This is a genomic window from Gemmobacter caeruleus (genome assembly GCF_008271655.1).
In the GTDB taxonomy this organism is placed as follows: domain Bacteria; phylum Pseudomonadota; class Alphaproteobacteria; order Rhodobacterales; family Rhodobacteraceae; genus Gemmobacter; species Gemmobacter caeruleus.
Window position 1 is genome coordinate 1 of record NZ_VKKX01000053.1, and the last position, 55,620, is coordinate 55,620.

Genomic DNA, 55,620 nt, shown 5'->3' on the forward strand with positions numbered 1-55,620 from the left:
CCTTCGTTGTCGAAGACCAGCCGCACCGCCCGCTCGCGCACTTCAGGGGAAAACTTGTTCGTCGTCTTGCTCATGATGCTCCATCCTACTCAGGAGTTGGAGCCTCCGGCAAACCCGGCGCGGTTCACCGCGCCGTTGCAGGTGGTCGAGATTGACGGTGTCTTGCGGCCTTTCGACCCCGGCGACGGGCTGGACGATCCCGGCCGGGCACTTGCGCGGGAGGGCTGGCAGACGCTGCGCGACTATCTGGCTGATCTCGCTCCGATCCTGCCCCGCGTGGACAATCATGTGCCCAATCTCGGCCGCGCCCTGACGCGCCTCTCCGCCGCCTTGGGCGAGGCTTTTGACAGCGGATCGCCCATTGCTATCGGCACCCATGGCCAAAGGGTGATCCGGCTGGCCCGCGCCACCGGCGACAGCGCCCTGCCCGAAGACGATGTTGCGGAATTGCAGGAATTCGCCGTCGCACTTTCGCTTTATCTGGAACGATTCCCCGAATGGCGCGCCTATCGCGACCTGGCAGCCGAAACCCCGGCAAACCCCGAGACGCTGCGCAAGACCCTGCCCCGGATCGCCGAAATCGAAGCGGCACTGGCGGAACGGGTCGGCGTCGATCCGACCATTCCCGCCCGGCTGCGCGACCTGCGCAATCTGGCACAGGAAGATCCGCAAGACCCCATTGCTGCGGCAGGGTTGCTGGATTCGTTCGGCAATATCATGGCCGCGCTGGCCCATGGTCTTTGGCGCGGGATCAAGGCAACCGGCAAGGGTCTGGGTTGGAGCGTGAAGACCTTTGCCGCGAAAGCGCTGGAAACGGCGGCGGAGAAAATTGCAGGCGCACCGTTCAACCCTGCCGTCCTCACTGCCGCCGATATCCTGCTAAACAAGGCTGCGGTCCTGAAGTCCATCGCGGCAGCCTATCCCCAAAAGTTCGTCTGGCTGCTGCACTTGCTTGCGACGCTCGGCCTCTAGCAGCCGGAAACCAAAAAGCCGCCCCGAGGGGCGGCTTTTGCAGAAGTGGCGCGGTGGACGGGGCTCGAACCCGCGACCCCCGGCGTGACAGGCCGGTACTCTAACCGACTGAGCTACCACCGCGCGATCACACATCCGGGGCGCTGGCGGGCGGTGGCGCGGTGGACGGGGCTCGAACCCGCGACCCCCGGCGTGACAGGCCGGTACTCTAACCGACTGAGCTACCACCGCATGCCGCCCGGGCCAGCGCCCGGATGTGGGGCGGTTATTACGGGGCGGCGCGGGCGGCGTCAAGCGGCCTTGCGCGGATTTTTTACGATTCGCGCAAATTACTGGAAAGGCATCACTTTTCCGGGGCCGGGATGAACTCGGCATCATCGCCGGGCGGCAGGGAAAACCGCCCATGCGCCCAGTCTCCGGCGCGCCAGGCCTCTTTCGCGGCCTCGATCCGCTCCTTGCTGGAGGCCACGAAATTCCACCAGATATGGCGCGGGCCATCCATCGTCGCCCCGCCCAGCACGATGAGCCGCGCCCCCTGCGGCCCGGCGGTGACGCTGATCGCATCGCCGGGGCGGAAGATCAGCATCTGCCCCGCGCCATAGGCGGTGCCGGCCTGGCTGACCTCGCCCTCGACGACATAGACGCCGCGATCCTCGTGATCGTCGGGCAATGGCAGCCGCGCGCCCGGCGCCAGCTCGGCATCGGCATAAAGCGTCTCGCTGGCCAGCGGCACCGGCGCGCGCTCGCCCCAGCCATGGCCCAGGATCAGGCGCAGGCGCTTGCCCTCGCCCTCCAGCTCCGGCAGGGCGGCACGGGCGGTATGGTGAAAGGCGGCCGGGTCATCCTCACGGTCCTTCGGCAGCGCCATCCAGCTTTGCAGCCCGAACAGCCCGTGGGGCCGCAGGCGCAACTCGCCATCGGTGCGTTCCGAATGGGTGATACCGATCCCCGCCGTCATCAGGTTGACCGCGCCCGGTTCGATCCAGGCATCGGTGCCCAGACTGTCGCGGTGATGCATCCGCCCGCGCAAGAGATAGGTCACCGTCGACAGACCGATATGCGGATGCGGGCGCACGTCGATCCCCTGCCCGGTCAGAAACTCGGCCGGGCCCATCTGGTCGAAAAAGATGAAGGGGCCGACCATCTGCCGCGCGACCGAGGGCAGCGCCCGGCGCACCTCGAACCCGCCCAGATCGCGGGCGCGGGCGACGATCACGGTTTCGATTGCATCGACGGCATCGCCGATGGGGATCTGCGGGTCGAGAATGGGGTTCCAGCTCATCCGTTCCTCCTGTCTGTGTGGCAAAGATAGGCGGCAAGGGCCGCGCGGTCACCCGCCTTGCGCGCGCGGGTATTGTGCATCTGCGCAGGCTGGGCTTGACCCTGCCCCGCCGCTTGCGCGAAAACGCCCGGATGAAGGCGATATTGTCAGATGATCGGACCAGCTTCACCCTCAGCCGGGGGGCGTGGTCCAACAGCTATCCCGTGGACGAGGCGGCGCATTGGCTGGCCTTCTATCGAAAGCAGCCGGTGGATTTTCCCAAGGCGGGCCGCGCCTATGCCGGGTCCATTGCCGCGCTGGAGGGGCTGTGCCGCGATCTGGGCCTGCCGGTCTGATCCCGACTGCAACCAAAGCGCAACGCCCCCACCCCCGGATCGCGCCGCAGGGTTGCACGCCGGGCGACCATCCCCAGATCCGGCTGACCGCCCCCGTGAATTGACCCGTAACCGAGGTGCCCCATGTCCGCTGACCGAATCGACGCCCTGCGCAGCCGCCTGATCGACGCCGCCGAGGCCGAACTGGCCGAACACGGGCCAGAGGGGCTGAAGGCCCGCGCCATCACCCGCCGCGCGGGCTGCGCGCTTGGCGCGCTATACAAGGGGTTTGACGATCTGGGCGCGCTGGCGCTGGCGGTGAATGCCCGCACCCTGACCCGGCTGGGTGATGCCCTGACCGCCGATCTGCCCCGCGCCCCCACGCCCGAGGCGCTGACCCAGGCGCTGGCCGGGGCCTATCTGGATTTCGCGCTGGCCAATCGCAACCTGTGGCTGGCGCTGTTCGACCTGCCCGGCCATGGTCCGGCGCTGCCCGACTGGTATCGCCAGCACCATCAGCTGCTGCTGGCCCGCATCATCGCCCCGCTGGGCAAGCTGCGCCCCGACCTGCCGCCCGAGCGCATGCTCCTGCGTATCCGCACGCTGTTTGGCGCGGTGCATGGCGTGGTGCATCTGTCACTGCGCGACACGCTGATCGGCGTGCCGCAAGAGGCGCTGCGCGACGAGATCGCGGCGCTTGTCACCGCGATGACGCTGGGCGCGCGACAGGTGGCCGAAGGGGATGGTGGGCGGTGAGGGACTCGAACCCCCGACATTCTCGGTGTAAACGAGACGCTCTACCAACTGAGCTAACCGCCCCCGCGCCGCAGTAACGGATCGCGCGGCGACCGGCAAGCCTCTCTCGTGGCAACGAGAGGCGAAACGATGATGCGTGGTCGCAGGCCCATGGCGCAGATACCCGCGCCCGCGAACATCTCGAATCGACGATCGGCACGGCATTTCGGGCAAAAAGACGCGGGATCGGCCTGCCGCAGCCGAAAGGAGCGAAATGTGACGCAAGGGCCCGAAATGCGAAAGGCCCCGGAAATCCGGGGCCTTTCGGCGGAATGATGGTGGGCGATAACGGATTTGAACCGCTGACATCTTCGATGTGAACGAAGCGCTCTACCGCTGAGCTAATCGCCCGATGCGGGGGTAATACCCTCAGTCTTCGGTGGCCGCAACCCCCTCGACCGCATCTTTTTTCGCCGTTTTCTCGCCCCCGCCGCGTTTGAGCTTGATGACCAGCATCTCGCCGGTTCCGGCCTCTTTCTGACGGCCCACCCGAGCCTTGCCCAAGGGTGGCAGGTTCAGTTCCTGCCCCTCGGACAGCGCCTTGCCGATGATGGCCAGCGTCGCCTCGATCGTTTCCTTGAGGCCGTTCTTCCGCGCGCCGGTGGCAGCGGCGACCTGTTCCACCAGGGCCTTGAGCTTCAGCGTCGGGACCGCGGGTTTCACCACCAGTTCGGGCATGGCGACGGGCGCAGGCGCGGCCGCCACCGGCGCGGCCTTGGGCACAGACCGCGCGGGGGCCTTTTTCTTCGTCACGCCGGTCGTGGTCTTGCGGGTTTTCGGTGCCGCCGGTTTCGCATCCGAGAGTTTCGTGGCCATGCCGCCCCTCATTGTTTCGTGATTGGGAACAACAATAGGCCGGATTTGCCGCAGCGCAATCACCGGACCCGAAAAAAGCGAAACGGGCGCGGGGTTTGCGCCCGCGCCCGTCTGCATGGCCCCAAGGGGGCGATCAATGCGCCGTCTGGCCGGTCTGCGGCTCGCCCTTGGCGCGGGCGATGGCGGCCGCCTCTTCGGCCGCTTCGTCCCATTCCACCGGCTCGGGCGCGCGCACCAGGGCACGGGCCAGAACCTCGCGCACATGGGTCACGGGAATGATCGTCAGCCCTTCCTTCACATTGTCGGGAATCTCGGCCAGGTCCTTCTCGTTCTCCTGCGGGATCAGCACGGTCTTGATGCCGCCCCGCAGCGCCGCCAGCAGTTTCTCCTTCAGCCCGCCGATGGCACTGGCATTGCCGCGCAGCGTCACCTCGCCGGTCATGGCGATGTCCTTGCGGACCGGGATCCCGGTCAGCACCGAGACGATCGCCGTCACCATGGCCAGACCGGCCGACGGCCCGTCCTTGGGCGTGGCGCCGTCGGGGACGTGGACGTGGATGTCGATCGCCTCGAACTTGGGCGGCTTCACCCCTATCTCGGGGCTGATCGAGCGCACATAGCTCGAGGCCGCCTCGATCGATTCCTTCATCACATCGCCCAGTTTCCCGGTGGTCTTCATCCGGCCCTTGCCCGGCAGTTTCAGCGCCTCGATCTGCAACAGATCGCCGCCGACACTGGTCCAGGCCAGGCCCGTCACCACACCGACCTGATCCTCCTTCTCGGCCAGACCATAGCGGTGACGCTGGACGCCAAGGTATTCCTCCACCTTGGCCTCATTCACCGACACGGTCTTTGCCTTCTTCTGAAGGATCTCGGTCACGGCCTTGCGTGCGAGCTTGGCGATCTCGCGCTCCAGGTTCCGCACCCCGGCCTCGCGCGTGTAATAGCGGATGACGTGGTTCAGCGCGTCGTCCGAGACCGCGAACTCGCCCTTTTTCAGACCGTTCGCCTCGATCTGCTTGGGCAGCAGATGCTGGCGCGCGATCTCGCGCTTTTCATCCTCGGTATAGCCGGCCAGCGGGATGATCTCCATCCGGTCGAGCAGCGGCCCGGGCATGTTGTAGCTGTTGGCCGTGGTCAGGAACATCACGTTCGAGAGGTCATATTCGACCTCCATATAGTGATCGACGAAGGTCGCGTTCTGTTCCGGATCCAGCACCTCCAGCATGGCGCTGGCCGGGTCGCCCCGGAAATCCTGCCCCATCTTGTCGATTTCATCGAGCAGGATCAGCGGGTTGGTCGTCTTGGCCTTTTTCAGCGCCTGGATGATCTTGCCGGGCATGGAGCCGATATAGGTGCGCCGGTGGCCGCGGATCTCGGATTCGTCGCGCACCCCGCCCAGCGAGATACGGATGAATTCGCGCCCCGTGGCCTTGGCGACAGACCGCCCCAGCGAGGTCTTGCCGACGCCGGGCGGCCCGACAAGGCAGAGGATCGGGCCTTTCAGCTTGGCCGAACGCGCCTGCACCGCCAGATATTCGACGATGCGTTCCTTGACCTTTTCCAGACCGTAATGATCGGCATCCAGCACCTTTTGCGCGGCGCCAAGGTCTTTCTTGACGCGCGACTTCACGCCCCACGGCACGCCGAGCAACCAGTCGAGGTAATTGCGCACCACCGTCGCCTCGGCGCTCATCGGGCTCATGGATTTGAGCTTTTTCAGCTCCCCCTCGGCCTTTTCGCGCGCCTCTTTCGACAGTTCGGTCTTGCGGATGCGTTCTTCCAGCTCGTTCAGCTCGTTCTGGCCGTCCTCGCCATCGCCCAGTTCCTTCTGAATGGCCTTCATCTGCTCATTCAGATAGTATTCGCGCTGCGTGCGCTCCATCTGGCTTTTCACGCGGGACTTGATCTTTTTCTCCACCTGAAGGACGGACATCTCGCCCTGCATGTGGCCATAGACCTTCTCCATCCGCTCGGCCACGTCGAGCGTTTCCAGAAGCTCCTGCTTCTGCGCGACCGAGATCCCCAGATGCCCGGCGACCAGATCGGCCAGACGCGCGGGTTCGCGCGTGTCGGACACGGCCGACAGCGCCTCTTCGGGGATGTTCTTCTTGATCTTGGCGTAACGCTCGAACTCCTCGGCCACGCTGCGCAGCAGCGCCTCGACCACCGACTGATCGCCGGGCGCTTCGTCCAGCGGCGCGACGCGGGCCTCGAAATACGACTCGTTCGACAGGAATTCGGTGATGCGGACGCGGGTCTTGCCCTCGACCAGCACCTTCACCGTCCCGTCGGGAAGTTTCAGCAATTGCAAGACATTGGCCAGCACGCCGGTGCGATAGATGCCCTCGGCGCTCGGCTCGTCCACGGTGGGGTCGATCTGGCTGGACAGCAGGATCTGCCGGTCCTCGGCCATCACCTCCTCCAGCGCGCGGACCGATTTTTCGCGGCCCACAAACAGCGGCACGATCATGTGGGGAAAGACCACGATGTCGCGCAGCGGCAGGACGGGATGTCCCTGGGGTTTGAGATCGCTCATTCGCGTTTCCTTCATGGCGGGAGGGTCGTGGCCCCGACCATCGGCAGCCCGGCCTCCCCCTTCTTCGGCTTTCATATCTGGGGGGCTGTTACCGGAGTGTCAACCTTGGCCTCGTTCACATTCGACGGGATCGGGGGCATCGCGTCGCAGCGGCATTCGGGGCCGGGCTGGCCATGCCGGCGCCCTATTGGTGCCACAGTCGAATTGCAGCGTTGCCGGGTGCAAGACAATAAGGGGTGAAGGTGATGTTTTCACAGCGCATTCAGCGGCGGATGGCCGGCGCGCAGGCCGCGGGCGCCGTGGTTGCGGGGGTCGCCTCGCGCATGGCCGAAGGTGCAGGCGCATCGCTGGCCGCCCTGCACCGCAGCCGCGCCGCCCGCCGGGCCCTGCCGGGCCTCTTGGCCGCCCGGCTGATCGACCAACTGCTGACCGAAGGCAGCTTTCAGGGCGCATTGGACGGAATCGCGGGTTTCGCCCCGCGGGGGGGCCCCGAGGGCCAGACCTGGCTGCGCCATCCCGGCCATCTGGCCGGAGCGCAACTGACCCCGCAACGCGCGGCGCTGATCCTGGCCCTGCCCGATCACGCCGCCTTCGCGCACGAGACGCTTTCCACCTTGCTGGCCGCACGGCTGGGTCACGCGCCGGTCTGGCAAGTCCTGCCCGAAGGCGTGCTGGAGACCCGGCTGCCGCTGGGCGCGGGCCTCGCGCTCGGGTTGGCGGTGGTGCCGGGGCCGGTCGATCCGTTGTTCATCAACAGCGCCCTGCCGGGGCTGACCCTGCACCTGCGCGTCATCGCCTGCTAGATCAGAGCGGCTCGATATCTCCCGCCGCGCGGGTCGCGTGAAACTCGGCCACAAAGGCCGCCAGCCGCCCGCCGGCAATCGCCTCGCGCAAGCCCTGCATCAGGTCCTGATAATAATGCAGGTTGTGCCAGGTCAGCAGCATGGAGGCGATGATCTCCTGGCTGCGGAAGACATGGTGCAGATAGGCCCGGCTGTAATTGTGGCAGGCCGGGCAGGTGCAGGCCTCGTCCAGCGGGCGCGGATCGTCCTGATGGCGGGCGTTCTTGATGTTCACCTGCCCCCGTCGCGTCCAGGCCTGGCCGGTGCGCCCCGACCGCGAGGGCAGCACGCAATCCATCATGTCAATGCCACGCTCCACCGCGCCGACGATATCGTCTGGCTTGCCTACGCCCATCAGGTAACGCGGCTTGTCCTCGGGCAGATAGCCCGGCGCATAGTCCAGCACGCCGAACATGGCCTCCTGCCCCTCGCCCACGGCCAGACCGCCGACGGCATAGCCGTCAAAGCCGATCTCGCGCAGCGCCGCGGCACTTTCGGCGCGCAACTCGGGCGTGACACCGCCCTGCATGATGCCGAACAGCGCATGGCCCGGACGGTCGCCAAAGGCATCGCGCGACCGCCTCGCCCAACGCATCGACAGACGCATGGATTTCGCCACCGCCTCCTCGGTCGCGGGCAGGGCCGGACATTCGTCGAAACACATCACGATGTCAGAGCCCAGAAGCCGCTGGATCTCCATGCTGCGCTCGGGCGTCAGAACGTGCTTTGAGCCATCCACATGGCTGCGGAAGGTCACGCCCTCTTCGGTCAGCTTGCGCAGATCCGACAGGCTCATGACCTGGAACCCGCCGGAATCGGTCAGGATCGGCCGATCCCAGTTCATGAAACGATGCAAGCCGCCCAGCCGGTCGATCCGCTCGGCCCCCGGGCGCAGCATCAGGTGATAGGTATTGCCCAGCAGGATATCGGCCCCGGTCGCGCGCACGCTTTCGGGCAACATCGCCTTGACCGTGGCGGCGGTGCCGACGGGCATGAAGGCCGGGGTGCGGATCTCGCCGCGCGGGGTGGAGATGACGCCGGTGCGGGCGCGCCCGTCGGTGGCGTTCAGCGTGAACGAAAACTTCTGAACCATGTCCCGGCCCCTTCATGCGAACGGGCGCCCGTCACAGGCGCCCGCAAATTTTCGGTGAAAATTTGCCTTGTCGGATTTTCGACGAAAATCCGGTCGCGGCCTCAGCCTTTCAGGATCGACCGACCGGCGAATTCCGCCACTTCGCCCAGCAGTTCCTCGATGCGGATCAGCTGGTTATACTTCGCCAGCCGGTCCGACCGCGCCAGGCTGCCGGTCTTGATCTGCCCGCAATTGGTGGCCACGGCCAGATCGGCGATGGTCGCGTCTTCGGTCTCGCCCGAACGGTGCGACATCACATTGGTATAGCGCGCGCGATGCGCCATATCGACGGCTTGCAGCGTCTCGGTCAGCGAGCCGATCTGGTTCACCTTCACCAGCATGGAATTCGCCACGCCCTTCTCGATCCCCTCGGCCAGACGGCGCGGATTGGTCACGAACAGATCGTCGCCCACCAGCTGCACCTTGCTGCCCAGACGGTCGGTCAACAGCTTCCAGCCCTCCCAATCGTCCTCGGCGCAGCCGTCTTCGATGGAGATGATCGGATAATCGCCGCAGAGCTTGGCCAGATATTCGACATTCTCCGCCGAGGAGAGCGACAGCCCCTCGCCCTTCATCTCATACTTGCCGCCCTTGAAATATTCGGTCGAGGCGCAGTCGAGCGCGAGGTAAATATCATGACCCGGCTTGTAGCCGGCCTTCTCGATCGCCTTCAGGATGAAGTCGAGCGCGCCGCGGGTCGAGGAGAGGTTGGGGGCGAAACCGCCCTCATCGCCGATCCCGGTCGAAAGGCCCGCCGCCGACAGTTCCTTTTTCAGCGTGTGGAACACCTCCGACCCCATCCGCACCGCTTCCTTGATGTTGGAAGCCGCGACCGGCATGATCATGAATTCCTGGATGTCGATCGGGTTGTCGGCATGTTCGCCGCCATTGATGATGTTCATCATCGGCACCGGCAGGACGCGGGCCGAGGTGCCGCCGACATAGCGGTAAAGCGGCTGGCCGGTGAATTCGGCGGCGGCCTTGGCCACGGCGAGGCTGACGCCCAGAATGGCATTGGCGCCCAGCCGGCCCTTGTTCGGCGTGCCGTCCAGTTCGATCATGGTGCGGTCGATGCCGACCTGTTCGGTCGCGTCAAAGCCGATCAGTTCCTCGGCGATCTCGCCATTCACGGCGGCGACGGCTTCCAGCACGCCCTTGCCCATGTAGCGCGACTTGTCGCCGTCGCGCTTTTCCACGGCCTCATGCGCGCCGGTGGAGGCGCCCGAGGGCACGGCGGCCCGGCCCATGGCGCCGCTTTCCAGCGTCACGTCCACCTCGACGGTGGGGTTGCCGCGGCTGTCGAGGATTTCGCGCGCGTGGATGTCGATGATGGTGCTCATGGGGTCCTCCGTCGGGGGGAAGAGATGCTCTCGGCGGCGTGTTTACTCAAGGTCGCGGCACAAGGAAAGCGCGAAGGGCCGCGCGGGCGGCGGAAATCGGCAGGAAACCCCGACGGAAGCCGGCCCGCCGGGCGTAGCATTGCGACCCGAGACAGGAGCATGCGATGCAGGATGACAGACCTTCGCAAGGCAGCGACCCCGCGCCCGATCATGACGGTGACGGCGATTTTCGCAGCGATCTGCGGCGCGGCTTCGGCCGGCGCGGGGTGTTGGCGGCGCTGGCCGCCGGGGGGGCGCTGTCGCTCTGGGGGCTGAGCCGGGCACGGGCGCTGGCCGAGGTCACCGCGACCGGCGCCGACGGCCGCCTCTGCCGCCTCTTGCCCGAGGAAACCGCCGGCCCCTTCCCCGCCGATGGCAGCAACCGCCAGAATGGCGAAGTGGTGAATGTGCTGCGGCAAGAGGGTGTGTTGCGCCAAGATCTGCGCACGGGTTTCGCCGGGCTGGAGGGCCGCGCCGAGGGCGTGCCGCTGGTTCTGACGATCCGGCTGGTGAATGTGGACGCCGCCTGCGCGCCGCTGGCGGGGCGGGCGCTCTATCTCTGGCATTGCGATGCCGAGGGGCGCTATTCCATCTACAACCTGCCCGACACCAATTATCTGCGCGGGCTTCAGATCAGCGATTCGGCGGGGGCGATGACCTTTCGCACGATCCTGCCGGGCTGTTACCAGGGCCGCTGGCCGCATCTGCATTTCGAAGTCTTCACCTCGCCCGCGGCGGCAGTGGCGGGGCGCGACGCGCAGTTGACCGCGCAATTCGCCCTGCCCCGCGCCGCCTGCGCGGCCAGCTATGCCGACCCGCGCTATGGCGACAGCCAGGCCCGGCTGGCAGGCCAGACATTCGAACGAGACGGCATCTTTGGCGACAACACGCCCGCGCAACAGGCGGCGCAGACGCTGGTGATGACCGGCGATCCGGTCTCAGGCTATCGGGCTGACATTACCGTCGCCTTGCGGGGCTGAGCCTTCGGTCAGCCGGGCACGGCGCGCGCGCAGCCTTTCGCGGGCAAAGCTGTAAAGACCCGATCCGATGATCAGCGCCGATCCGGCCAGCGTCCAGAGATCGGGTCTTTCGCCAAAGACGACCATGCCGATGACCATCGCATAGACCAGCCGGGAATAGCGGAAGGGCGTGACCACCGATACCTCGCCGCGCCGCATGGCCTGGGTGATCGCCCAATAGGCGGCGATGCCAAAGACCAGCGCGCCGCCGATATGGCCGGCCTGCGCCCCGCTGGGCCAGCGCGCCCCGCCCGTCACCGCCAGCATCATCGCCCCCAGCACGGCCACCGCGACAAAACCCCAGGCCGAGACCTGCGCCGTGGTGATGCGTTCGGGGATGCGCCGCGTCGCCACATCGCGGATCGACAGCCCCGCCACCGCCAGCACCGACCAGAGCGAGGCCAGCTGGAACCCCTCCAGCCCCGGCCGGATGATGATCATCACCCCGGCAAAGCCCACAAGGATCGCCGTCCAGCGCCGCCAGCCCACCTTTTCGCCCAGAAACAGCGCCGCCCCCAGCGTTACCGCCAGCGGCCCGGCCTGAAAGATCGCCGTCGCGGTGGTCAGCGGCGTCAGCGCCAGCGCGGTGATGAAGCCGAAAGTGCCGGCCATTTCACCGAAATTGCGCCACAAAAGCGCGGGATGCAGGAAATCGCGGCTGAAAAAGCGCCCGCCCTCGGCCCGGGCCATGGCGGCAAAGACCGGGGTGCCGAATGCGCCCAGCATCAGCAGGATCTGCCCGGTGGGCAGACCGGCCGCCGCCCATTTGATGAACATGTCCTCGATGGCGAAGCCGCCCATAGCGGCCACCATCAGCACGATGCCGCGCAGATTGTCCTTGCTGTCGCCCATGGCGCCGCCCCTTCCCGTTCCGCAGGGCCGAGGCTTAGGCCAAAGCGGCGGCGGGGTCCATGCCCGCCGCCGCATCGGGCTCAGCCGTAGATCTGCGGCGCGCCGGCCTGATCGTGGATCGCGTTCACCTCTTGCGGCCCCAGACCCAGCCCCTGCGCCAGCCGGTGCAGGTATTCGGCCTCGGCCCGGTTGTCGAGGTTGATGGCCGAAAGCGAGATCGCATAGACCTGCGCCTCCATCCCCTCGGGCACCTGCCGGATCAGCGCGTCCAGATCGACCGGCGCCGACAATTCGGCATTGACGAAGGCCACCTCCTGTTCGCTGGCATCGTCGAGCGCCGACATGAGCTTGCGCTTTTCCTCGGCATCCAGCTGGCCATCGGCCTTCACCGCCTGGATCATCGCCCGCAGCATCAGCGCCGCCGCCAGTTCCTGATCGCGGCTGGGGGCGCTGGCCGTGGCCTGACCCGAGAGCACCTGGTCAAGCAAGCCGCCAAGACCGCCCGCGCCGGACCCCGACGCGCCCGCCCCGCCCAGCATGCCGCCCAGAAGCCCGCTCAGACCGCCCGCGCCCAGCAGATCCTCCAGCCCGCCCGCCGGTGCGGTGCTGCGCCGGGTGCTGCTGCTGCGGGTCGTGCTGGTCTGACCGCCGCCGGTCAACCCCTCCAGCAGGCTGCCCAGACCGCCCGCCGCCGCGCCACCGCCCAGCATGCCGCCCAGCAACCCGCCCAGATCGCCCAGCCCGCCGCCTTCCTGCGGCAGGGTCTGGCGGGTCGTGCTGCGGCTGCGCTGCGTGCCACCCAGTTCCCCCACCAGATCGTCAAAGGCACTGCCGCCCGCCGGCTGGGCGCTTTGCGTCGTGCGGCGTGTCGCGGCCGTCTTTGTCGTGCCGCCGCTGCCCGGCAAGCCATTCTTGGCAATATGGCTTACGCCCTTTGCCACCGCGACGCCGATCGCCACCTTTGCCAGCGTTTTCACCAAGGACATCTCGCACCCTTTCCGTTTCGGCCATTGCGGCCCGCGCCGACCGCGCGCCGCGGCCCGGTTCCAGCCTGCCTCAGAGCCGGCGCATTCCCCAGAGGGAAATGCGCGGCAGTTTCCCCCCTCGGCGGAAGGCAGCCCATGGCGTCGGAGGTGGCCGAGAATCACCCGCGCGCCCCGAAGCCGCTAGGGCGATGCCGGCGGCGCCCGTCGATGCAAAATTTCGTCCGGCGTGGAATATCCACAACATATGGTAGCAGCCGGGCGCGATCCGGGCTTATCCACCGCCATCGCGCGCAGCGCGGCGTTGCCGGCAAACCTGCCAAATGACAGGGATTTGCGCCACCCACCCGGAACGACGCACCGCTTGTCCCCGCAACAATCCACAGGGGGCGGCACGCGCCCTGAATCAATCCTTAACGCCATGGGTTGTGGGTAAACCTGTCGTCAACACATAATGAGGGCCGGTGAGGCAAATTTTCCCATTGCCCGAACTCGCAATTTGCGACAGGTTGACCTCGCAGCGGCGTGATCCACTACATATGGTGGCAACGCAGGCGGCAGACCCCAGGTTTCAAGGCGCCCGCGTGCTTGATGCGGCGCAATCCGTGCGGACCACCGCGCGGAGGCAGTGTCTGCATGCCCGCGCCATCCCGCGGCACGAGAAGGCAAAGGGGGCAAAGTCCCTCGCAACCGGGACAGGGAAAAGGGACCAAGGGGCAGATGAAGATCGAGCGCAAGTTCACGACCGAAACCACCGGCGCCTATGGCGCGATGGCCTTCGCCACCACCACCTCGGAAATCCGCAATCCCGATGGCAAGGTGGTGTTCCGCAACGAGGCGGTCGAGATCCCCGAAGGCTGGAGCCAGGTCGCCTCGGACGTGCTGGCGCAGAAATATTTCCGCAAGGCCGGCGTGCCGGCGGTGCTGAAGCGCGTCAAGGAAAAGGGCGTGCCCGAATTCCTGTGGCGGTCGGTCCCCGATGACGAGGCGCTGGCGAAACTGCCCGAGGACGCCCGTTTCGGCGGCGAGACCTCGGCCAAGCAGGTCTTTGACCGTCTGGCCGGCGCCTGGGCCTATTGGGGCTGGAAGGGCGGCTATTTCACCTCCGAATCCGACGCCCGCGCCTATTACGACGAAATGCGCTTCATGCTGGCCCGCCAGATGGCCGCGCCGAATTCGCCCCAATGGTTCAACACCGGCCTGCACTGGGCCTATGGCATCGACGGCCCCGGCCAAGGCCATTTCTATGTCGATTACAAGACCGGCAAGCTGACCCGTTCCGACAGCGCCTATGAACATCCGCAACCCCATGCCTGCTTCATCCAGTCGGTCAGCGACGATCTGGTGAACGAAGGCGGGATCATGGATCTCTGGGTCCGCGAGGCGCGGCTGTTCAAATACGGCTCGGGCACCGGGACCAACTTTTCCAGCCTGCGCGGCGAGGGCGAAAAACTCTCGGGCGGCGGCAAGTCGTCGGGCCTGATGGGCTTTCTCAAGATCGGGGACCGCGCGGCGGGCGCCATCAAGTCGGGCGGCACCACGCGCCGCGCGGCCAAGATGGTGATCTGCGACATGGATCACCCCGATATCGAACAGTTCATCAACTGGAAGGTCATCGAGGAGCAAAAGGTCGCGAGCCTCGTGGCCGGCTCCAAGATGCACGAACAGCACCTGAACGCGATCTTTGCCGCGATCCGGGGCTGGGATGGCAGCGTCGCCGATGCCTGCGACGCGACGAAGAACGATGCGCTGAAAACCGCGATCCGCGCCGCGAAAAAGGCGATGATCCCGGAAACCTATATCAACCGCGTGCTGCAATATGCGCGGCAGGGTTTCGACAGCATCGAATTCCCGACCTATGACACCGATTGGGACAGCGAGGCCTATATCTCGGTCTCGGGCCAGAACTCCAACAACTCGGTCCGTGTCACCGACGCCTTCCTGCGGGCGGTGAAGGAGGATGCCGACTGGGCGCTGATCCGCCGCACCGATGGCAAGACCGCCAAGACCGTCAAGGCGCGCGAGCTGTGGGATCAGGTCGGCCATGCCGCCTGGGCCTGTGCCGATCCGGGCATCCAGTTCCATGACACGGTGAACGCCTGGCATACCTGCCCCGAAGACGGGCCGATCCGCGGGTCGAACCCCTGTTCGGAATACATGTTCCTCGATGATACGGCCTGCAACCTGGCCTCGATGAACCTGCTGACCTTCTACCGCGACGGCCAGTTCGACGCGCAGGCCTATATCCACGCGACCCGGCTCTGGACCGTGACGCTGGAAATCAGCGTGATGATGGCGCAATTCCCGTCGAAGGAAATCGCGCAGCTTTCCTATGATTTCCGCACTCTGGGCCTGGGTTACGCCAATATCGGCGGCCTGCTGATGAATATGGGTCTGGGTTACGACTCGGCCGAGGGCCGCGCGCTTTGCGGGGCGCTGACCGCGCTGATGACCGGCGTGACCTATGCGACCAGCGCCGAAATGGCGGCAGAGCTGGGGCCCTTCGCGGGCTATGCCCGCAATGCCCAGCACATGCTGCGCGTCATTCGCAACCACCGCCGCGCCGCTTGGGGCCATGACGCGGGCTATGAGGCGCTGAACGTGGCGCCGGTCGCCCTCGATGCCGCGAATTGCCCGGATATCGACCTGGTGCGGCTGGCGAAATCGGCCTGGGACGAGGCGCTGGCGCTTGGCGAAAAGCATGGCTACCGCAACGCCCAGACCACCGTCATCGCCCCCACCGGCACCATCGGTCTGGTGATGGATTGCGACACGACCGGGATCGAGCCGGATTTCGCGCTGGTGAAATTCAAGAAACTGGCCGGCGGCGGCTATTTCAAGATCATCAACCAGTCGGTGCCCGGCGCCCTTGAAACGCTGGGCTATTCCTCGGGTCAGGTGGCCGAGATCGTGGCCTATGCCGTGGGCCATGGCAGCCTGGGTAATTGCCCCGGCATCAACCACACCGCGCTGATCGGCCATGGCTTCGGCCCGCGCGAGATCGAAAAGATCGAAAGCGCCCTGCCCTCGGCCTTTGACATCCGCTTTGTCTTCAACCAGTGGACGCTGGGCGAGGAATTCTGCAAGGGCACGCTGGGCATTCCGGCCGATAAACTGGCCGACCCGAGCTTTGACCTGCTGCGCCATCTGGGCTTCAGCAAGGCGCAGATCGACGCCGCCAACGACCACGTTTGCGGCACGATGACCCTGGAAGGCGCGCCCTTCCTGAAGGCCGATCATCTGTCGGTCTTCGATTGCGCCAATCCCTGCGGCAAGAAGGGCAAGCGCTTCCTGTCCGTCGAAAGCCACATCACCATGATGGCGGCGGCGCAAAGCTTCATCTCGGGCGCGATTTCCAAGACGATCAACATGCCCAACTCGGCCTCGATCGAGGAAACGCTGGCGGCGTATGAGTTGTCGCATTCGCTGGGCATCAAGGCCAATGCGCTTTATCGTGACGGCTCGAAACTGTCGCAGCCGCTGGCCGCGGCCCTGGTCGAGGATGACGAGGAGGCCGAGGAAATCCTCGCCACCGGCACGCCGCAGGAAAAGGCGGTGACGCTGGCCGAAAAGATCATCGAAAAGGTGATCGTGAAGGAAATCGTCCGTAGCCACCGCGAAAAGCTGCCGGAACGCCGCAAGGGCTATACCCAGAAGGCGGTCGTGGGTGGGCACAAGGTCTATCTGCGCACCGGCGAATATGGCGACGGCAGCCTGGGCGAGATCTTCATCGACATGCACAAGGAAGGCGCGGGCTTCCGGGCGATGATGAACAACTTTGCCATCGCCGTGTCGGTGGGCCTGCAATATGGCGTGCCGCTGGAGGAATTCGTGGACGCCTTCACCTTCACCAAGTTCGAACCGGCGGGCATGGTGCAGGGCAATGACTCGATCAAGAACGCAACCTCGATCCTCGACTATGTGTTCCGCGAACTGGCGGTCAGCTATCTGGACCGCACCGATCTGGCCCATGTCGCCCCCAAGGGCGCCAGCTTTGACGAGCTGGGCGGCGGCGTGGCCGAGGGCAAGCGCGAAAGCAATCTGGAGCCGGTAAGCGAAACCGCCGCCTCCAAATCGCTGGAGGTGCTGCGCCAGATCTCCTCCACCGGCTATCTGCGCAAGCGACTGCCGAAGGATCTGGTGGTGCTGCAAGGCGGCATGGGCGCGACCGCCCTGTCGGGCGAACCTTCGGCCCTGTCGATGCTGCTGCCCGAAACCGGCCTTGCCACCGGCACCGGCCCCGTTCTGGGCGGCGCCACCGCCCTGGCCACCGGCACCGTCAGCATGGACGCCCGCACCAAGGCCAAGATGCAGGGCTACGAGGGCGAGGCCTGCGGCGAATGCGGCAACTACACGCTGGTCCGCAACGGCACCTGCATGAAGTGCAACACCTGCGGCGGCACCAGCGGCTGTAGCTGAGGAACCACGAGAGACTGGCGAGTCTCGGCCCGTCCCGCAAGGGGCGGGCTTTTTTCGTGTGTGGGGTTATCGACCGCGCCATACAGATTTCCTCCACAGGACTCTGCCCCCGCCTGTGGACAACCGCGCGGACTCCGGCCCCCGAATCCCCTTAGCCTTCGGGGGTGATTTCGGCGGGTTGTCCTGCCTTTTCAGGGGGATCGGGCATGCAGCTCATCATCGGGGACCGGCGGGTGGAACCCGGCAGCATCACCCGCATCGCCGGCGGGGTCGAGGCCGTGCTGAAGGGCGAGGCGCTGTTGCGCCTGCTGGACGCGGCCTTTCACGGCATGGGCACGATCGAAGTGCTGGGCGGCGATCTGGACCGCCGCCCGATGGATGTGACCTCGATCCGCATGAAGGGCGCGGAGACCTGCGTGACCCTGATCGCCGCCGGCCCCGCGCCCCGGCTGGTCTAGGCCGAGACCGCCAGTTCGGTCATCATCCCGGTCGCCAGATGGCCCATATGGTGACAATGCAGCATCCAGGGCGCCACCTCGCCCGCGTCAAAGGCCACGGTCACGCTGCCCATCACCGGCACCAGCACCGTATCGCGCAGGGCGCCGGCGATGCGCTGGCCATTGACCTCGACCACCTGGAATACATGGCCATGCAGGTGCATCGGATGCGCCATCATCGACATGTTGTGGAAGGTCAGCTCCATCCGCGCGCCGGATTTCACCTGCACCGGCAGGCGGTTGTCCCAGCTGCGGCCGTCCAGCGTCCAGAGATAGGGCTGCATCCCGCCGCCCAGCATCATCATGTGGCGCTGATCGACCGGGCGGTCGGCCAGCGGCGTGACAGCGCGCAGCCCCAGTTCCAGATCAAGCCCCGAGGCCACGGGCGGATGCGCCGTCTCTGACAGGTCGGCCAGACGCGGCACCTCGGCGCCCGGCGGGGCCAGCACGATGCCGGTGCGCTGTCGCCCGCCCTCGCGCAGCGCCAGCACCGGCAGGGCAGCAGCGTCGGGCAGGTCGATCTCCAGATCCAGCCGCTGCGCCTGCGCCAGCGGAAAGCGCGTGCCGGTGACAGGCACGACCGGATCGCCATCCACCGCGACCAGCCGCGCCGGCACCGCGCCGGTGTCGATCCAGAAGGCGGTCATCGCCGCCGCGTTCACCACGCGCAGACGCACCCGCCCGCCCTTTTCCACCGCCACCACATCGGGATCGGCCAGCGTGCGGTCATTGGCGAGATAGGCATCCCATTCGAAATCATTGAGATCCATGGCCATGCCGCCCATGCCGCCTTCGGCCATGCCCGCCATCATCTGCGACATGTCATGCCCCGCCATGCCGCCCATCGGCGCTCCGCCGTTCATGGCCCCGTGATTCATCGCGCCATGATCCATCGCCATGCCCTGCGCCACCTCGGCCAGCACCTCGGCCGGGCTGCGGAAGGCGAAATCGTGCAGGAACATCACCACCTCCTGCCGGTCGGCCTGCACCTCCTCGGGGCGGCGCACGATCAGCGGCGCGGCCAGAAGGCCGATCTCCTGATCGGGGATATGGCTGTGCATCCAGAAGGTGCCGGGGCGCGGCGCGTAATCATAGGCGCGCGATTCGCCCGGGCTCAGCATGGCATTGGTATTGGGCACGCCATCCTGCGCATTGGGCGGGATCTGGCCATGCCAATGCACGATCGCGGCTTCGGCCAGATCATTGGTCAGATCGACTCGAAAACGCTGCCCGGGGTCAAGCGTCAGGCCAAGCCCCCCTTGCGCATTCATCAGCCCCATGACGGTGGCGGCGCGGCCCTGCACCTCGATCACGCGGGTCGTGGCGCTCAGGGTCAGGGCATTGCCCGCGGCGCGTGCCCGGGCGGGGATCAGACAGGCCGCCGACATGGCGGCGGTGGCAGCCAGAAAGCTGCGACGGGAAAGTTGGGTCATCTGCGACTCCTGCAAAATGGGTTTCAGGCCGCGGCTGCGGCGGGGAACCAGATCACAGGCGGGGCGGCGGGCCTTCGGGCGGCGGTGCCTGGCCGCGCGGCAGGGGCATCGGGGCCAGCGCGATCACGCGCCGCAGCGCAGCCCCCGGCACCGCCGGCGCGACGGCGGCGGGCGGCACCGACAGGCCGAGGCAATGCTGGCGGCAGCTCTCGTCCTTCCCCGCGATCGGCGCGGCATGCGCCGGCCCATGATGGGCGGCATGGGCCCCTGTCGCCTCCATCACCTGCGCATGGCTGGCCATCGGCGCAACCAGCCCGAAGGCCAGCGCCAGAACCAGGGCCAGATGCAATAGGGCGGCGGTCCATCTCATGCCGCCACTCTAGGCAGGGGGGCCGCTTTTGTCAGGTGACATTTGCTTGACAGGATGCCGCGCCGCAGCGCGCCGCTAAAGCCGCGTATGCACCCGATGCCCGGGGGCAAAGACCAGCCGCACCGAGGTCAGGCTGCGCCCGGCCTGAAAGGTGCTGCGCTCGGTCACGAACAGCGCCTCGCCCGGCGCGCAGCGCAGGGCGCGCGCCTCCCCTTCGCTGGCGGCATGGGCCGAAAAGGTCAGGTCGCCCCCCTCGAACGGCACATTCAGCACCAGCCATTCATTCGGGCTGATCGTCGTGAAATCGGCCTGCGCGGCGGCGGGAATCGCATCGGTCGCGATCCAGCGATCCTCAAGCGCATGGGGTTGGCCATCGGCGGTGTGCAATCCGGTCAGATGCAGGAGCGGCCGGTCCGGCGCGCTGCCCATCCGGGCGCAAATGCCGGGGGGCGGCAGTTCGGCGGCTCGGCTGAGCAGGGTAAAGCCATAGGCCTGCCCGCGCCGCTCGATCTCCACCCGCAGGACCGGGATCTCCAGCGTGGCGCGGCGCACGGGGTGCAGCGCGACACGGGTGCCGGCGCGGCGGCGGCGTTCGATCATGCCGCTATCGGCCACCTCGCGCAGCGCCCGGTTCACCGTGGTGCGGGCGCAGCCGAATTCGGTCGCCAGATCGGCCTCATGCGGGATCAGCTGCCCCGGCCGCCATTCGCGGGCGCGGATGCGGCGCAACACCTCGTCACGGATGGATTGCCAGGAAATCGCGCTGCTTTCCGTCATGCCGTCTCCTTCAGCCGGGCCATGGCGGCGCGGTAGCGGGCGGCGATGGCGTCGCGGGCGATGTGACGGCCCTGCCGCACCACATGCCGCCCCGCCGCGAAGACATCGCTGACCATCCGGTCGTCGCCCGCGAAAATCCAAGTGTCCAGCGCCATATCGCCCGCCTTGTCGCACAGGTCAATCTGGCCCATGTCCAGCGCCAGCAGATCGGCCCACAGCCCCGGCGCGATGGCGCCGCAATCGCGCCCCGCCGCCTGGGCGCCGCCCGTGCAGGCCGCCTCGAACAGCCGCCGCCCGGTGGACTGGCTTTCTGTCGCCAGCGCCGCGCGGGAATGGTCGCGTAGCCGCTGCGAATAATCGAGACTGCGCAGCTCCTCGGCTAGGGCGATGCGGATATTGCTGTCCGACCCGATGGCGATGCGCCCGCCCGCGCCGAACCAGCGCAGCCCGTCAAAGATGCCGTCGCCCAGGCTCGCCTCGGTGATCGGACACAGCCCGGCAATGGCGCCCGACCGCGCCAGACCTTCGGTTTCGCGGGGCGTCATCTGCGTGCAATGGATGAAACAGCAATCCGCCCCGGGCTGCATGTTGTCCAGCACCCAATCGACCGGGCGGGCGCCAAGCGCGGCCTCCACCTCTGACACCTCGGCCAGTTGTTCTGCCAGATGCATGTGAAAGGGCGCCCCGCCCGCCAGCGCGCGCAGCGCGGGCAGGTCTTCGGGCGCAACCGCGCGCAGCGAATGCGGCGCCACGCCCAGACGGGCATCGGCCAGACCCGCAAGCGCGCGCCCTGCCCCGGCATGCAGCCGCGCGAAACGGTCGGGATTGTTGCCAAAGCGGATCTGCCCCGGCCCCAGCCCGCGTCGGTCCAGCCCGCCGAACTGATACTGCACCGGCAGTAGGGTCAGCCCGATCCCGGTTTCGGCCGCCGCCGCCGCGATGCGGGCGCTGGTCTCGGCCAGATCGGCATAGGGCACGCCACCGGGCGCGTGGTGCAGATAGTGGAATTCCACGTTGCAGGCATAGCCCGCCTCCAGCATTTCCATCTGCACGAAGGCGGCGATGGCCTCGATCTGGTCGGGGTCGAGCCGGTCGAGAAAGCGGAACATCAACTGCCGCCAGGTCCAGAAACTGTCGGTCGGATTGGGGCCGCGGCTTTCGGTCATGCCGGCCATGGCGCGCTGAAAGGCGTGGCTATGGGCATTGGCGGGCGCGGGCAGCACAAGGCCCAGCCGCATCCCTTCGGGCGCCGCATCGGGCGTGACGCGCGCAATCCGCCCCTCCACGATGTCGATCCGCACCCCCTGCGCCCAGCCCGAGGGCAGCAGCGCCGTTTCGGCCCAAAGACTGATCATTTGCCGGTTGACTCCTATTTATGTATGCACATAATAGCCAAAACAAGCAATCAATCAAGGGCCGACATGCTGCTGATCCATGGCACATTGGCGACACAGACCGATCTGGGGCTGATCCGCGACGGTGCGGTGGCGCTGCGCGCGGGGCGCATCCTCTGGGCCGGGGCGATGGCCGACCTGCCCGACGCCTTGGCGCAGGATGATGTGACCGATCTGCAAGGCCGCCTCGTCACCCCGGCGCTGATCGACTGCCACACCCATCTGGTGCATGGCGGCAACCGGGCGCGCGAATTCGAGATGCGGCTGAGCGGCGCCAGCTATGAAGACATCGCCCGCGCCGGCGGCGGCATCGTCTCCACCGTGACCGCGACCCGCGCGGCGTCAGAGGACGACCTGCTGGCGCAGGCCCTGCCCCGGCTGGATGCGCTGATCGCCGAAGGGATCGCCACGCTGGAGATCAAGTCGGGCTACGGGCTGGATATCGAGACCGAGCTGCGCATGTTGCGCGTGGCGCGGCGGCTGGCGCAGATGCGGCCCGTGCGCATCCGCACCACCTTTCTGGGCGCCCATGCGGTGCCGGCGGAATACCGGGGCCGCGCCGATGCCTATCTGGAGACGGTCTGCCTGCCCGCCCTGCGCGCCGCCCATGCCGAGGGGCTGGTCGATGCGGTGGATGGCTTCTGCGAGGGGATCGCCTTTTCCCCCGACCAGATCGCCCGCGTCTTTGCCGAGGCGCGCGCCCTGCATCTGCCGGTAAAGCTGCATGCCGAACAATTGTCGCATCTGGGCGGCACGCGGCTTGCCGCCGATCATGGCGCGCTGTCGGCCGATCATGTCGAATACGCGACCGAGACCGATGCGCAGGCCATGGCCCGGGCCGGCACGGTCGCGGTGTTGCTGCCCGGCGCCTTCTACGCGCTGCGCGAGACCCAGGCGCCCCCCGTCGCTGCCTTCCGCGCCCATGGTGTGCCGATGGCGGTGGCGACCGATCTGAACCCCGGCACCTCGCCGATGAATTCGCTGCTGCTGGCCATGAACATGGCCTGCACCCTGTTCCGCCTGACCCCGGACGAGGCGCTCAGCGGCGTGACGCTGCACGCCGCCCGCGCCCTGGGCCTTGACGATTGCGGCGCCATCGCCCCCGGCCTGCGCGCCGATCTGGCGATCTGGAACGCCGATCACCCGGCCGAACTTTCCTATCGCTTCGGCTTCAACCCGCTTCACCGCCGCATCTTCGGACAAGACGCATGACCCTGACGCTGACCCCTGGCGCAACGCCGCTTTCGCTTCTGGAAACCCTGTGGCGCGACGCGGTGCCGCTGCGGCTCGACCCGGCCGCCCGGCCCGGGGTCGAGGCCGCCGCCGCCCTGGTCGCCCGCGCCGCCAATGGCGATCACGCGATCTATGGCGTGAATACGGGCTTTGGCAAACTGGCCTCGGTGCGCATTCCGGCGGGCGATACGGCGACGCTGCAACGGAACCTGATCCTGTCGCATTGCTGCGGCGTGGGCGAGCCGCTGGACGCCCCGACCACCCGGCTGATGATGGCGCTGAAGCTCTTGTCGCTGGGCCGCGGCGCCAGCGGCACCGCCTGGGCGACCGTGCAACTGATCGAAGACATGCTGAACCGCGGCGTGGTGCCGGAAATTCCGGTGCAGGGCTCGGTCGGGGCCTCGGGTGATCTGGCGCCGCTGGCGCATATGGCCGCGGTGATGATCGGCGCGGGCTTTGCCTATTGGCAGGGCAAGCGGCTGCCCGGGGCCGAGGCGCTGGCCCAAGCCGGGCTTGCCCCCGTGGTGCTGGGCCCGAAAGAGGGGCTGGCCCTGATCAACGGCACGCAGTTTTCCACCGCCTGCGCATTGGCGGGCCTGTGGGGCGCCTGGGGCAATCTTGGCGCCGCCATCGTGACCGGCGCGCTTTCGACCGATGCCATCATGGGATCGACCGCGCCGCTTAATCCGATGATCCACCAACTGCGCGGCCATCCGGGCCAGATCGCCTTTGCCACGGCGCAAAGCGCGCTGCTGGCCGGATCCGCGATCCGCGAAAGCCACCGCGAGGGCGATACCCGCGTGCAGGATCCCTATTGCATCCGCTGTCAGCCGCAGGTCATGGGCGCCGCGATGGATTTGCTGCGCGCCGCGGGCGCCACGCTGGAGACCGAGGCGAATGCCGTGACCGACAACCCGCTGGTGCTGGTCGAAAGCGGCGAGATCGTCTCGGGCGGCAATTTCCACGCCGAATATGTGGCCTTTGCCGCCGATCAGATCGCGCTGGCGGTGTCTGAAATCGGCGCCATCGCGCAGCGGCGCATCGCGCTGATGGTGGACCCGACGCTGAGCCACGATCTGCCGCCCTTCCTGACGCCGGCGCCGGGCCTCAATTCCGGGCTGATGATCGCCGAGGTCACCACCGCCGCCCTGATGAGCGAGAACAAGCATCTCGCGACGCCCTGTTCCACCGACAGCACGCCGACCTCTGCCAATCAGGAAGATCACGTCAGCATGGCCGCCCATGCGGCGCGCCGGCTTGTGCGGATGAACGCCAATCTGGGCGTCATTCTGGGGGTGGAGGCGCTGTCGGCCGCGCAGGGCATCGACTGCCGCGCGCCGCTGAAGACCAGCCCCGCCTTGCAGGCGGTGATGGCGGCGATCCGCGCCGAAATCGCGCCGCTGGGCGAAGACCGCTACATGGCGCCCGATCTGGCCGCCGCGACGCGGCTGGTCTCCGAAGGCACGCTGGCCCGCGCCGTGGCGCCGCATCTGCCGGTGCTGGCATGACGCCGCTTGCCGGTCTGCGCGTGCTGGATCTGACCCGGGTGCTGGCGGGGCCGTTCTGCACCGCGCTCCTGGCCGATCTGGGCGCCGAAGTCATCAAGCTGGAGCCGCCTTCGGGCGACGATTACCGCCATATCGGCCCCTTCCTGCACGGCGAAAGCGCACTGTTCACGCTGGTCAATCGCGGCAAGCAGTCGATCGTGCTGGATCTGAAAGCGCCGCAGGATCAGGCGCTTGCCCGTGACATTGCCCTGCAATGCGATGTGGTGGTGGAGAACTTCCGCCCCGGTGTCGCGGCCCGTCTGGGTCTGGGGGCCGAGACGTTGCGCGCGGCAAAGCCGGGGCTGATCTATGCCTCCATCTCGGGCTTTGGCCAATCCGGCCCGGCGGCGCATCTGCCGGCCTATGATCTGGTGGCGCAGGCCATGTCCGGCCTGATGGCCGCGACCGGCGACGAAGGCGGCGCGGCCCTGAAGGTGGGCGAAAGCTATGGCGACCTGATGGCCGGGCTTTACGCAAGCTGGGCCATTCTGGCCGCACTTCACCAGCGCGACCGCAACGGCGAAGGTGCCACCATCGACGTGGCCATGTTCGACGCGCTGTTCTCGCTCTTGCCGACCAGCCACGCCTTGCAATTCTACGCCGGCCGCGCGCCGGAACGGACGGGCAACCGCCATCCGCTCTCCACCCCGTTTGGCTGTTTCGCCTGCGCCGACGGTCAGGCAGTGATCGCCGTGCTGGGCGATGGCCAGTGGCAGCGGCTTTGCGCGCTGATTGGCGCCACGCCCGCGCCGCATCTGGCAACGGATGAGGCCCGCACCGCGCATGAGCCCGAGGTTCGCGCGATGATCGAGGCCTGGACCGGCCCGCGCCCGACCGCCGAGGTGGTGGCCGCCCTCGCCGCCGCCGGCATCCCCACGGCCGAGGTGCAGACCCTGGCGCAGGCGGCGGACAGCCCCCATGCGCAGGCGCGCGGGCTGGTGTCCGACCTGCCGCATCCGGTGCTGGGCCATGCCAAGACCATCGGCCAACCCGTTCGTTTCAATAGTGAAAAGCCGATTGCTGCCAGTTCGGCCCCGCAGCTTGGCGCTGATCGCGCCGCGATCCTGACCCGACTGGGACTTGCCGACCATGACTGACCTTTTCCATATGCTCAGCGATGAGGAACGCGCCTTCCTCGACATGCTCGCCCGCTTTTGCGCGCAGGAACTGGCGCCGAAAGCCGCCGCCACCGATGAAAGCGGCGCCTTCGTCCATGACCAGCTTGCCGCCCTTGCCGCGACCGGCATGATGGGCGCCAACCTGCCCGAACCCTGGGGGCCGGGCATCAGCGCGCAGGCGCTGCTCCGGGCCGTTGAACTGGTGGCGGGCGGCTGCGGGTCCACCGTCTCGGCGCTGACCGCGCATTACCTCGCGACCGATTCCATCCTGATCGGCGGCACCCCGGCGCAGCGCGACCACTGGCTGCCCATGGCGGCCGAGGGCACCGCGCTTGGCGCCTTTGCCCTGACCGAACGCAATGCCGGGTCCGACCCCGCCGATATGCGCACCCGCGCCACTCGCACGACGGAGGGCTGGCACCTCAAGGGCGCCAAATGCTTCATCTCCAACGGCGGTGTCGCGGATTTCCTGATCGCCTACGCCGTCACCGACCCCTCGAAAGCCCATAAGGGCATCAGCGCCTTCCTCGTGCCCAAGGGCACGCCCGGCCTGACACCCGGCCGCGCCGAGCGCACCATGGGCCTGCGCGGCGGCCATGTGTGGGAACTGGATCTGGATTGCCACCTGCCGCCCGACGCCTTGCTGGGCGACGAGGGCACCGGCTTTCGCACTGCGATGAAGGTCTTGGACAATGGCCGGGTCGAGGTCGCCGCCATGTGCATCGGCATCGCGCAAGCCGCCCTTGATGCCGCCGTCGCCTGGACCAAGACCCGCATCATCGGCGGCGAGGCGCTGGCCAACCGCCAGGGCATCCGCTGGCAACTGGCGGACATGGCGCTCGACCTGCGCGCGGCCCGTCTGCTCGCGCTGGAGGCCGCGCGGCAACGCGCCCTCGGCCAGCGCTTCAGCGAGGCCGCCAGCATGGCCAAGCTCGCCGCCTCCGAAATGGCCGGGCGCGTCACCGATGGCGCGCTGCAACTGCATGGCGGCTATGGCTACACCGCCGACTTCCCGCTTGAACGCCACGCCCGCGATGTCCGCATCATGCGGATTTACGAGGGATCGTCCGAAATCCAGCGCGGCATCATCGCCGCCCATCTGCTTGCCTGAGGATCGCCGCCATGAACAGCCGTCACAACACCCGCGACATCTTTCCACCCACCGGCCCCACGCTGAACGCAAAGAACTGGCAGGCCGAGGCCGCGCTGCGCATGCTGATGAACAACCTCCACCCCGATGTGGCGGAAAACCCGCATGAGCTGGTGGTCTATGGCGGCATCGGCCGCGCCGCCCGCACGTGGGAGGATTTCGACCGCATCTGCGCCGCGCTGAAGGATCTGGAGGCGGACGAGACCCTGCTCGTGCAATCCGGCAAACCCGTCGCCATCGTGCGCACCCATGCCGACGCCCCGCGCGTGCTGATCGCCAATTCGAACCTCGTGCCGCATTGGGCCACCTGGGAACATTTCAATGAATTGGATCGCAAGGGCCTGATGATGTATGGCCAGATGACCGCCGGGTCATGGATCTATATCGGCACCCAAGGCATCGTGCAGGGCACCTATGAGACCTTCGCCGAGGCCGGGCGCCAGCATTATGCGGGCGATTTGACCGGCAAATGGGTGCTGACCGGCGGCCTTGGCGGCATGGGCGGCGCGCAGCCGCTGGCCGCGGTGATGGCCGGGGCCTGCTGCCTCGCGGTCGAGGTGGACGAGACCCGCATCGACTTCCGCCTGCGCACCCGCTACGTCGATGCCAAGGCGAAAACACTGGACGAGGCGCTGGCGCTGATCGACGACTGGACCGCGAAGGGCGAGGCGAAATCGGTGGGCCTTCTGGGCAACGCGGCCGAGGTCTTTCCCGAACTGCTGCGCCGCATGCAATCGGGCGGCCCCCGCCCGGATATCGTGACCGACCAGACCTCCGCCCATGATCCGCTGCACGGCTATTGCCCGGCAGGCTGGAGCGTCGGCGACTGGCGCGCCAGGCAGGAAACCGCGCCCGCCGAGGTCGAACGCGCCGCCCGCGCCTCGATGAAACAGCATGTCGCGGCCATGGTCGGCTTCCATGAGGCCGGCGTGCCCACCCTCGATTATGGCAACAACATCCGTCAGGTGGCCAAGGACGAGGGGCTGGACAACGCCTTCGCCTTCCCCGGCTTCGTGCCGGCCTATATCCGCCCGCTGTTCTGCAAGGGCATCGGCCCCTTCCGCTGGGCCGCGCTGTCGGGCGACCCCGAGGACATCGCGAAAACCGATGCCGCGATGAAGAAACTCTTCCCGGAAAACAAGCACCTGCACCGCTGGCTGGACATGGCCGCCGAACGCATCGCCTTTCAGGGCCTGCCCGCGCGCATCTGCTGGATCGGCCTTGGCGACCGCCACCGCGCCGGGTTGATGTTCAACGAGATGGTTGCCAGCGGCGAACTCAAGGCGCCCGTGGTCATCGGCCGCGACCACCTCGATTCAGGCTCCGTCGCCTCGCCCAACCGCGAGACCGAGGCGATGCGCGACGGCTCGGATGCCGTGTCGGACTGGCCGCTTCTGAACGCGCTGACCAATACCGCCTCGGGCGCGACCTGGGTCAGCCTGCATCACGGCGGCGGCGTCGGCATGGGCTTTTCGCAGCATTCGGGCGTGGTGATCGTGGCCGACGGCACGCCCGAGGCCGCGAAACGCCTCGAACGCGTGCTGTGGAACGATCCGGCCTCCGGCGTCATGCGCCATGCCGATGCGGGCTATGACATCGCGCTGGATTGCGCCCGCGACCACGGCCTGCGCCTGCCCGGCATCCTCGGCAACTGAGGCTCTTGCTTCTTGCCTAAATACTCCACAGGGGTCCGGGGGTGTGACCCCCCCGGTTCCACAGCAAACGGAAGGAACAGCATATGCATTACGCGCCGGGGTCCGAACCCTGCCCTCTGCCCTATTCGCCCTTCAAGGCCTGCACCGTGCCGCGCCCGATCGGCTGGCTGTCCACCATCTCGAAAGCCGGGATCCCCAATCTCGCGCCCTACAGCCAGTGGCAGAACCTGACCTTCGATCCGCCGATGGTGATGTTCGCGGCCAATCAATATGCCGACGGTCGCCGCAAACATACCGTCATCAACGCCGAGGAAACCGGCTGGTTCGTTTGGAACATGTGCACCTATGACCTGCGCGAGGCGATGAACCAGAGCGCGGTGGAATGGCCCGAGGGCGATGACGAATTCCTGCGCGCGGGCGTCACCGCCGCCCCCTGCATCGACGCGCCGGGGCCGCGCGTGGCCGAAAGCCCGGCGCATTTCGAATGCCGTTACCTCTCCACCCACCGGCTGCGCGGCAATTCGGGGCACGGCTGGGTCGATGTGGTATTTGGCGAGGTCATGCGCATCCATGTTGCCGATCATGTGCTGACCGCCGATGGCAAGCTCGATTACGCGAGGATCCGCCCGCTGGCCCGTGTGGGCTATCACGATTACACCAGCTTTTCCGAGACCTTCACCATGCCCATTCCCGGCGCCACCGGCGCGGCGGCGGCGGGGTTGGAGGGCAAGGCTTGATCCTGGCCCGCGCGCCCCGGCTATTTCCCCTTGCCGATCTGATAGAGCGACCCGAGAAAGGCGATCACCGACAGCAGCAGGAACCCCCATTGCAACAGGTTCAGCGTCGGGCTGGGCGGCTCGGTCGCGCCAAAGATGCTATAGGCGAAATAGAGCATCGCCAGACCGCTGAGTGCGGCGGAAACCCTTGGGTTGTTCATCAAATCCTCCCTGTTCAATATCGGTCTTCTATGATGACAGGCTAACACGCTGCCCGCGCCGCACCAAACGGCGTTTCGGCCGCGCCCTTGCAGCAGGAACAACCGATGACCGACCCCGACCAGCTGATCGCCGCGCTTGACCTCGCGCCCCATCCCGAAGGCGGCTGGTATCGCCAGACCTGGGTCGATGACACCGCCCCCGGCCGCCCGCATGGCACCGCGATCCTGTTCCTGCTCCGCGCGGGCGAGCGCAGCCATTGGCACCGGGTGGACGCGACCGAGATCTGGCTCTGGCACGGTGGCGCGCCGCTGATCCTTTCCACCGCCGCGACCGAGGTCGGCCCGGCGCGGGATGCCGTGCTGGGCCCCGACGTGCTGGCCGGCGAGATGCCGCAACGCATCGTGCCGGCGCAGCACTGGCAGGCCGCGCGTTAGACCGGCGCCTATACGCTGGTTTCCTGCACCGTCTCGCCCGGTTTCCGTTTTGAAGGCTTCACTCTGGCGCCCCCCGGTTTTGACATTCCGCGCGGCTAAATTGTGCCGGGAACAAGATCGCCATTCCCGCCGGGCCGAACCGCATTTAGGCAGGGCGGATGACTGACAGCACCCTTTCCCGCCCCGATACCGACTCTTCCCGCGGCCTTGGCTTTGCGCTGGCGGCCTATGTGATGTGGGGCTTCCTGCCGCTCTACATGAAGGCGCTGGCCCATGTGCCCACGCTTGAGGTGCTGTCGCACCGGGTGCTGTGGTCGATCCCGGTCGCCGGGCTGATCCTGGTCTGGCTGGGCCGCACCGGCGATCTGAAGGCGGCGCTGCGCAACCCGCGCATGCTGGCCATGGCCATGCTGACCGCCACGCTGATTGCCTGCAACTGGGGCATCTATGTCTGGGCGGTGCAGCACGGGCATACGCTGGATGCGGCGCTCGGCTATTACATCAACCCGCTCTTCTCGATTCTGGTCGGCGCCGTGGTCCTGCGCGAGACGCTGAACCGCCCGCAGCTTGTGGCGGTCGCCCTGGCCGCCATCGCGGTCGCGATCCTGACATGGGAGGCCGGGCGCCTGCCGGTGCTGGCGCTTGGCATGACGCTGACCTGGGCCGCCTATGCCTTTGCGAAAAAGCAGCTGCCGATCGGCCCCAATCAGGGCTTCATGCTCGAGGTGCTGATCCTGTCGCCGCTGGCGCTTGGCTATGTGATCTGGGCCGGATTCACGGGACAGGCGCGCTTTCTCGGGCCGGTGCCGGCGGATACCGCGCTGCTGGCGGTCGCCGGGGTGGTCACGGCCATTCCACTGATCCTCTATGCCAACGGGGCCAAGCTGCTGCGGCTTTCGACCATCGCGATCCTGCAATATGTCTCGCCGACGCTGATCTTCCTGATCGCGGTCTTTGCCTTTCACGAACCTTTCAGCCAGGCCAAGATGCTGGCCTTCCCGCTGATCTGGGCCGCGCTGATCGTCTATACGCTGGGCATGCGGCGGAAATGACAAAGGGGGCCGCGCGGCCCGCTTTGTAGCGTTTTCCGACCCTCCGGTCAGTCCAGCGTGACCAGCGCGTGCCGCTTCTTGCCGGCGGTCAGCTTCATCGGCGCTTCGAAATCGGCGGCATGGAACTTGTGCCCTGCATCCAGCACCGGATCGTCATTCACCCGCGCGCCGCCCTCGGCGATCAGCCGCTTGGCCTCCTTGCCCGAAGGCGAGAGGCCCGCCCGCACGAACAACTGCGCCGCGGTAATGCCCTCGGCCACATCCGCCACGCCCAGAACGACGGTCGGCAGATCGGCACCGATGCCGCCCTTTTCGAACACCTCGCGCGCGGTGGCCTCGGCGGCCTGCGCGGCCTCGGCCCCGTGCAACAGCGTCGTCACCTCATTGGCGAGGATGATCTTCGCGGCATTGATCTCCGACCCCGACAGCGCGCCCAGTCGTTCGCATTCCTCCAGCGGCAGATCGGTATAAAGCTTGAGGAAGCGGCCCACATCGGCATCGGTGGTGTTGCGCCAGAACTGCCAGAATTCGTAAGGCGACAGCATGTCGCCGCGCAGCCAGACCGCGCCCGAGGCCGACTTGCCCATCTTCTTGCCGTCCGAGGTGGTCAGCAAGGGCGAGGTCAGGCCATAGATCTCGCGATCCAGCACGCGGCGGGTCAGGTCGATCCCGTTGACGATATTGCCCCACTGATCCGACCCGCCCATCTGCAACAGGCAGCCATGCCGGCGGTAGATTTCAAGGAAATCATAGGCTTGCAGGATCATGTAGTTGAATTCAAGGAAAGACAGGCTCTGTTCACGATCCAGCCTCGATTTCACCGATTCAAAGGACAGCATCCGGTTCACGCTGAAATGCCGCCCGATATCGCGCAGGAACTCAAGGTAGTTCAGCCCGTCCAGCCATTCGGCATTGTTGAGCATGATCGCATCGCCCGCCCCGTCGCCATAGCTCAGGTAACGGCCAAAGACCTGCTTCATGCCGGCGATGTTCTCGTCGATCTTCTCGGGCGTGAGCAAGGGGCGCTCATCGGCGCGGAAGGACGGATCGCCCACCTTGGTCGTGCCGCCGCCCATCAGGGTGATCGGCTTGTGCCCGGTCTTTTGCAGCCAGCGCAGCATCATGATGTTGAGCAGATGGCCCACATGCAGCGACGCCGCCGTGGCGTCATAGCCGATATAGGCGGGCACCACCCCTTTGACCAAGGCTTCGTCCAGCCCCTGATAATCGGTGCAATCGGCCAGAAAGCCGCGCTCGATCATCACGCGCATGAAGTCGGATTTCGGGTGGTAGGTCATCTCTCTCTCGTGCATTTATGGCGCAAGATGCCGTATAACGGTGCGAGGGCATGAGGGGAAGCCATGTTGAAACCGGGGCCGGTCTGGGCATTGGGCGCGATGTCGGGCACCTCGCTGGACGGGGTGGATGCGGCGCTGGTGCTGACCGACGGGCAGCGCATCCTCGATTTCGGCGAAACCGGCTATCGCCCCTATGATGCCGAGGAACGCGCGATCCTGCGCGCGGGTCTTGGCCATTGGCCCGGCGACCCCGAGGTGGAACCCGCGGCCGAGGTGGTGGAAACCGCCCATGCCGAATTGCTCAGCCAGTTCGGGGCGGCGGCGCTGGTGGGCTTTCACGGCCAGACCCTTGCCCATGATCCCCGCGGGCGCGGCACCCATCAGGCCGGCGACGGCACCGTGCTGGCCGAGGTGCTGGGCCTGCCGGTGGTCTGGGATTTCCGCTCGTCCGATGTGGCGCTTGGTGGCCAGGGCGCGCCGCTCGCACCCTATTTCCATCACGCGCTGGCCCGCCATATCGGCGCGACCGAACCGCTGGCCTTTCTCAATCTCGGCGGCGTCGGCAATGTGACCTGGGTCGATCCCGCAAAGCCCGCGCCCGAAGATGCGGGCGCGGTGCTGGCCTTCGATACCGGCCCCGCCAATGCGCCGATCAACGATCTGATGCAGGCCCGGCGCGGGCAGGATTGCGATGCGGGCGGCGCGCTGGCCGCCACGGGCCGGGCGCAGGGCCAGTTGATCGCGGGCTTCCTCGCCAGCGCCTATTTCCACCGCATCCCGCCCAAATCGCTGGACCGCAACGATTTTCACGATCTGCTGGCTGCCGTGGCCGATCTCGACGATGCCGATGCCGCCGCCACCCTGACCCGCGCCGCGGCCGAGGCCGTGGCCCGCGGCGCCGAACATTTCCCCGCGCCGATCTCGCGCCTGCTGGTCACCGGCGGCGGGCGGCTCAATGCCACGCTGATGGCGCATCTGGCGGAACTCGTTCCCTGCCCCGTCGCCCCGGTCGAGGCGGTCGGCCTGAACGGCGACATGCTGGAGGCGCAGGCCTTCGCCTATCTCGCGGTGCGGGTTGCGCGTGGCCTGCCCACCTCCGGCCCCTCGACCACCGGCGTCATGGCGCAAGTCGGCGGCGGGCGCATCGCGCAACCCGGCCTCTGACCGCTTCATCTGTTCAAAAATATCCTGCGGGGAGGTCCGGAGGGGTGCAAAACCCCTCCGGCGGCGGCCAGACAGGCCAAGGCAGGGCCCTTAGGTCAGCGCCGCCAACAGGCGTTCATATTCCTCATCCGCCATCGCCACGACATGCTGCGGCGCGGGGTAGGCGCCGACCTGCACCTCGTCACGAAAGGCGGCAAAGGCCGCGACGCGCATCTGCTGCAAGCGGGCGTATTCGCTGGCAAAATCGGCATAGCCGCGGGCATGGCGCGGCTTGTGGCCACGGGTGCAGCCCAGCACATCCTCGGCGAACAGATATTGCGCATCGGCATGCGGCCCCGCCCCCATGCCCAGCAGGATCAGCGGCGAACGGCGCGCGATCTCTGACGCCACGCGGTCGGGCACCACCTCCAGCTCCACCCCGATGGCGCCCGCCTCCTCGAACCGGCGGATATCGTCAAACAGCGCCAGCGCGGTTTCGGCAGTCTTGCCCACGGCCTTGAACCCGCCGGTCCAGGTCGCGCGCGACGGCACCAGCCCGGCATGGCCGATCACCGGGATCCCCTCATCGGTCAGCCGGGCGATGGTGTCGAACGACCCCGCGCAATAAAAGCTGTCGCCCCCCGTGCGCAGATGCCGATGTGCGGCGCGGAGGTAATCCTCGGCGGTGACGTGATGGCCATAAAGCAATCCCACCTGCACGAAGCAATCGCCCGCCGCCGCCCGCATCGCCGGCGTCCAGAAGGTTTCCACGATGGAGAGCATGTCGATGCCGGCCTCGGCGGCGGCGCGGGCCTCGTCCTCGGTCTCGACATAGAGCATGGAGAATTTGCGCCGCCCCTTGAGGGCGCGCAGATCGGCGACGGTCAGTCTGGCATGGCGCATGACGGGTCTTCCTTTGCGGTCATTGCCGCGCAGGATGGCGCAAGCGCCCCTGCCGGGGCAGAGGGACCGGCGCAGAAACCGTCAATTCTCGTCACCCGCCCGGGCAGGCCATGCAAAAAGGGGCCTTGCGGCCCCTTTTCAAGCGATATGAACGATCGTTTGCAAACGATCATTCCTGAACGGTCACCTTGACCATGCGGTCGGGGCTTTCCACCTCGCCATTGCGGCCGGTGCCCTTCTTGATGGCATCGACCACCTCCATGCCCGAAATGACCCGGCCCACGACGGTATATTGCCCGTCCAGATGCGACGCCGGGGCGAACATGATGAAGAACTGGCTGTTGGCCGAATTGGGATCGGCCGACCGCGCCATGCCCACGACACCGCGGTCGAAGGTCAGGTTGGAAAACTCGGCCGGCAGGTCGGGCAGATGCGATCCGCCCATCCCGGCCTGCGCGCTGCCGCCGCCCTTGCCATATTGCACATCGCCGGTCTGCGCCATGAAACCGTCGATGACGCGGTGGAACACCACATCGTCATAGGCGCCTTCCTTGGCCAGCGCGACGATCTGCGCCACATGTTTGGGGGCGACGTGATCGGCCAGGTCGATCACAATCTCGCCCTTGGCCTCCCCCCCGACCTCAATCATCAGATTGGGGCCGGGGCCGTCGGTTTCGGCAAAGGCGGGGGCGGCGATCAGCAAGAGCGCCGCGAGGCTGAGCTTATTGAACATCGGCGGCCACCTGCACCTTGATCATGCGGTCGGGGCTGGCCGGCGGCTCGCCCCGCATGATCTTGTCCACATGTTCCATCCCCGAGATGACGCGGCCATAGACGGTATACTGGCCGTTCAGGAAATGGTTGTCCTTGAAGTTGATGAAGAACTGGCTGTTGGCGCTGTTGGGGTTCATCGACCGCGCAGCGCCCAGCGTGCCGCGATCATGCGGCAGCTTGGAAAACTCGGCCGGCAGATCCGGCAGATCCGACCCGCCGGTGCCCGAACGACGGGCGTTATAGGCGGGGCTTTCCATATTGCCATGTTCCACATCGCCGGTCTGCGCCATGAAGCCGTCGATCACGCGGTGGAAGGCCACGTTGTCATATTTGCCGGCGCGGGCCAGTTCCTTCATCCGCTCGGCATGTTTCGGCGCCACTTCGGGCAGCAGGGCGATGACGACATCGCCGTCTTTCAGCGTGATGATGACGGTATTTTCGGGGTCTTTGATCTCGGCCATGTCGGTCGGTCTCCTCTTTCGCTGGGCGCACCGTAAAGGCGCGGGCGTTCAAGGGAAAGGGCAAACCCGCGTGAGCGGTTGACGCGGGGGCCGGTTCGGCGGAAAGAGGGGCGACAGCTTTTCGCGGAGGCTCCGATGGCTTGGAAGACGCTCGACGATATCGACCTGAACGGCAAGACGGTGCTGGTGCGCGTCGATATCAATGTGCCGATGGAAAATGGCGTGGTGACCGATGCCACCCGGATCGAAAAGATCGTGCCCACGGTCAAGGATATCCAGGGCAAGGGCGGCAAGGTGGTGCTGCTGGCGCATTTCGACCGGCCCAAGGGCAAGGTCGTGCCGGAGATGAGCCTTGGCCATGTGAAGACCGCGCTGGAAGCGGCCCTGGGCCGCAAGGTCGTGTTCGGGTCTGACTGCATCGGCGCCCCGGCGCAGGCGGCGATCGACGCGGCGACGGGCAGCGATGTGGTGCTGCTGGAAAACACCCGTTTTCATGCCGGCGAGGAAAAGAATGATCCGGCACTGGCGCAGGGCATGGCGGCGCTTGGCGATGTCTATGTGAACGACGCCTTTTCGGCCGCGCATCGGGCGCATGCCTCGACCGCCGGTCTGGCCCATCTGCTGCCCGCCGCCGCGGGCCGGCTGATGGAGGCGGAGCTGCGCGCGCTGGAGGCCGCCCTTGGCGCGCCGCAGCGTCCGGTGGTGGCCGTGGTGGGCGGCGCCAAGGTTTCGACCAAGCTCGACCTGCTGGGCAATCTGGTGTCGAAGGTCGATCATCTGGTGATCGGCGGCGGCATGGCCAATACCTTCCTCGTGGCGCAGGGCGTGGAGGTCGGCAAATCGCTGGCCGAACGCGACATGGCCGAGACCGCGCGCGAGATCCTCGGCAAGGCGCAGGCGGCGGGCTGCACCATCCATCTGCCGGTGGATGTGGTCGTGGCGCGCGAATTCAAGGCGGGGGCCGCGAATGAAACCGTGGCGACCGGCGCCTGCCCGGCGGATGCGATGATCCTCGATGCCGGGCCGCAGACGGTGGCCGCGATCCGCGCGGTGTTTGCCGGGGCGAAGACGCTGATCTGGAACGGCCCGCTGGGCGCCTTCGAGATCGAGCCCTTCGACGCCGCCACCAATGCCGCCGCGCGCGCCGCGGCCGAACTGACCCGCGCGGGCCAGCTGATTTCGGTCGCCGGCGGCGGCGATACCGTGGCCGCACTGAACAAGGCCGGCGCTGCGGGCGATTTCAGCTTCATCTCCACCGCCGGGGGCGCCTTCCTCGAATGGATGGAGGGCAAGGATCTGCCCGGGGTCACCGCCCTGGGCTGAGCGTTTCGGCCACAGTGCCGCCATTTGCGCGGCGTGGCGAAAGCCACAATTGACGCGATTCAGGACGGTTGCTAGCGTCCGCTGGCCTGCCTTTGGGCAGGCCAAATCATTTTTCAGCACCCCAGGGCAAACCATGACGATTGACCATTACACCCTCCCCGACATTCCCGGACTTCCCACTGTCGGCAATATCTGGACCGGCACCAACCGCAGCGAACGCAAGGTCGGCACCTCCAAGGGCGACACCTTTTTCGGCATGGGCGGCAATGACACGCTCATCGGCTATGGCGGCAATGACATTCTCGACGGCAATATGGGCCGCGATGTGATCAAGGGCGGCCTGGGCAATGATGCGATCACGCTTCTGGGCGCCGATACGGTGACGGGCGGCGGCGGCCTGGATTTCTTCATGATGGTCGGGGTCAATCTGGGCCTGGGCCTGGGCACCGCGAACCGGTCGATCATCACCGACTTCAAGGATGCGGGCTATCTGCATGACGTGATCCAGCTTGCCGGCTATTTCAGGTTCGAATGGAAGGATCGCGATGGTGATATCGGCGACGGCTTTTCCATCGTGCGCAAAGGCGCGGATACGCTGATCACCACCCGCGATGTGGGCGGCAATATCCAGAAAATCCTGGTCAAGAACACCCTGCCCCGCGAACTCACCCAGGAAAACCTGATGATCGTCCCGCTGCCGGGGCTGAGCGCGCCGGCCGCCCCCGCCGCGCCGATCGAGGGCGGCGATGGCGCGGATTCGCTGCCGGGCGGCAAGGGCGACGATTTCATCATCGGCGGCGCGGGCAATGACACGCTGCGCGGCTTTGCCGGCGATGACGAGCTGAACGGCATGGCCGGGGCCGACCGCATGTTCGGCGGGCGCGGCGCGGACCGTATCTATGTCTCGGGCGGCGACAAGGCCTTTGGCGGCTATGGCGCCGATACTTTCGTACTGCTTTCGCCGGCCGATTTCGCCGATATCGCCGATGACGGGCGCGCGGTGGTGCATGATTTCCACGCACGCGGCACCCATCACGACGTGGTGGAACTGTCGCTGTTCGACGTGACCTGGGCGGATCGCGATCTGGGTCTGGAAGACGGGTTCGAACTGCGCAAGGTGCAGGGCGGCGTGAAGGTCAGCCTGATGGACAGCGACGGCGACGTGGTGGAGTTGCTGCTCAAGGGCACGGCGCTCAAATTCCTGACCGAAGACAATTTCATCTTCTGATCGGAGCCCGGTCTTCTGATCGGACCCGGTCGAAATGACAAAGGCCCGCCATCCGGCGGGCCTTTTCGCATCGTGATGCGGGATCAGCCGAAGACCTGATCCTCGGTCCGCAGCCGGTCGGCGAAATCGCCCAGATCGGTGACGCCATGCACGAAGATCGCATTGCCGCCGCGTTCGATCACGATGCCGCCCTCCAGCACGCGGGCATAGGTCTCCAGCAGCGCGGCCGCGTTTTCCATCCCCTGCCAATAGGCGTCGCCCAGCACGATCGTATCGTCGAGGGTGAAATCGCCCGCCACATCCGCGCCATGGCGACCGCGGAAGACAAACACGTCATTGCCCGCGCCGCCGCGCAGCCGGTCATGGCCGCCGCCGCCCTCCAGCAGGTCGCGGCCACCGCCACCCAGCAGGTAATCGTCGCCCGCGCCACCGCGCAGCGTGTCATCGGCATAACCGCCCTCCAGCCGGTCGGCGCCATTGCCGCCGATCAGCAGATCGGTCCCGCCCATGCCGCGCAGCCAGTCGGCGCCATTGCCCCCCAGCAGCGTGTCATTGCCGCCCGCCCCGTTGAGCGTGTCATTGCCAGCCTGCCCTTCCAGCCGGTCGCGCCATTCGGACCCGATCACCCGATCATTGCCGGCAAACAGCGCGGAAAAGAACGCATCGCCATCGCGGCTGTCGGCAATCAGGTCAAGCAGATCGCTTCCCGTCACCGCCAGATTGGAAAACTGCGCCACCGTCACCCGGCCTTCGGGGCTGAGCGTGCGCAGCGAAATGCCGGTGATGTCACCGGTCAGCGCCCCGCCTTCATAGCTGTAATCGCCGCTCAGTTGCAGCCGCTTGCCACCCAGCGTGACGAACAGCGCTTCGGGGTCGCGGGCATTGAGCGGGCCAAAGACCGCATCGTCGAATTGCGACAGGTCCAGGCCGCGCTTGATATTGTCGGTGGTGGTCAGGCGGGTCATGGTCACTACTCCTCATCCGGACAAGGGTCCGGCCACTGGTTCCATCTTGAAACGAATTTGCGAAAGCTTCGATGCAAGTCAAGCGACGGCTGCGGCGGCGCCGGAACTGCATGCCCGCGCAGGATCAATCCCGCCCCGGCCCGCCTGCCACGCCGGGAAACCGAAACAATCCACAGGCCGATTCGCGCCGGGTCCGCAGCTCGGCCCTGCGTGCTAGCGCAAACAGAATTGCGCGATGCCCTACAGCCGAATAGGCAGGGAAACATGGCCTGTCGCCCCGTCCGGCGCAGGATGAGAGAGGAGCTTTTTTCATGCGTGCGACCCGGCAAGTCCAGAAGATCCTGAGCCAGTATGAAGGCGAGAATGCAGGGGTGAAGGGCAATCTCTGCCGCATCCTGATGGAGGGCAAGCTGGGCGGCACCGGCAAGATGATCATCCTGCCGGTCGATCAGGGGTTTGAACACGGGCCTGCCCGCAGCTTTGCCCCCAACCCGGCGGGCTATGATCCGCATTACCATTACCAGCTGGCCATCGACGCGGGGCTGAGCGCCTATGCCGCGCCGCTGGGGCCGCTGGAGGCCGGGGCCGATACCTTTGCCGGGCAGATCCCCACCATCCTCAAGGTCAACAGCGCCAACAGCCTGATGTCGGACAGCGCGGGCAAGAACCAGGCGGTGACGGGTTCGGTCGATGATGCGCTGCGGCTGGGCTGCGCCGCCATCGGCTTTACCATCTATCCCGGCTCGGACATGGCGCTCGACATGTTCGAGGAGATCGTGGAGATGCGCCGCGAGGCCGCGTCGAAGGGCATCGCCACCGTGATCTGGTCCTATCCGCGCGGCGAGGCGGTGACCAAGGATGGCGAGACGGCGGTGGATGTGGCGGCCTATGCCGCGCATATCGCGGCCCTGCTGGGCGCGCATATCATCAAGATCAAGCTGTCCACCGACCATCTGATGCAGCCCGAGGCGAAGAAGGTCTATGACAAGGAAAAGATCGACATTTCCGACCTGACCGCCCGCGTGCGCCATTGCGTGCAGGCCAGCTTCAACGGCCGGCGCCTGATCGTATTCTCGGGCGGGGCGGCCAAGGGGGCGGATGCGGTGTTCGGCGATGCCCGCGCCATCCGCGACGGCGGCGGCAACGGGTCGATCATCGGCCGCAACAGCTTTCAACGCTCGCGCGAGGATGCGCTGGCCATGCTGGGCAAGCTGGTGGACATCTACAAGGGCAAGGCCTGAACGGCCCGCGCGGGCGGCGCCACATCGCCGCCCCGCAAATCTCTGACTCTGGCGCAATTTCCTGATTCACAAGGCGATTCGCCTGTGGCATAAAAGGGTATCGCCCCCAGCGAACGAGGGGCGCATCCAGAGACGAGCATGACCCCTCATCGCCTTTCGATCGGCAGCCTGATGATCTTCGCCCTGGCCTTTGGCCTTGGCGCATATTTCACCTTTGCGGCCGTGCAGGGTGATTTCGGGCTGTTCCGCCGCGCCCAGATCCGCGCCGAGGCCGAGGCACTGAGCGCCGAGCGTGATCGCCTGCGCCGCGAGCTGGCGGAATTGCAGAACCGCACGCATCGCCTGTCGGATGCCTATCTGGATCTCGATCTGCTGGATGAACAGGTGCGCGACGTGCTGGGCTATATTCGCGCCGACGAGGTGGTGATCCGCTAGGCCCGCGCCTCGGCATGGGCCTTGAAACGGTCGAGAATCGCCTGCCAGCCACTGCGCTGCATCTCGACCGGATGCGTATCTTCGGCATCGAAGGTTTCGCGCACCGTCACGCCCTGCGGCCCTTCGGCAAATTCCACAAGCAGGCGGCGACCGCCGAACTCAGCCTCCAGCAGCGCCATGGGGATGACGGCGGTATAGACCCCCTCGAAATCGAAAGCCATGCTGCCATCGCGGGCCTCCATCCGCGACCGGAACCGCCCGCCCTCGCGCAGATCGACCTCGGCTTCGGTGGTGTGCCAATCCTCCGACGCCGCGTTCCAGGCCAAGATGTCTTCCGGCGTTGTCCAGCAGCGCCAGACCGTTGCCAGCGGCGCATGGATCAGGGTCTGGACGGTGATCTGCATCTCGGGCCTCCCTCACCCGGTGAGTGAGCCAGCCCACGCCCGGCGATGCAAGCGGAAAAATCGCTGCGCGGCGGCGCGCACCCGCCGCATCGCGGCGAGAGTTTTGCTTGGCGCGGCCAATTTTTTCCGATATGAGCAAGATAGTTCAACACTGAACCATTTTCATGGGAGGAAGCCGCATGGCCGCCAGGAAGGCACCGGAGAGACCGAATGTCTCGAAAGAGGAACTTCTGAAATATTACCGCGAAATGCTGCTGATCCGCCGGTTCGAGGAAAAGGCCGGGCAGCTTTACGGGATGGGGCTGATCGGCGGCTTCTGCCACCTTTATATCGGGCAAGAGGCCGTGGTCGTCGGGCTGGAAGCGGCCACCAAAGAGGGCGACAAGCGCCTGACCTCCTACCGCGATCACGGGCATATGCTGGCCTGCGGCATGGACCCCAAGGGCGTGATGGCCGAACTGACCGGGCGCGAGGGCGGCTATTCCAAGGGCAAGGGCGGCTCCATGCACATGTTCAGCCGCGAAAAGCATTTCTACGGCGGCCATGGCATCGTGGGCGCGCAGGTGCCGCTGGGCGCGGGGCTTGCCTTCTCGGACTGGTACAAGGGCAATGACAACGTCACCTTCACCTATTTCGGCGACGGTGCGGCCAACCAGGGCCAGGTCTACGAGACCTACAACATGGCGGAACTGTGGAACCTGCCGGTGATCTTTGTCATCGAGAACAACCAATATGCCATGGGCACCAGCATGAAGCGCGCGACCAAATCGGTCACGCTTTATGGCCGGGGCGAGGCTTACGGCATTCCGGGTGAGCAGGTGGATGGCATGGACGTGCTGGCCGTGAAGGCCGCCGCCGAAAAGGCCGTGGCGCATTGCCGCGCGGGCAAGGGCCCGTATATCCTGGAAATGATGACCTATCGCTATCGCGGCCATTCCATGTCGGACCCGGCGAAATATCGCACCCGCGAGGAGGTCGAGAAGATCAAGACCGAGAAGGACTGCATCGAGCATGTCCGCGACCTGCTGACGCAAGGCGGTCTGGCCTCGGACGAGGATCTGAAGGCCATCGACAAGGAGATCAAGGCCATCGTGAACGAGGCGGCCGAATTCTCCAAGGAAAGCCCGGAACCGGCGCTGTCCGAGCTTTATACCGATATCTACGCCTGAGGGGGGGAAAGACATGGCAATTCAAGTTCTTATGCCCGCGCTTTCTCCGACCATGGAGGAAGGCACGCTGGCCAAATGGCTGGTGAAAGAGGGCGATGTGGTCAAATCCGGCCAGATCATCGCCGAGATCGAGACCGACAAGGCCACGATGGAATTCGAGGCGGTCGATGAGGGGATCATCGGCAAGATCCTGGTGGCCGAAGGCAGCGCCGGCGTGAAGGTGAATACCCCGATCGCCGTGCTGGTCGAGGAAGGCGAAAGCGCCGATGCCGCCGTCGCGGCCCCTGCCCCGGCGGCGGCCGCCGCGGCACCCGCCGCCGCAGCAGCAGCGGCCCCGGCGGAACCCAAGGCGCCGGTCGCGGTCGTCTCCAAGGCCTCGCCCGACTGGGCCGAAGGCACGCCGATGAAGACCATGACCGTGCGCGAGGCACTGCGCGAAGCCATGGCCGAGGAAATGCGCGGCAATGGCAACGTGTTCCTGATGGGCGAGGAAGTGGGCGAATATCAGGGCGCCTACAAGATCAGCCAGGGCCTGCTGGATGAATTCGGACCGAAGCGCGTGATCGACACGCCGATCACCGAACACGGCTTTGCCGGCATCGCCGTCGGCGCGGCCTGGGGCGGTCTGAACCCGATTGTCGAGTTCATGACCTTCAACTTCGCCATGCAGGCGATCGACCACCTGATCAACTCGGCCGCCAAGACCAACTACATGTCCGGCGGTCAGCTCGGTTGCCCCATTGTCTTCCGTGGCCCGAATGGCGCTGCGGCCCGGGTGGGCGCACAGCACAGCCAGGATTACGCGGCCTGGTATGCCGCCATCCCCGGCATGCGGGTGGTGATGCCCTATTCGGCGGCCGATGCGAAGGGCCTGCTGAAACAGGCGATCCGCGATCCGAACCCGGTGGTGTTCCTGGAGAATGAAATCCTCTACGGCAAATCCTTCGAGGTGCCGGACCTGCCCGATTTCACCATCCCCTTCGGCAAGGCCCGCATCTGGCGCGAGGGCAGCGATGTCACCATCGTCAGCTTCGGCATCGGCATGACCTATGCGCTGGAGGCCGCCGACAAGCTGGCCGCCGAGGGCATCAGCGCCGAGGTGATCGACCTGCGCACCCTGCGCCCCATCGACTATGACACGGTGCTGGCTTCGGTCATGAAGACCAACCGCTGCGTCACGGTCGAGGAAGGCTTCCCCGTGGGCTCCATCGGCAACCACATCTCCTCGGTGATCATGCAGCGCGCCTTCGATTATCTCGACGCGCCGGTGATCAACCTCTGTGGCAAGGATGTGCCGATGCCCTATGCGGCCAACCTTGAGAAACTTGCGCTGGTGACGACCGCCGAAGTGGTCGAAGCCGTGAAATCCGTCTGCTATCGCTGAGGTGTGACATGGCAATCCAGGTTCTGATGCCCGCGCTTTCGCCCACGATGGAAGAAGGCACGCTGGCCAAATGGCTGGTGAAGGAAGGCGACGAGGTGAAATCCGGTCAGGTTCTGGCCGAGATCGAGACTGACAAGGCCACGATGGAATTCGAGGCCGTGGATGAAGGCGTGATCGGCAAGATCCTGATCGCCGAAGGCAGCGCGGGGGTGAAGGTGAATACCCCGATCGCCGTGCTGCTGGAGGAGGGCGAGGATGCCTCGGCCGCTGCTGCGGCGCCCGCGCCCAAGGCCGAAGCTGCGGCCCCTGCCGCGCCGACTGCCCCCGCTGCCGCTGCTGCGGCGGCGCCTGCCCCGGCAGCGCCCGTTGCATCGGGGGGCGCGCGGGTCTTTGCCTCGCCGCTGGCCCGTCGCATCGCGGCGGAAAAGGGGCTGGATCTGACCTCGGTCAAGGGTTCGGGTCCGCATGGCCGCATCGTCAAGGCCGATGTCGAGGGCGCCACGGCGGCCCCGAAAGCCGCGGCACCCGCCCCGGCGGCGGCACCCGCCCCGGCGGCACCTTCGGCCGATGCGATCAAGAAGATCTATGCCGACCGCGCCTATGAGGAAATGCCGCTGGACGGGATGCGCCGCACCATCGCCGCGCGCCTGACCGAGGCCAAGCAGACCATCCCGCATTTCTACCTGCGCCGCGAGGTGCAACTCGATACGCTGATGGCCTTCCGCGAACAGATCAACAAGTCGCTGGAAGGGCGCGGGGTCAAGCTCAGCGTCAACGACTTCATCATCAAGGCCTGCGCGCTGGCCTTGCAGCAGGTGCCCGATTGCAACGCCGTCTGGGCGGGCGACCGGGTGCTGAAGATGAAACCGTCGGATGTGGCGGTGGCCGTGGCCATCGAGGGCGGGCTGTTCACGCCAGTCCTGAAGGACGCCGACAAGAAATCGCTTTCGGCCCTGTCGGCCGAAATGAAGGATCTGGCGGCGCGTGCCAAATCCAAGAAGCTGGCCCCGCATGAATATCAGGGCGGCAGCTTTGCGATTTCCAACCTCGGCATGATGGGGGTCGAGAATTTCGACGCCGTCATCAACCCGCCGCAGGCCTCCATCCTGGCCGTGGGCGCCGGGGTGAAGAAGCCCGTGGTGAACAAGGCGGGCGAGGTCGTGGTGGCGACGATGATGTCGATGACGCTGTCGGTGGATCACCGGGTGATCGACGGCGCGCTTGGCGCGGCCTTCCTCAAGGCGATCATCGAGAACCTGGAAAACCCGATGACCATGCTGGCCTGATCCGGCCTTGTGCGACAGAAAAAGACCCCCGGCGGCGACGCCGGGGGTTTTGTTTTGGTTCAGCGCGCCCGGCTTTCCAGGGCGGCCAGCAGGCGCCAGCTGCGCCGGCCAAGCGTCACCAGCAACCCGACCAGAATGATCCAAAGCGTCAACTGCATCACCGTGGCCGCCGTCACCGTCAGCGGCAGAAAGGCCGCGACCAGTGCGCCCACTGTCAGCGCGGCCATCCGGTGCGGCTTGGCCATCGGCCCCGAGAAATCGGGGGTGAACCCCTCGGCCCGGCCCAGTTCGCGCAGATAGGCGGTGCCCACGGCCAGCGCCGCAACCGCCAGCCCAAGCGCCGCACTTCCCGCGACCAGCCCCGCCCCCCAGAGAAACAGCAGGTCCGCCACCCGATCGGGCGCCTCGTTCCAGAACGGCCCCGAGGGCGCGCCCTGCCCGCCCTCCACCGCGACCATCCCGTCAAGCAGGTTACACAAGAGCCGCGCCTGCATCGTGACGGCGGCCAGCGTCAGCGCCATCGCCTGCAACGGTCCCAGCGTGGCCGAAGCCCCCCAAAGACACAGGAACCCCAGCAGCCCGAAAACCATCGAGGCCTGCGAGATCTGGTCGGGGGTAAAATCATGTTCCGCCAGCCAGAGCGCGGCTTTCTGCGCCCAGCGGCTGTTGCGGCTGGCGATCGGGCGGCGGTTCCCCTCGGCCGGATCGCCCCGCGCCGGATCGGGTGCCGGAGCCTCGGCCGTGGCGGGATCATCGGGGTAGCGGGCCTTCGCCTCGGCCTCAGCCGCCTCAAGCGTCGTGAAGATGTCGCGCAAATCGCTCATGTCAGGGACCAGCCGTAGCGAACCAGATGAAAGAAGATCGGGGCGGCAAAGACCACGCTGTCCAGCCGGTCGAGAAAGCCGCCATGACCGGCGATCAGATGGCCCCAATCCTTGATGCCCTTGTCGCGCTTGATGGCCGACATGACCAGCCCGCCGAAACTGCCCATCAGCGTCACGACCAGCGCCAGCGCGGCGGCCTGTGGCAGGGAGAAAGGCGTCATCCACCAGAGCGAGGCCCCCGCCGCCGAGGCGGTCAGCACGCCGCCCACCAGCCCCTCCCAGGTCTTCGAGGGCGACAGGCTGGGCGCCAGCGGCCGACGGCCCACCAGCTTGCCCCAGACATATTGCATGACATCCGACAGTTGCACGGTGAAGATCAGCCAGGCGATCAGGATGACATTGCGCCCTTCATAGCCCGGAATATGCAGCGACAGCAGCGCCGGCACATGGCTTACGCAATAGATGCAGATCATCAGCGCCCACTGGCTTTCGGCCACGCGCGCCAGAAACCCCGCCGGGCTGCCCCGGAGCGCCGACACCACCGGCATCAGCAGAAAGGCATAGACCGGGATCAGCACGGAATAGAGCCCGTACCATTCGATCGCGACCAGCCAGTATTGCAGCGGCAGCACGATGAAAAAGGCACCCAGCAAGGCCCAGTGATCGGCGCGCGCCTTGCTCGTCAGGGTCAGGAATTCCCGCAGCGCGGCAAAGGACAGCACGGCAAACAGCACCACGACCCCCGCGCGCCCGGCCAGAAAGGCCAGTGCCAGCAGCACGACCATTCCCCACCAGGCGGCGATGCGGGCGTTCAGATTCTCGATCACCGGGTTTGATCCGTCGGGGGCGATACGGGCGCGCAGCACCTCGCCGATGATCGTCGCGACGATCAGGATCCCGGCCACCCCCGCCAGCAGATAGATCAGATGCGGCGAGGTCATGGCGTCCCTCCGGTCTGGCGCAACGCCAGAAGCGCCGCCTCGGCCCGCGCAAGAAAGGTCTCTTTCGGCTCATCCGGCTCCAGATGCAGCGGGGCGCCGAAATTCAGCGTGCAGATCAGCGGCAGGGGAATGACCTCACCCTTGGGCATGATCCGGTTGAGGTTGGAAATCCAGACCGGCACCAGATCGACGCCAGGCCGCTGCCGCGCCAGATGATAGAGCCCCGACTTGAACGGCAAGAGCGGCGCCTCGCCCATGTTGCGCAGCCCTTCGGGAAAGAGAATGAGTGAATCGCCCTGATCCAGGGCCGCCACCATCAGCGTCACCGGATCCTCCACCCGCTGCTCGGGGCGGCGGTCGATCAGCACGGCGCGAAACACATCGCGCCCGATAAAGGCCCGCAGCGGCCGCGCCAGCCAGTAATCCAGCGCTGCAACCGGCCGCGTGCGCCGCCGCAACATCGCGGGCAACACCGTCCAGATCAGCACGAAATCACCGTTGGAGGTGTGGTTCGCGTAATAGATCCGCTGCGCTGGCACCGGCTCGATCCCGGTCCAGAGCGCGCGGGGCGCGGTGACAATGCGGGCAAAAAGCGTGATGGCCTTGCCCGCAATCACCGCCGCAAAAGCCCGGAGCCGCCCCGGCGGGGGCGGATCCTGCGGCGCGATCCCGGGCTGGTCCATTCCGGGCCTCACTCAGGCTGCACGACCTGGTTCATGGTCAGTGCCGGCTGGTCGCAGCCGGCTTCACCCACCACGCGCGCCGGTACGCCCGCCACCGTCTTGCAGGGCGGCACGTCCTGCAACACCACCGACCCGGCAGCGATCCGGGTGCAATGGCCGATATGGATATTGCCCAGCACCTTGGCCCCGGCCCCGATCAGCACGCCATTGCCGATCTTGGGATGGCGGTCGCCGTCTTCCTTGCCGGTGCCGCCCAGCGTGACCGAATGCAGCATGGAAACATTGTCCCCCACCACCGCCGTTTCGCCGATCACGATGGAATGGGCATGGTCGATCATGATGCCCCGCCCGATCTGCGCCGCCGGGTGGATATCCACGCCGAACACCTCGGACACCCGCATCTGCACGAAATAGGCCATGTCATGCCGCCCCTGCGACCACAGCCAATGCCCGACGCGATAGGCCTGCACCGCCTGATAGCCCTTGAAGAACAGAAGCGGCTGCAAATAGCGGTGGCAGGCCGGATCGCGGTCATAGACCGCCACCAGATCGGCGCGGGCCGCCTGCCCCAATTGCGCATCGGCGCCATAGGCCTCGTCCGCCAGTTCGCGCAGCAACTGCTCGCTCATCTCGCCCGAGGCGAGCTTGAGCGAAAAGCGGTAGGCCAGCGCGCGTTCCATCGTCGGATGGTGCAGCAGGCTGGAATGCACCAGCCCGCCCAGCAGCGGCTCGATTGCCAATGCGGCGCGCGCCTCGTCACAGACGCGCGACCAGACCGGGTCAAGCGTCTGCAATTTCTGGATCGTCTCGGCCATGATGCGCCTCCGTCTGGTTCTCCTGCATAATATACAACCAAATCCGGAAACGACCAGCCTGCGACCGCGATCCGCCGCGTCACAACGTCAGGCTGATCTCACGCGCCGGCCCCGGGCCAAAACGGGCCGAGATCTGCGCCACGCGGAACTGAACCGTGCCGCTGGCACCATCGGCGGCCTGTTGCGCCGCTGTCCAGGTCCAGGCGGGACTGGTGGTTTCATGGTCGCGCAACAGCGTGCCCTGATGCCAGACGGTGATGCGATAACGCTCGCTCTCCTCGCCCAAAGGCACTTCCTGCGATTGCCAGCTGTCGCCGTCGATGCGCGTCCGGCGAATCCAGCGCAGCGCCACATCGCCCGACGCCCCGCGTTCGGCCAGCAGATGCACCGGGGCATAGGGCCGCAGCCCGACCCCGTCAAAGCTGCGCTCCACATGCACGACCGAGCTGCCCTCATAGCCCTTGCTGGCCACGCCAACCCGGTAATGCCGCGGCAAGCCCCGCGCCGAGGTCGCCAGATCGAGCTGCACCGGCGTCCGGTCCAGCAGCACGACCTGTGACCCGATAGGCCAGGACTGCGGCGCGATCGCATCGGTGCCAAGCTGACCACGCAGCCGGGTCGAAAGCTCCCATGTGCGGGGGGCGACAAGCTCGGCCTTGCAGAACTGAAAAACCTCCCAGTCGCCGGTCGCCGGATCGCCGATGGCCATCGCATTGGCCCCGTTCAGCACGGCCCGCGCCGAGGCGGAGGAAAGGCTCCCCGAACTCAGCCGCACCCGCAGCGGCGCGCCGCGATCCCACAGGCCGGCCGCCGCGGTCTTCAGCGCCGTTTCCGTGCGCCCCACCGTCGCCCCCGCCGCGATGGTGCGATTGAGCGTATAGCCCTCATCTTCATCCGAGGACCAGACCGCCACCGGCCCCCGCCAGGGACGGGCGGAAATCGCGACATGTGGCGCATGCGGCACCTCGTCGCCGGTCAACAGCGGCAGATCGAGGAAGACCGGATAGACCGGCAGATCGGGCACGAAACTGCGCGAGGGCCCTTGCTCTGCCGCGACATCGGCGGGGCGGTAAAGCCCCGGCTCGGTGCGCACCGCCTCGATCGTCTGCACCTCGGTCTGCTCGACCCGGTCGATCCGATAGCGCTCGCCCCCCATTTGCACCACATCGCCCGCGCCCAGCTCCAGCTGGCTGCGCGGCAGCGAAAAGCGGGCAGTGTCGCGCGCCACCTGCGCCTCCGACAGCCAGCGTTCCGCGATGCCGATCCCCTCGGCCGAGGTCAGCAGCATCGGCAGATCGGTCTGCGATACCGCGGGCGAGGTTTCGTCGGGCAGCCGGGTTTCCGAAACCCGCATCTCGAAATCCGCCTCCGCGCGGTAATGCCCGATCAGCACCCGCCCCGCCACCTCGACCCCGGGGCTGCGCTGCACCTCCAGGGGCGCCGCGGCATCGCCGCCCAGCACCAGCGCCGCCGGATCAAGGTCGCGCGTCACCCGACCATCGCGCATGCGGAACCGCAAAACGCCCTCGCGCTCCACCGCATCGAAACCATGCGCCAGCATCAGCGCCTGCAAGGCCGCACGGGCCGAGCCGACCTGTTCCTGCGCATAGCCCCGCACCACGCCGCGCAGATCGCTGACATCAATCCGCGTCATGCCCGCGCGTTCGCAGATCTCGGCGACCACGGCGGCAAGCGACTGGTTGCTGGCCCGTCCCGTGAGCCAATGGCCGCGCTGATAATTGTCGCCATCCGACCAGACATCCATCTGGTTGGGAAAGGCCGGAAAGGGCCGCGCATCCCAGGCCCAGGCATGGGCACGGCTCCAGTCGATCATCCGCCCTTCATAGATCGGCGAAACCGGGTTGTTCTCAGGCATGCGCCAGTGGTCGCGCATTGCGACAAGATACTGGAACTGCATCAGGTCATCGCGCCGACCGCTGGAAAATTTCGGCAGCATCGATTCCGACGATTTCGGATCGAGGAACTTGTTGGGCTGATTGGCCCCCTTGTCGATCGCCGCGCAACCATATTCCGTGAACCAGATCGGCTTGGATTGCGGCACCCAATCGGTCGGCGCCGCCGCGCGTTCACCGTTCAGCCGGTTGAAGTGCAGCTCCGACCACCAGGACCGGATATCCTTGTAGCGAAACACCCAAGGCTCGTCATAGGCGCCATCGGTGATCGGCTTGCGACGCTGCGACAGCTCGCCCTCGAGGCTGTCATAATACCAGTCAAAGCCCTCGCCTCCCTCGACATTGGCCATGAGATAATCGCGCGCATGCACCGAACCCCAGGCCGCATCCGCGTGATCCTCGCCATCCCGCCAATCCGACAGCGGCATGTAGTTGTCGATCCCGACAAAGTCGATATTCGGGTCGGCCCAAAGCGGGTCGAGGTGGAAATACACATTCCGCCCCGTATGATAGCCGAAATATTCGCTCCAGTCCGCCGCGTAGGAGATCTTGGTCTGCGGCCCCAGAATGGCGCGCACCTCGGCGGCCAGCACCCGCAGCGCCGCCACAGCGGGAAAGCTGTCGCCCGCGCCGCGGATCTGGGTCAGCGCCACCATCTCCGACCCGATGCAGAACGCATCCACCCCGCCCGCCGCCGCGCAAAGATGGGCATAATGCAGCACGAAGCGGCGAAAGCGCCACTCATCCGGGCCTGCATAGGCGACAGTTTCGCCATTGGTGCTGAAATCCGACGGGGCAGCGCTTCCGAAAAACGCGCTGACCTCGGTCGCCGCCGCCGCCGAACGGTCGGTGCTGCCGGGCTGGCCGGGGGCCTTGTCCAGCGTGATCCGGCCGCGCCAGGGCAGCGGCGGCTGGCCCGGCTCGCCGGTCCAGGGGTTCGGCAGGCTGTTCTGCGCCATCTGGTCCATCAGGATGAAGGGGTAGAACATGACCTGCTTGCCACGCGCCCGCAGCGCGCGGATCGCCTCCACCACCGACGCGTCCGAGGGCGTGCCGCCATAGATCGACGCCCCGTCGATGCGCGGCACCTCCTGCGCCGCGGCGCGGCCAATGCCGCCCGCGCTCCAGGTCTGGCCCTTGCCCTCCAGATCAAGCTGCTCGACCTTGGGGCGGATCTCGCAGGCGCCGCAACGCAGATCGCCCCCGAACCACGACACGACCAGCGAGACCGAGCCGCATTCCGGCAACTCCATCTCCAGCTGGTCCAGCGACACGGCAAGATCGGTCTTGTCCTGCGGCGTATGCACATTGGCCGAGCGCAAGACCTCGTCCCCCTGGGCATAATGCACCTTGGTCGTGGACAGCGAGAACTCCCCCGTGCCCGGGATCAACGCCACCCCGCGCACCGCGCGGCGCATATCGGTCATCGCATCGGCCAGCGCGCCCTGCGCCGGGCGCACCACCTCGAACGAGAATTGCGGCACCCGGTTGCCAAAGCGGCCCAGTTCAAGATCCTCGATCACGACATAGGCAATGCCGCGATAGGCCGGCGCCTTATCCGCCCCTTCCACCGCCTCGATCTTGGGGTCGGGCAGCTGCGCCTCATCACCACGATAGACCCGCAGGTTCAGCGATCCCGGCGCGATCTCGACCCCATCGGCCCAGATGCGCCCGATGCCGCCGATTACCCCCTCGCACAGCGCGACCGCCAGCGAAATCGAATAGCTGTAGCTGGTGGTCTTGGGCTGCGGGGTGCCCTTGCCGCCGCCCGAGCTATTGACGCTTTCCTGAAACCGCGTCGCCCAGATGACCTGGCCCGCGACGCGCATACGCCCCCAGACCTGCGCGACCGCCGCCCCCTCCGAGGCGCCCATCAGGCGGAACCGCTCCACCCGGCCCACCTCCACCGCCTCGGCGCCGCCGCCCAGGATGCGCTGGTCGATGGCGCGACCGACCGTCGCCCCGATGGCCCGACCGATCACCGCGCCGGACAGACCCAGAACCGTGCCGCCAAAGCCCGCACCAAATGCAGCCCCTGCGGCGGAAAGCAGTATCGTCGCCATTCATTCGGCTCCTTCAGGAAAAGCAAATCGCGCCACGATGCGGCGCTGCCAGGGGGCGGAAAGCGGGCTTTCGACCACACCATGCCCCGTATAGGCGTGAATGAAGCTGGGCTGCGCCCCGACCCGGGCCTGAATACCCAGATGCTTGGCCACCGCCCCCTCGCGCATGCGAAACAGGATCACGTCGCCGACCGACGGCGATGCCAGCGGCCTTGCGATCAGGTGCCGAACCGCAGCCGCATGAAGCCGTTCGATTCCAGAGGCTTCTGACCAATCCTTCGTGTAATCTGGCACGTCTTCCGGCTCTGCGCCGTACAGCGCGCGCCAGATCCCGCGCAGCAGGCCAAGGCAATCGGTGCCAGCACCCCGCGTCGCGCATTGATGCAGATAGGGCGTGCCCAGCCAAAGCCGCGCCTCTGCGACCACCGCCGCGCCCGTCATCGCTGCAAGCTCCCCCCGTCATTGACCGAAGCCGAAGACGGGTAAGACGACAGCCAATCCTCACCTGGAATATGAGGAAAGCCGCGAAAGTTCATGAAATTGTTGAACTTTGCCAAACACGTTTCTGCCCTGCGGTCGCAGCCGGCCTCCAGCCGGACCTGATCTCCGGGGACAAGCGCCGCCCCGGGGGCCTGCCACAGCTCCACGCTGCGACGCCCCTGCGCTTCGGCGCGGTCGGCCTTGATCATCACAGTCAGGCCCGCTGCGGCGCCGGTCAGCACCGTCAGCCGCCCGCGCTCGAACCAGCGATCCTCAAAGGCTGCCATACCCGACAGGGTCAGCAACGCCCCCTCCGACACCGCCTTGACGCTGCGTTCCGCTGCATAGCCCGGCAGGGTCAGGTCAAACCCGCAAGCCGCATCGCCAAGGGCCGCACCGCAAAGCCGGTGATATATCCGCCCCTGCGGCACGTTCAGCCGCTCGGCCAGGCCGCGCAATTCGGCATTGAAGGCACCGCCCGCGCGGGTGATTTCGCCCAGCGAGCCGCGGAACAACATCTGCCGGTCGGCCACATCCTTCCAGTTGACCAGCCAGACCCGGATCTCGGCGCCGTCATAGCGGCCCGCCAGGATATCGGCCTCGGAAATCGCACCATCACTCAGCGCGCCCATGGCCTCGGTATTGTCCACCGCCAGCCCCGTGCCCTGCTGAAGCGCGCGGGCGGTCAGCCCGGTATTGGCACGAAAGACGATTTCGCCAAAGCTCAGGTCGCGGTCATGATCGGTAAAGCCCATCACCACCCCGTCTCGCCGTGTGAGCGCCCAAGCCTGGCAGACATTGGTCGTGCCGGTCGCCAGATGCGCGTGAAGATCCGCCTTGCTCATCAGACCCGCACCTCCACCACCGGCACATTCGGCACATCGCCCGCCTGGAACGACGCGACCGAGGTCTGGATCCGGTCGGTGTCAAAGCGCACCGGCACGTCGAACTCGAAGCCGGCATGGATCACCGCGCCCCGCGGCGGCGCGGTCTCAAAGGTCACAAGCCCCATGCGCGTATCCAGATCATATTCCAGCCCCGCGACCTTTTCGTCGCGATCGACCGCGATCTTCACGCTTCCCTTCACCGGCTTGGCGATCGGGCGCACATAGCTCTGCGCGCCCGAACGATAGGTCTTGATCAGCTCGAACACCGTCTGGCTGCCATCGCCGGTCGCCAGCACCTGATCAAAAGCCGTCACCGCGCGCGAGGACGGGCCGGATTTGTAATCCGACCAGTCCTTCCAGCGAAACCCGTAAAGCTGCCCGCGCCGTGCCTCGAAAAAGGCAATCAGCTCCGCCACATCGTCCAGCGACCGCAGGCCCAGCCCCGCATCATAGCGGCGGCGCGAATGGGCCCAGGGCGTGTTGCGCTCCTCGAACCCGTTGGCCAGCGTCACGATCTCGGTCCGCCGCTCCGGCCCACCGACCGAGCCGAAGCTCAGATTGGCGGGAAAGCGCACTTCGTGAAACCCCATGATCCCCTCCTCAGCGGTTGCGCTGCCCACGGGCCAGCGCGCGGCTGGCCTGGGCCGCGATCTGGCTCTGGCTGCGTTGGAAGCCCTGCACGTCGGGCGTGGTGATGTTCATGACCACGGTCACCGGCCGTCCGCCGCCCGCGCTCTGCACGCCCAGCCGGCCATCGGCACCCCGCGTTAGCGGCATGATCGCCTCGGGACCGGCCTCGCCCATCAGCCCGGTCGCACCCCGCATGGGAAAACTGACCGGCGATGCGACGACGCCCCCCTTGGCAAAGGGCATCACGCGGCCCTGGCTGAAGGCGCCGCCCCTGGCAAAGGGCATGAAACTGCTCATCAGCCCGTTCAGCCCCTCGGCGACAAAGCCGCCGACAGCCGCCTGAACCGGCTTCATCGCCACGTTATAGACGGTGTCCACCATCGTCTGCGCCACCGATTTCAGCGCGTCCGACAGCTTCATCCCGTCAAAGACCAGCCCGTCAAAGGCACCGCGCAGCCCGCGGCCAATACCGGTCGCCAGGTTGTCCACCTCGCGCCCGGTAAAGACGAGACTGTCGCGCAGCCGCGACAGCTCGCCGTCAAAGGCGGTCACCACCCCGCCCGTGCCCGTCAGCGTCGCCTCCAGCGCCGCGATCTGGTCTTCCAGCGTTTCGGTCTGCGCCATGCGCCGGGCCCTCCTGCTTCACATCGGGAAAGGCGCGCGCCAGTTCGTCCAGCCGCGCCCGTGTCAGCGCCGGGGCCAGCGTTTCCGCCCCCAGCATGATCCGCAATTCCAGCGGGCTGAGCCGCCAGAAATCGGCGGGCAACAGGCCAAGCCCCTTCAGCCCCGCCTGCATGAGCCCCGGCCAGTCGAGGCACCGGCTCATGCGCCGCCGCCCGCATCGGGCCGACCAAAGGCGCGCGCCAGCAGCTCGGTCGCGATGCGCGCGGCGCCGTAAAGTCCGCCCGCGATCTCGGCCTGGCGCAGGTCGGCGGCGCCGCCCTGCCAGCCGCCGCCCCGCAGCCCCGCCACGATCAGCGCCAGCACGTCGCGCGTGGTAAAGCGCCCCGCCTCGAACCGCTCCACCAGGTCGATCAACCCACCGCCCTCCAGCGTCGGCTCCAGTTCGGCCAGCGCGCCCAGCGTCAGCTTCGCCAAATGGCGCTGGCCGTCGATCACCAGCGCCACCTCGCCTGCCCATGGGTTCGCCATCAGAGCGCCGTGAACACCAGAGCGCCCGCCGAGGCCAGCGTCAGCTCATAGGTCGCCTCGCCGTTATGGCTGCCCGCATATTCGATGGCGGTGATCTGGAACGGCCCCTCGACCACGCCGAAATCGGGGATGATGACCTGGAAATTCGGCACCTCGCCGTCGAAAAAGATCTGGCGGGCGCGTTCGTCGGTATTGGCGTCGCGGAACACCCCCGACCCCGAGATCGAGGCCGACCGCACCCCCGCCCCCGCCAGCAATTCACGCCAGCCGCCCGTG

52 protein-coding genes, 4 tRNA genes and 1 pseudogene (1 of these 57 only partly in view) are annotated in these 55,620 nt (G+C 66.8%); 23 read left to right on the top strand and 34 right to left on the bottom strand.

From position 1 onward, the window contains the following. Positions 1-972 (top strand): hypothetical protein (locus FOA17_RS18025; RefSeq protein ID WP_203232353.1); only part of this gene is annotated, 972 nt, incomplete at its 5' end. Positions 973-1,018: 46 nt separating this feature from the next. Here FOA17_RS18025 and FOA17_RS18030 read toward each other — a convergent pair. The 3 genes from FOA17_RS18030 to FOA17_RS18040 all read right to left on the bottom strand — a co-directional run bounded on the left by FOA17_RS18030 (position 1,019) and on the right by FOA17_RS18040 (position 2,254). Further along, positions 1,019-1,095, bottom strand: a tRNA-Asp gene (locus tag FOA17_RS18030). Positions 1,096-1,126: 31 nt separating this feature from the next. Beyond that, positions 1,127-1,203: transfer RNA gene (locus FOA17_RS18035), tRNA-Asp, on the bottom strand. Between the two features lie 112 nt (positions 1,204-1,315). Beyond that, a complete protein-coding gene (locus FOA17_RS18040; protein WP_149142912.1) occupies positions 1,316-2,254 on the bottom strand; it encodes a pirin family protein in 939 nt (312 codons plus the stop codon). Between the two features lie 143 nt (positions 2,255-2,397). On the opposite strand from FOA17_RS18040, the gene FOA17_RS18045 reads away from it, so the two are divergent. Beyond that, positions 2,398-2,589: a hypothetical protein gene (locus tag FOA17_RS18045; RefSeq protein WP_238991884.1), complete on the top strand. Its 192-nt coding sequence runs from the start codon at positions 2,398-2,400 to the stop codon at positions 2,587-2,589. Positions 2,590-2,712: 123 nt separating this feature from the next. Next, complete coding sequence (locus tag FOA17_RS18050; protein ID WP_149142914.1) at positions 2,713-3,324, top strand: TetR/AcrR family transcriptional regulator; 612 nt, start codon at positions 2,713-2,715, stop codon at positions 3,322-3,324. On the opposite strand, the gene FOA17_RS18055 is transcribed toward FOA17_RS18050, so the two are convergent. From FOA17_RS18055 to lon, 4 genes are all read right to left on the bottom strand, one after another. Next, positions 3,312-3,387: transfer RNA gene (locus FOA17_RS18055), tRNA-Val, on the bottom strand. The genes FOA17_RS18050 and FOA17_RS18055 overlap by 13 nt on opposite strands. 252 nt (positions 3,388-3,639) lie before the next feature. Continuing rightward, positions 3,640-3,714, bottom strand: a tRNA-Val gene (locus tag FOA17_RS18060). Between the two features lie 18 nt (positions 3,715-3,732). Further along, positions 3,733-4,179 carry an HU family DNA-binding protein gene (locus FOA17_RS18065; RefSeq protein ID WP_162528321.1) on the bottom strand — a complete coding sequence of 149 codons (447 nt, stop codon included), beginning with the start codon at positions 4,177-4,179 and terminating at the stop codon, positions 3,733-3,735. A 133-nt stretch (positions 4,180-4,312) separates the two neighbouring features. Next, positions 4,313-6,718, bottom strand: coding sequence for an endopeptidase La (gene lon / locus FOA17_RS18070; protein ID WP_149142916.1), 2,406 nt, complete (start codon positions 6,716-6,718; stop codon positions 4,313-4,315). 245 nt (positions 6,719-6,963) lie between these two features. Here lon and FOA17_RS18075 point away from each other — a divergent pair, with 245 nt between their 5' ends. Continuing rightward, positions 6,964-7,521, top strand: a complete 558-nt coding sequence (locus tag FOA17_RS18075; RefSeq protein WP_149142917.1) for a hypothetical protein — start codon at positions 6,964-6,966, stop codon at positions 7,519-7,521. A 1-nt stretch (position 7,522) separates the two neighbouring features. Here FOA17_RS18075 and tgt read toward each other — a convergent pair whose 3' ends face one another. Together tgt and eno are read right to left on the bottom strand one after the other, a co-directional pair. Beyond that, positions 7,523-8,653, bottom strand: coding sequence for a tRNA guanosine(34) transglycosylase Tgt (gene tgt, locus FOA17_RS18080; RefSeq protein WP_149142918.1), 1,131 nt, complete (start codon positions 8,651-8,653; stop codon positions 7,523-7,525). Positions 8,654-8,754: 101 nt separating this feature from the next. Then, positions 8,755-10,032, bottom strand: coding sequence for a phosphopyruvate hydratase (gene eno, locus FOA17_RS18085; protein ID WP_149142919.1), 1,278 nt, complete (start codon positions 10,030-10,032; stop codon positions 8,755-8,757). 164 nt (positions 10,033-10,196) lie between these two features. Here eno and FOA17_RS18090 point away from each other — a divergent pair, with 164 nt between their 5' ends. Beyond that, positions 10,197-11,051: a dioxygenase family protein gene (locus tag FOA17_RS18090; protein WP_149142920.1), complete on the top strand. Its 855-nt coding sequence runs from the start codon at positions 10,197-10,199 to the stop codon at positions 11,049-11,051. Here FOA17_RS18090 and FOA17_RS18095 read toward each other — a convergent pair. Both FOA17_RS18095 and FOA17_RS18100 read right to left on the bottom strand, forming a co-directional pair. Further along, the gene (locus FOA17_RS18095; protein WP_149142921.1) at positions 11,010-11,942 is read right to left on the bottom strand and encodes a DMT family transporter; all 933 of its coding nucleotides are present in this window, start codon (positions 11,940-11,942) and stop codon (positions 11,010-11,012) included. The two genes, FOA17_RS18090 and FOA17_RS18095, sit on opposite strands and share 42 nt — an antisense overlap. 80 nt (positions 11,943-12,022) lie before the next feature. Further along, on the bottom strand, positions 12,023-12,928 hold the full coding sequence (locus FOA17_RS18100) for a DUF533 domain-containing protein (protein WP_149142922.1): 906 nt from the start codon (positions 12,926-12,928) through the stop codon (positions 12,023-12,025). A gap of 717 nt (positions 12,929-13,645) precedes the next feature. Here FOA17_RS18100 and FOA17_RS18105 point away from each other — a divergent pair. Together FOA17_RS18105 and FOA17_RS18110 are read left to right on the top strand one after the other, a co-directional pair. Further along, positions 13,646-17,344: a vitamin B12-dependent ribonucleotide reductase gene (locus tag FOA17_RS18105; RefSeq protein ID WP_149142923.1), complete on the top strand. Its 3,699-nt coding sequence runs from the start codon at positions 13,646-13,648 to the stop codon at positions 17,342-17,344. Between the two features lie 206 nt (positions 17,345-17,550). Next, positions 17,551-17,802 (top strand): hypothetical protein, encoded by a 252-nt coding sequence (locus FOA17_RS18110; RefSeq protein ID WP_149142924.1) that lies wholly within the window; start codon positions 17,551-17,553, stop codon positions 17,800-17,802. Here FOA17_RS18110 and FOA17_RS18115 read toward each other — a convergent pair. The 4 genes from FOA17_RS18115 to FOA17_RS18130 form a co-directional block, all read right to left on the bottom strand. Next, positions 17,799-19,274: a multicopper oxidase family protein gene (locus FOA17_RS18115; RefSeq protein WP_149142925.1), complete on the bottom strand. Its 1,476-nt coding sequence runs from the start codon at positions 19,272-19,274 to the stop codon at positions 17,799-17,801. The genes FOA17_RS18110 and FOA17_RS18115 overlap by 4 nt on opposite strands. Before the next feature lie 52 nt (positions 19,275-19,326). Then, complete coding sequence (locus FOA17_RS18120; RefSeq protein ID WP_149142926.1) at positions 19,327-19,644, bottom strand: hypothetical protein; 318 nt, start codon at positions 19,642-19,644, stop codon at positions 19,327-19,329. 75 nt (positions 19,645-19,719) lie between these two features. Next, the gene (locus FOA17_RS18125) at positions 19,720-20,421 is read right to left on the bottom strand and encodes a UTRA domain-containing protein (RefSeq protein WP_149142927.1); all 702 of its coding nucleotides are present in this window, start codon (positions 20,419-20,421) and stop codon (positions 19,720-19,722) included. Next, the gene (locus FOA17_RS18130) at positions 20,418-21,776 is read right to left on the bottom strand and encodes a formimidoylglutamate deiminase (protein WP_149142928.1); all 1,359 of its coding nucleotides are present in this window, start codon (positions 21,774-21,776) and stop codon (positions 20,418-20,420) included. Before FOA17_RS18130 ends, FOA17_RS18125 begins: the two co-directional genes overlap by 4 nt. 66 nt (positions 21,777-21,842) lie before the next feature. Between FOA17_RS18130 and hutI the strand changes: the two genes are divergently transcribed. From hutI to FOA17_RS18160, 6 genes are all read left to right on the top strand, one after another. Further along, positions 21,843-23,027, top strand: a complete 1,185-nt coding sequence (hutI, locus tag FOA17_RS18135) for an imidazolonepropionase (RefSeq protein WP_149142929.1) — start codon at positions 21,843-21,845, stop codon at positions 23,025-23,027. Next, positions 23,024-24,556 carry a histidine ammonia-lyase gene (gene hutH, locus FOA17_RS18140; RefSeq protein WP_149142930.1) on the top strand — a complete coding sequence of 511 codons (1,533 nt, stop codon included), beginning with the start codon at positions 23,024-23,026 and terminating at the stop codon, positions 24,554-24,556. The genes hutI and hutH overlap by 4 nt, the downstream gene beginning before the upstream one ends. Continuing rightward, positions 24,553-25,692, top strand: a complete 1,140-nt coding sequence (locus FOA17_RS18145) for a CaiB/BaiF CoA transferase family protein (protein ID WP_149142931.1) — start codon at positions 24,553-24,555, stop codon at positions 25,690-25,692. Before hutH ends, FOA17_RS18145 begins: the two co-directional genes overlap by 4 nt. After that, positions 25,685-26,824, top strand: coding sequence for an acyl-CoA dehydrogenase family protein (locus tag FOA17_RS18150; RefSeq protein WP_149142932.1), 1,140 nt, complete (start codon positions 25,685-25,687; stop codon positions 26,822-26,824). Before FOA17_RS18145 ends, FOA17_RS18150 begins: the two co-directional genes overlap by 8 nt. Positions 26,825-26,835: 11 nt before the next feature. After that, positions 26,836-28,518 (top strand): urocanate hydratase, encoded by a 1,683-nt coding sequence (hutU, locus tag FOA17_RS18155; protein WP_149142933.1) that lies wholly within the window; start codon positions 26,836-26,838, stop codon positions 28,516-28,518. A gap of 83 nt (positions 28,519-28,601) precedes the next feature. Beyond that, the gene (locus tag FOA17_RS18160; RefSeq protein ID WP_149142934.1) at positions 28,602-29,255 is read left to right on the top strand and encodes a flavin reductase family protein; all 654 of its coding nucleotides are present in this window, start codon (positions 28,602-28,604) and stop codon (positions 29,253-29,255) included. 20 nt (positions 29,256-29,275) lie between these two features. Here FOA17_RS18160 and FOA17_RS18165 read toward each other — a convergent pair whose 3' ends face one another. Beyond that, the gene (locus tag FOA17_RS18165; RefSeq protein ID WP_149142935.1) at positions 29,276-29,455 is read right to left on the bottom strand and encodes a hypothetical protein; all 180 of its coding nucleotides are present in this window, start codon (positions 29,453-29,455) and stop codon (positions 29,276-29,278) included. Between the two features lie 105 nt (positions 29,456-29,560). On the opposite strand from FOA17_RS18165, the pseudogene FOA17_RS18170 reads away from it, so the two are divergent. Together FOA17_RS18170 and rarD are read left to right on the top strand one after the other, a co-directional pair. Continuing rightward, a pseudogene (locus FOA17_RS18170) lies at positions 29,561-29,989 on the top strand (cupin domain-containing protein). Positions 29,990-30,048: 59 nt separating this feature from the next. Further along, entirely contained in the window at positions 30,049-30,942 is an 894-nt protein-coding gene (gene rarD / locus FOA17_RS18175) for an EamA family transporter RarD (RefSeq protein ID WP_149142936.1), read from the top strand. Between the two features lie 47 nt (positions 30,943-30,989). Here rarD and tyrS read toward each other — a convergent pair whose 3' ends face one another. After that, positions 30,990-32,240 (bottom strand): tyrosine--tRNA ligase, encoded by a 1,251-nt coding sequence (gene tyrS, locus FOA17_RS18180; protein WP_149143014.1) that lies wholly within the window; start codon positions 32,238-32,240, stop codon positions 30,990-30,992. A gap of 63 nt (positions 32,241-32,303) precedes the next feature. Between tyrS and FOA17_RS18185 the strand changes: the two genes are divergently transcribed. Beyond that, entirely contained in the window at positions 32,304-33,404 is a 1,101-nt protein-coding gene (locus tag FOA17_RS18185) for an anhydro-N-acetylmuramic acid kinase (protein WP_149142937.1), read from the top strand. A gap of 90 nt (positions 33,405-33,494) precedes the next feature. Here FOA17_RS18185 and FOA17_RS18190 read toward each other — a convergent pair whose 3' ends face one another. From FOA17_RS18190 to FOA17_RS18200, 3 genes are all read right to left on the bottom strand, one after another. Continuing rightward, a complete protein-coding gene (locus FOA17_RS18190; RefSeq protein WP_149142938.1) occupies positions 33,495-34,286 on the bottom strand; it encodes a 3-methyl-2-oxobutanoate hydroxymethyltransferase in 792 nt (263 codons plus the stop codon). Positions 34,287-34,455: 169 nt separating this feature from the next. Continuing rightward, positions 34,456-35,019: a peptidylprolyl isomerase gene (locus tag FOA17_RS18195; RefSeq protein ID WP_149142939.1), complete on the bottom strand. Its 564-nt coding sequence runs from the start codon at positions 35,017-35,019 to the stop codon at positions 34,456-34,458. Continuing rightward, positions 35,009-35,521, bottom strand: coding sequence for a peptidylprolyl isomerase (locus tag FOA17_RS18200; RefSeq protein WP_149142940.1), 513 nt, complete (start codon positions 35,519-35,521; stop codon positions 35,009-35,011). The genes FOA17_RS18195 and FOA17_RS18200 overlap by 11 nt, the downstream gene beginning before the upstream one ends. A 135-nt stretch (positions 35,522-35,656) precedes the next feature. Between FOA17_RS18200 and FOA17_RS18205 the strand changes: the two genes are divergently transcribed. After that, entirely contained in the window at positions 35,657-36,844 is a 1,188-nt protein-coding gene (locus FOA17_RS18205) for a phosphoglycerate kinase (protein ID WP_149142941.1), read from the top strand. Positions 36,845-36,977: 133 nt separating this feature from the next. After that, positions 36,978-38,072, top strand: coding sequence for a calcium-binding protein (locus tag FOA17_RS18210; protein ID WP_149142942.1), 1,095 nt, complete (start codon positions 36,978-36,980; stop codon positions 38,070-38,072). Positions 38,073-38,155: 83 nt separating this feature from the next. On the opposite strand, the gene FOA17_RS20350 is transcribed toward FOA17_RS18210, so the two are convergent. Continuing rightward, positions 38,156-39,037, bottom strand: a complete 882-nt coding sequence (locus tag FOA17_RS20350) for a calcium-binding protein (RefSeq protein WP_149142943.1) — start codon at positions 39,035-39,037, stop codon at positions 38,156-38,158. 311 nt (positions 39,038-39,348) lie between these two features. On the opposite strand from FOA17_RS20350, the gene FOA17_RS18220 reads away from it, so the two are divergent. After that, positions 39,349-40,278, top strand: a complete 930-nt coding sequence (locus FOA17_RS18220) for a class I fructose-bisphosphate aldolase (protein WP_149142944.1) — start codon at positions 39,349-39,351, stop codon at positions 40,276-40,278. Positions 40,279-40,416: 138 nt separating this feature from the next. Then, complete coding sequence (locus FOA17_RS18225; RefSeq protein WP_149142945.1) at positions 40,417-40,713, top strand: FtsB family cell division protein; 297 nt, start codon at positions 40,417-40,419, stop codon at positions 40,711-40,713. Here the strand turns inward: FOA17_RS18225 and FOA17_RS18230 are convergent. After that, a complete protein-coding gene (locus FOA17_RS18230) occupies positions 40,710-41,117 on the bottom strand; it encodes an SRPBCC family protein (protein WP_149142946.1) in 408 nt (135 codons plus the stop codon). The genes FOA17_RS18225 and FOA17_RS18230 overlap by 4 nt on opposite strands. 179 nt (positions 41,118-41,296) lie before the next feature. Between FOA17_RS18230 and pdhA the strand changes: the two genes are divergently transcribed. Genes pdhA through FOA17_RS18245 form a run of 3 tightly spaced genes read left to right on the top strand, consistent with a single transcriptional unit; the run spans position 41,297 to position 44,956 of the window. Continuing rightward, positions 41,297-42,286 carry a pyruvate dehydrogenase (acetyl-transferring) E1 component subunit alpha gene (pdhA, locus tag FOA17_RS18235; RefSeq protein WP_149142947.1) on the top strand — a complete coding sequence of 330 codons (990 nt, stop codon included), beginning with the start codon at positions 41,297-41,299 and terminating at the stop codon, positions 42,284-42,286. 13 nt (positions 42,287-42,299) lie between these two features. Continuing rightward, a complete protein-coding gene (locus FOA17_RS18240) occupies positions 42,300-43,670 on the top strand; it encodes a pyruvate dehydrogenase complex E1 component subunit beta (protein WP_149142948.1) in 1,371 nt (456 codons plus the stop codon). Between the two features lie 8 nt (positions 43,671-43,678). After that, positions 43,679-44,956, top strand: coding sequence for a pyruvate dehydrogenase complex dihydrolipoamide acetyltransferase (locus tag FOA17_RS18245; RefSeq protein WP_149142949.1), 1,278 nt, complete (start codon positions 43,679-43,681; stop codon positions 44,954-44,956). 59 nt (positions 44,957-45,015) lie between these two features. Here FOA17_RS18245 and FOA17_RS18250 read toward each other — a convergent pair whose 3' ends face one another. From FOA17_RS18250 to FOA17_RS18305, 12 genes are all read right to left on the bottom strand, one after another. Continuing rightward, positions 45,016-45,780: a CDP-alcohol phosphatidyltransferase family protein gene (locus tag FOA17_RS18250; RefSeq protein WP_238991885.1), complete on the bottom strand. Its 765-nt coding sequence runs from the start codon at positions 45,778-45,780 to the stop codon at positions 45,016-45,018. Next, positions 45,777-46,721 (bottom strand): phosphatidate cytidylyltransferase, encoded by a 945-nt coding sequence (locus tag FOA17_RS18255; RefSeq protein WP_149142950.1) that lies wholly within the window; start codon positions 46,719-46,721, stop codon positions 45,777-45,779. The genes FOA17_RS18250 and FOA17_RS18255 overlap by 4 nt, the downstream gene beginning before the upstream one ends. Further along, positions 46,718-47,404, bottom strand: a complete 687-nt coding sequence (locus tag FOA17_RS18260) for a lysophospholipid acyltransferase family protein (protein ID WP_149142951.1) — start codon at positions 47,402-47,404, stop codon at positions 46,718-46,720. The genes FOA17_RS18255 and FOA17_RS18260 overlap by 4 nt, the downstream gene beginning before the upstream one ends. An 8-nt stretch (positions 47,405-47,412) precedes the next feature. Beyond that, positions 47,413-48,219, bottom strand: a complete 807-nt coding sequence (cysE, locus tag FOA17_RS18265; protein WP_149142952.1) for a serine O-acetyltransferase — start codon at positions 48,217-48,219, stop codon at positions 47,413-47,415. Positions 48,220-48,298: 79 nt separating this feature from the next. Next, entirely contained in the window at positions 48,299-52,195 is a 3,897-nt protein-coding gene (locus tag FOA17_RS18270) for a baseplate multidomain protein megatron (protein ID WP_149142953.1), read from the bottom strand. Further along, complete coding sequence (locus FOA17_RS18275) at positions 52,196-52,636, bottom strand: NlpC/P60 family protein (RefSeq protein ID WP_149142954.1); 441 nt, start codon at positions 52,634-52,636, stop codon at positions 52,196-52,198. Beyond that, positions 52,633-53,520 (bottom strand): DUF2163 domain-containing protein, encoded by an 888-nt coding sequence (locus tag FOA17_RS18280; RefSeq protein ID WP_149142955.1) that lies wholly within the window; start codon positions 53,518-53,520, stop codon positions 52,633-52,635. Before FOA17_RS18280 ends, FOA17_RS18275 begins: the two co-directional genes overlap by 4 nt. Continuing rightward, on the bottom strand, positions 53,520-54,152 hold the full coding sequence (locus FOA17_RS18285; protein WP_149142956.1) for a DUF2460 domain-containing protein: 633 nt from the start codon (positions 54,150-54,152) through the stop codon (positions 53,520-53,522). Before FOA17_RS18285 ends, FOA17_RS18280 begins: the two co-directional genes overlap by 1 nt. A 10-nt stretch (positions 54,153-54,162) precedes the next feature. Beyond that, the gene (locus FOA17_RS18290; RefSeq protein WP_149142957.1) at positions 54,163-54,816 is read right to left on the bottom strand and encodes a phage tail tape measure protein; all 654 of its coding nucleotides are present in this window, start codon (positions 54,814-54,816) and stop codon (positions 54,163-54,165) included. Next, positions 54,731-55,018 carry a rcc01693 family protein gene (locus FOA17_RS18295; protein WP_149142958.1) on the bottom strand — a complete coding sequence of 96 codons (288 nt, stop codon included), beginning with the start codon at positions 55,016-55,018 and terminating at the stop codon, positions 54,731-54,733. The genes FOA17_RS18290 and FOA17_RS18295 overlap by 86 nt, the downstream gene beginning before the upstream one ends. After that, positions 55,015-55,344: a gene transfer agent family protein gene (locus tag FOA17_RS18300; RefSeq protein WP_149142959.1), complete on the bottom strand. Its 330-nt coding sequence runs from the start codon at positions 55,342-55,344 to the stop codon at positions 55,015-55,017. Before FOA17_RS18300 ends, FOA17_RS18295 begins: the two co-directional genes overlap by 4 nt. Further along, a protein-coding gene (locus FOA17_RS18305) for a phage major tail protein, TP901-1 family (protein ID WP_149142960.1) crosses the window boundary here: on the bottom strand, positions 55,344-55,620 show its 3' portion. The gene runs 137 nt beyond the window's last position; only the last 277 of its 414 coding nucleotides appear in the window; the start codon falls outside the window, past its right edge; it ends in the stop codon at positions 55,344-55,346. Before FOA17_RS18305 ends, FOA17_RS18300 begins: the two co-directional genes overlap by 1 nt.

Coding starts and splice junctions, on each gene's coding strand:
- FOA17_RS18040 (WP_149142912.1), bottom strand. CDS start 2,254: ATGAGCTGGAACCCCATTCTCGACCCGCAGATCCCCATCGGCGATGCC.
- FOA17_RS18050 (WP_149142914.1), top strand. CDS start 2,713: ATGTCCGCTGACCGAATCGACGCCCTGCGCAGCCGCCTGATCGACGCC.
- FOA17_RS18065 (WP_162528321.1), bottom strand. CDS start 4,179: ATGGCCACGAAACTCTCGGATGCGAAACCGGCGGCACCGAAAACCCGC.
- lon (WP_149142916.1), bottom strand. CDS start 6,718: ATGAGCGATCTCAAACCCCAGGGACATCCCGTCCTGCCGCTGCGCGAC.
- FOA17_RS18075 (WP_149142917.1), top strand. CDS start 6,964: ATGTTTTCACAGCGCATTCAGCGGCGGATGGCCGGCGCGCAGGCCGCG.
- tgt (WP_149142918.1), bottom strand. CDS start 8,653: ATGGTTCAGAAGTTTTCGTTCACGCTGAACGCCACCGACGGGCGCGCC.
- eno (WP_149142919.1), bottom strand. CDS start 10,032: ATGAGCACCATCATCGACATCCACGCGCGCGAAATCCTCGACAGCCGC.
- FOA17_RS18090 (WP_149142920.1), top strand. CDS start 10,197: ATGCAGGATGACAGACCTTCGCAAGGCAGCGACCCCGCGCCCGATCAT.
- FOA17_RS18095 (WP_149142921.1), bottom strand. CDS start 11,942: ATGGGCGACAGCAAGGACAATCTGCGCGGCATCGTGCTGATGGTGGCC.
- FOA17_RS18100 (WP_149142922.1), bottom strand. CDS start 12,928: ATGTCCTTGGTGAAAACGCTGGCAAAGGTGGCGATCGGCGTCGCGGTG.
- FOA17_RS18105 (WP_149142923.1), top strand. CDS start 13,646: ATGAAGATCGAGCGCAAGTTCACGACCGAAACCACCGGCGCCTATGGC.
- FOA17_RS18110 (WP_149142924.1), top strand. CDS start 17,551: ATGCAGCTCATCATCGGGGACCGGCGGGTGGAACCCGGCAGCATCACC.
- FOA17_RS18115 (WP_149142925.1), bottom strand. CDS start 19,274: ATGACCCAACTTTCCCGTCGCAGCTTTCTGGCTGCCACCGCCGCCATG.
- FOA17_RS18120 (WP_149142926.1), bottom strand. CDS start 19,644: ATGAGATGGACCGCCGCCCTATTGCATCTGGCCCTGGTTCTGGCGCTG.
- FOA17_RS18125 (WP_149142927.1), bottom strand. CDS start 20,421: ATGACGGAAAGCAGCGCGATTTCCTGGCAATCCATCCGTGACGAGGTG.
- FOA17_RS18130 (WP_149142928.1), bottom strand. CDS start 21,776: ATGATCAGTCTTTGGGCCGAAACGGCGCTGCTGCCCTCGGGCTGGGCG.
- hutI (WP_149142929.1), top strand. CDS start 21,843: ATGCTGCTGATCCATGGCACATTGGCGACACAGACCGATCTGGGGCTG.
- hutH (WP_149142930.1), top strand. CDS start 23,024: ATGACCCTGACGCTGACCCCTGGCGCAACGCCGCTTTCGCTTCTGGAA.
- FOA17_RS18145 (WP_149142931.1), top strand. CDS start 24,553: ATGACGCCGCTTGCCGGTCTGCGCGTGCTGGATCTGACCCGGGTGCTG.
- FOA17_RS18150 (WP_149142932.1), top strand. CDS start 25,685: ATGACTGACCTTTTCCATATGCTCAGCGATGAGGAACGCGCCTTCCTC.
- hutU (WP_149142933.1), top strand. CDS start 26,836: ATGAACAGCCGTCACAACACCCGCGACATCTTTCCACCCACCGGCCCC.
- FOA17_RS18160 (WP_149142934.1), top strand. CDS start 28,602: ATGCATTACGCGCCGGGGTCCGAACCCTGCCCTCTGCCCTATTCGCCC.
- FOA17_RS18165 (WP_149142935.1), bottom strand. CDS start 29,455: ATGAACAACCCAAGGGTTTCCGCCGCACTCAGCGGTCTGGCGATGCTC.
- rarD (WP_149142936.1), top strand. CDS start 30,049: ATGACTGACAGCACCCTTTCCCGCCCCGATACCGACTCTTCCCGCGGC.
- tyrS (WP_149143014.1), bottom strand. CDS start 32,240: ATGACCTACCACCCGAAATCCGACTTCATGCGCGTGATGATCGAGCGC.
- FOA17_RS18185 (WP_149142937.1), top strand. CDS start 32,304: ATGTTGAAACCGGGGCCGGTCTGGGCATTGGGCGCGATGTCGGGCACC.
- FOA17_RS18190 (WP_149142938.1), bottom strand. CDS start 34,286: ATGCGCCATGCCAGACTGACCGTCGCCGATCTGCGCGCCCTCAAGGGG.
- FOA17_RS18195 (WP_149142939.1), bottom strand. CDS start 35,019: ATGTTCAATAAGCTCAGCCTCGCGGCGCTCTTGCTGATCGCCGCCCCC.
- FOA17_RS18200 (WP_149142940.1), bottom strand. CDS start 35,521: ATGGCCGAGATCAAAGACCCCGAAAATACCGTCATCATCACGCTGAAA.
- FOA17_RS18205 (WP_149142941.1), top strand. CDS start 35,657: ATGGCTTGGAAGACGCTCGACGATATCGACCTGAACGGCAAGACGGTG.
- FOA17_RS18210 (WP_149142942.1), top strand. CDS start 36,978: ATGACGATTGACCATTACACCCTCCCCGACATTCCCGGACTTCCCACT.
- FOA17_RS20350 (WP_149142943.1), bottom strand. CDS start 39,037: ATGACCCGCCTGACCACCACCGACAATATCAAGCGCGGCCTGGACCTG.
- FOA17_RS18220 (WP_149142944.1), top strand. CDS start 39,349: ATGCGTGCGACCCGGCAAGTCCAGAAGATCCTGAGCCAGTATGAAGGC.
- FOA17_RS18225 (WP_149142945.1), top strand. CDS start 40,417: ATGACCCCTCATCGCCTTTCGATCGGCAGCCTGATGATCTTCGCCCTG.
- FOA17_RS18230 (WP_149142946.1), bottom strand. CDS start 41,117: ATGCAGATCACCGTCCAGACCCTGATCCATGCGCCGCTGGCAACGGTC.
- pdhA (WP_149142947.1), top strand. CDS start 41,297: ATGGCCGCCAGGAAGGCACCGGAGAGACCGAATGTCTCGAAAGAGGAA.
- FOA17_RS18240 (WP_149142948.1), top strand. CDS start 42,300: ATGGCAATTCAAGTTCTTATGCCCGCGCTTTCTCCGACCATGGAGGAA.
- FOA17_RS18245 (WP_149142949.1), top strand. CDS start 43,679: ATGGCAATCCAGGTTCTGATGCCCGCGCTTTCGCCCACGATGGAAGAA.
- FOA17_RS18250 (WP_238991885.1), bottom strand. CDS start 45,780: ATGAGCGATTTGCGCGACATCTTCACGACGCTTGAGGCGGCTGAGGCC.
- FOA17_RS18255 (WP_149142950.1), bottom strand. CDS start 46,721: ATGACCTCGCCGCATCTGATCTATCTGCTGGCGGGGGTGGCCGGGATC.
- FOA17_RS18260 (WP_149142951.1), bottom strand. CDS start 47,404: ATGGACCAGCCCGGGATCGCGCCGCAGGATCCGCCCCCGCCGGGGCGG.
- cysE (WP_149142952.1), bottom strand. CDS start 48,219: ATGGCCGAGACGATCCAGAAATTGCAGACGCTTGACCCGGTCTGGTCG.
- FOA17_RS18270 (WP_149142953.1), bottom strand. CDS start 52,195: ATGGCGACGATACTGCTTTCCGCCGCAGGGGCTGCATTTGGTGCGGGC.
- FOA17_RS18275 (WP_149142954.1), bottom strand. CDS start 52,636: ATGACGGGCGCGGCGGTGGTCGCAGAGGCGCGGCTTTGGCTGGGCACG.
- FOA17_RS18280 (WP_149142955.1), bottom strand. CDS start 53,520: ATGAGCAAGGCGGATCTTCACGCGCATCTGGCGACCGGCACGACCAAT.
- FOA17_RS18285 (WP_149142956.1), bottom strand. CDS start 54,152: ATGGGGTTTCACGAAGTGCGCTTTCCCGCCAATCTGAGCTTCGGCTCG.
- FOA17_RS18290 (WP_149142957.1), bottom strand. CDS start 54,816: ATGGCGCAGACCGAAACGCTGGAAGACCAGATCGCGGCGCTGGAGGCG.
- FOA17_RS18295 (WP_149142958.1), bottom strand. CDS start 55,018: ATGAGCCGGTGCCTCGACTGGCCGGGGCTCATGCAGGCGGGGCTGAAG.
- FOA17_RS18300 (WP_149142959.1), bottom strand. CDS start 55,344: ATGGCGAACCCATGGGCAGGCGAGGTGGCGCTGGTGATCGACGGCCAG.